Here is a 55859-nt window from a genome sequence, read left to right as displayed (position 1 = left end):
TTCGTTTATCGCACGACACGCACGAAGAAGGACTCCAACCGCGAAGGCGGACATCGCGGTCTCACACACACGCTCGTCTTCGCCTTGTTCGCGGCCGTTTTCACCACCGCAGTCGTCCAGAACAGCCAGAAGTGGGCACTGCCGGTGCTGATGTTCGTGTTCGCCGGTCTCGCGGTGCGCGGCATCATGAACGACTGGTGCCCCAAGCAGGACGCGTTGCTGATCACCGTGGTGTCCGCGGGGATCACGTGGGCGATGATCGCGTGGACCTCGCAGACGAACGCTTCCGCCGCGGCGTGCGGCATCGCGGTCGGCGTCGGGTGTTTCGCGCACTACATCGGTGATGCGATCACCGAGCAGGGCTGCCCGATCCTGTGGCCGGTTCCGATCATGGGCAAGACGTGGTTCCCGGTGGCGCCGCCGAAGATCATGCGGATGAAGACCGGCGGCGTGGTCGAGATGGCCATCGTCGGACCGGTGGTGACGATCCTGTCGGTGTGGCTGGGACTGGCCGCGCTGCAGGCGACCGGCGCGTTGCCGTTCCTCAACTGGGTCGACCTGCTCCCCCTGTGACACTCCTTTCCTCAAGACCGTTCTTCCTCCAGCCATTCAGCGGCTACCTGCGCCTCACCCGATCGGTCTAGCCTCCACGAACCCCGACCTGTCGTGTGGAGGATCAGCCGTGTCCGAAGTAGCCCGCAGACGCTTCCTGCAGGGAGCAAGTGCGCTGGGTGTTGCGGGAATGCTGGGCACTGGGACGGCGTCCGCTTCGTCTCGTTATCAGTGGCTTTCCGGCGACCACCACACGCACACGCAGTACTCGTACGACGGCATGTACACCATCGAGCAGCAGATCCGCGGTGCGTTGCGGCACGGCACGGACTGGCTTGTGATCACCGACCACGGGCACCAGTCGCACGAGGCGCACTCCGTCGAGGCGACGGCGGCTGACCTTCGCAGGGCACAACGGAAGTTCCCGCAACTGTTGCTGTGGCACGGCATGGAGTGGAACGTCCCCGGCGCCGAGCACGCGACCCTGTTCTTCGAGGACTGCCGCGACGAGGCCGGTGTGCTGCGCGACTTCGAGCGGCAGTTCGACTGGCGACTGAACGGCGCCGAAGCCTCGAACCCGGCCAACGAGCGCAAGGCACTGGACGCGATCCGGTTCCTGCAAACCAAGATCCGCAACGGCACGATGAAGTCCGCGCTGGTCTTCGTGAACCACCCGATGCGCAACGGCCGTGTGGCGCCGTACGAAATGCGGAACATGCGCGACCTGGCACCCGACATCGTTGTCGGCATGGAGGGTGCACCCGGCGCGCAGGGAGACGGCGACCCGTTGCGCGGTCCCGGCGGCCACCGTGGCGGCTACGCGAACAGCCCCGGTTCGAACTCCTATGCGGGCTATCCGCCCGAGGCCTACAAGACCTACGGCGGCTTCGACTGGATGACGGCGAAGCTCGGCGGCGTCTGGGACTCCCTGCTCGCCGAGGGCCTCGGCTGGTGGATCACCTCGAACTCCGACTCGCACTTCAACTCGCGCGACACGATCGTCCGCGTACCGGAGCCGGGCAACCAGTTCGACCTCTTCGGCAAGCACCTCGACCCGCTCGACGTCGGCCCGCCGCAGGTGTCGCCGCCCTATGTCGACTTCTTTCCCTGTGAATTTTCACGGACCGTCGTGGGCGCGACCCGGCGCTCGCGTGGTGCCGTGATGGAGGGCCTTCGGGCAGGTCGGGCGTGGGTTTCGCACGGCGGTCTGGTCGACGACCTGCGGTTCACGGTCCACGGCACCGGCGGCGCCGAAACGATGGGCGGACGGCTGCGCGTTCGCCGTGGTTCGGACGTGACGGTGCTGGTCAAGGCACGTTTGGCAACCCGGCCGAACAGCGCCGGGTTCATCCCGAAGCTGCGCCGTTTGGACCTCATCAAGGGCGCGGTAACCGGTCGGGCGTCCGCCGAAACGTTGTCCACGCCACATGTGAAGGTCGAGCGATCCTACGAGCCGCGCTGGCACTATGCGGTCTTCACGCACACGTTCCGCAACGTCCGAGAGCCTTTTTACCTCCGATTGCGCGGAACCGACGGCAACCGCGGCGCGTTCGAACCGCAGGCGGACACTCCGGGAGCCGCGAAACCGTGGGAGGACCTGTGGTGCTACACCAACCCGATCTTCGTGGAGGTCAGGTGACCAGCACCTTCGTCGGCATCGACGCCGGCTACGAGAACCGCTGGGAAGCGGAGAAGATCGCGCTGGAGCTGCACGACACGGTGCTGACCACGGCACGGACGGTCGTGGTGCACGAGGTCGACGGCCACTACGCGATGTCCTTCCTCGTACCCGTGCCGCCGTCCGACGCGGTGGTGAGCTCCCTCGTCGAGCAGGGCTTCGGCGTTGCCGTACGCGGTGCGTCCTCGGGGCGTCTGGCAGGCCCGGAGACGCTGCGAGTCGGCGCCTCCACTGCTGCCGAGGCCCATCAGTACCGCCGCGAGGGGCGCGCTCTGCGGTTCCAAGGACAACGGTCGTTGCGCGGCCGTCACGGCGTCTCGGACATCCTCGCGTTCACGGCCATCGAGGCCGTTTTACCGCGCGGGACACACACAGTCGACACGCGCGGAAACCTCACGCCGTTCTTCAAGGACGGCAAGTTGGTGCTGGTCATCGACTAGGTTTCGGTGCGTGCGTGACATCGCTGTCTTCTCCGGTTCTGCCCACCCGACACTGGCCGCAGAGATCTGCGGCCAACTTGGCGTCGAGCTGTCACCCAGCCGCCTGACCCGGTTCGCCAACGACTGCCTCGAGGTGCAGCTGCAGGCGAACTGCCGCGAGCGGGACGTGTTCCTGATCCAGCCACTGGTGCCACCGGTGCAGGAACATCTGGTCGAACTCTTGCTGATGCTCGACGCTGCCCGTGGCGCTTCGGCGGCCCGTACGAGCGTGGTGTTGCCGCACTACGCCTATGCGCGCTCGGACAAAAAGGACGCGCCGCGGATCTCCATCGGTGGCCGCCTGGTCGCCGATCTGATGGTGGCCGCAGGCGCCTCGCGTGTGCTCGCGATGACACTGCACTCCCCGCAGGTGCACGGGTTCTTCTCGGTGCCCGTCGATCACCTGCACGCCCTGCGCGAGCTCGCCGCGCACTTCACACAGTACGACCTGTCGAACACCGTCGTCGTGTCACCGGACCTCGGAAACGCCAAGGAGGCTGCGCACTTCGCGCGGATTCTCGGTGTGCCCGTGGCGGCCGGCGCCAAGCAGCGGTTCGCCGAGGACAAGGTGCAGATCTCGACCGTGATCGGTGAGGTGGCCGGGCGCGACGTGATCGTTCTGGACGACGAGATCGCCAAGGGTTCGACCGTGATCGAGCTGCTGGACAAGCTGCGGGAGCGCGGGGCCGGGCCGATCCGGGTCGCGTGCACGCACGGGTTGTTCTCGTCGGGTGCGTTGGATCGGTTGCAGGCGTTCGACGACGTGCTGGAGATCGTCGCGACGAACACCGTGCCGATCCCTGCGGAGAAGCTGGTGCCGAAGTTGAAGGTGCTGTCGATCGCGCCGGCGATGGCAGAGGCGATGCGGCGGATCAACGTCGGCGAGTCCGTGTCGACTCTCTTCGAGGCTCCCTAGCTACTTGAGGTGCGCGAGTGCCTTGATCAGCCGTTCCGCGACGTCGGCCGGCCCTGGCATCTTGCGCACCACGGCCCGTTGGTGGGCGAGGCCGTGCAGCCCGAGCCACAACGCGACCGCGTCGCCGTAGAGGTCGTCGCTGCCGTGCGCGATCCCCGCTTCCACGCACGCACGGAGCACGTCCGCGAGCAGCGTGAGCGCCTCGGCGCCCAGTGACTCCAGGTCGGCGTCACTGATCGAAGTGTCGTCCACCGAGGGCGTCCACAGGCCGCCGAACATGATCCGGTAGCGCTGCGGGTGCGCCTGGGCGAGGTCCAGGTAGGCATTGCACACGGCGAAGAGCCGCTTTTCAGCGTCGGAGCCCGCGTTCTCGTCGGCCTCGCGCAGAGCCACCGCGAGGCGGTCCATCTCCTGCTGGACCACGGCCAGCATGATCGACGGCTGGTCCGCGAAGTGCGCGTAGATCGACGGTGCCGCGATGCCCGCCTTGCGCGCGACCGAGCGCAGCGTGACCGCGCGTTCGTCGCCGCCCTCGTCCAGCAGCGCGACGGCCGCCGCGATGATCTCGTCGCGCAGTTTCCCGCCCTCACCCCGGCGGTTGCGCCTTCGTGGCTCAGTGTTCGTCACGCCCGTAACCATACACCTGAAAGTTTATAGGTGTTAGGTCTTGCATTCCTAGACTTACGGCCGTTAGCTTATGGCTGTAAGCACAGCCGAGACCGAGGAGCTTCCAGATGAACGCCACCACCGCCACCATCCGCGCCACCGAGATCGTCCTGCCGGGCGTCGTCGATCCCGATGGCCTGCAGGTTCAGGTCCGCGACCTGCCGGCGCCGGGTGACGGTCAGGTCGTCCTGCGCATGGACGCCACCGGCGTCTCGTTCGCCGAGCAGCAGATGCGGCTGGGCAAGTACTTCGACCAGCCGCCGTTCCCGTTCGTGCCCGGCTACGACGTCGTCGGCACCGTCGTCGCGACCGGCACCGGCGTGGACCCCGGAATCAAGCTCCACCGGTTCGCCGCGGTCACCAAGGTCGGCGGGTGGGCCAGCCACCTGATCGTCGAGGCTGCCGACCTGGTGCCGGTGCCGGACGGCGTGGACGCGGTCGCCGCCGAAACCGTGGTGGTCAACGGCGTCACGGCGTGGCAAATGATGTACCGCACTGCCAAGGTGAAGCGCGGCGACACGGTCGTGGTGCTGGGCGCCAACGGCGGCGTCGGCTCGACGCTCGTGCAGCTCGCCCGGCACGCGGGCATCAAGGTGATCGGCACGGCCTCCGCCCGCCACCACGACGCGGTGCGCGAGCTCGGCGCGATCCCCGTCGACTACCGCGACCCGCACATGTACGACCGGATCCGCGAGATCGCGCCCGACGGTGTCGACGCGGTGTTCGACCACGTCGGTGGCGCGGGCCTGCACGAGTCGTGGCGACTGCTGCGCCGCGGCGGCGCGCTGGTCAACTACGGCTCCGCCGCGACGAAGGACGAGCCGGGCAACGCGATGCTGCCGGTGCTGAAGCTGTTCGGACAGCTGATGCTGTGGAACCTGCTGCCCAACGGCAAGCGCGCCGGGTTCTACAACTTCTGGGCCGGCAAGCGTTTCCGTCCCGCCGCGTTCCGCGCCCGGTTGAGCGAGGACCTCACGCAGGTGCTCCTCCTGGTCGCCGCCGGTGTGCTCACGCCGCAGATCGCCGCGCGCATCCCGCTGCCGGAGGCCGCCGCCGCGCTGGCACTGGCCGAGTCCCGCACGGTGCTGGGCAAGGTCGTCATCGTCCCGGAGCCGTGACCAAGGCCGGCTGCCGCCAGGACATCGTGGCGGCGGCGACCGCCCTCGTCGACAGGGACTGCGCCGTGACGCTCCGGGCCGTGTCCCGCGAGGCGGACATCCCCACCTCGTCGATCTACCTGCACTTCCCCGGCCCATCGGCGATCTTGCTGGCCGTGTGCCGCACGGCCTTCGCCGAACTCGAAGCAGCCGTCCTCGGTGCTTCCGACGTCCTCGCGGCAGGCCTTGCCTACCTCGACTTCGCCGCACTGCACCCGCGTCGCTACCGCGTGATGTTCGGAGCGGCGGACTTCGCAGAACCGGCTCTGCTGCTGTTCACCCGGGTCCTCGCTGACCCCGCGGTCGCCATGACGCTGTGGCTGGGCTTGCACGGCCTCGCCGACCAGAGCGCCTCGACCCGCCGCTCGCAGCGGTTGACCGAACTCGCACCGCGCTTGATCACGTCACTCGCACACGTCTGACTTTCCGGAGGTCCCCACCATGAACGCCACCGCTCTTCGCACCAGTGTTCTCGCGACCGAGGTCGACAACCGCGCCGCCTACCTGGGTTTCGCCTTCGCCTACGTCTTCGGCCACGGCGCCGCTCTGCTCGCCAAGGCCGGCCTGGTTCTCATGCCGTCCTGGCTGCCGATCGGATTGCTCGGCGGCGGTCTCCTCGCCGGCACGATCCTGGCCATGGCCGCGTCGCTGCGGGCCCAGCGCGGCGCCACCGAGGCCCGGCGCCGCGCCGAGAAGCTGGTCGGCACCGCCTGGGTCACCGGGTTCGCCGCGCTGGCCCTCGCGATCACCGGACTGAGCACGGTGTTCGAGAAACCAGAGCTGCAGACCGTGCTCTGGCCTGCGGGTTCGACCATCGTGGTCGGCCTGATCTACCTCGCCGAAGGGGCCGTCCGCCGCAACGCGTTGCACTACAACCTGGGCACCTGGCTCGCGCTGGTCGCCGCGGCGGCGCTGTTCGTCCCCGCACCCGGCTTCTTCGGTGTGCTGGCCGTGCTGGGCGGCGGCGCCTACCTGGTGGCGGCGATGCTGGAACGCCGCCGCCTTGCTTCCCTTGCCGCGTAAGGATTTTAGAGCTGCACTCGCACCGTGACACGACCCTTGTCGTCACGGTGCGATGTCGCGTGCCCTGTCCGTTCGGCGTCATCGAGTTCGAGCGTGAGCGGGCCGCCTTCGCCGAGGAAGTTGCGCCACCAGGTCTTGGCGTCCGGCATCATCACCTGGATCTTCACCAGGTCGCCTTTGCGTTGGTAGCCAACAGGTGTGGTGAAGGTGCGGCCGGAACGCCGTCCCGTGTAGGACACGACGGTGATCCCTTTGCGCACGAGCTTCCCGACGAGCGGGGCGTCACGCAGTCCGACGATCCACTTGTTGACGCGGTGGACGAGCGGTCGCTTGAAGTCCATGCCTTTCAACGTAGCCTGACAAGTGGAGACCCCCGTCCACTTGACTCGAAGTGAGAAGAAGTGACCGCTGAACCGTCTCAGATGCGTGCCGACGCGCGGGAGAACCGTGCACGAGTGCTGACCGTCGCGCGTGAGTTGTTCGCCGAGCGCGGGCTGGACGTACCGATGGCCGCGATCGCGCGCCGTGCGGGCGTCGGCGTCGCCACGTTGTACCGGCGCTTCCCCACCAAGGAGTCGCTGGTGATGGAGGCGTTCACCGAGCAGTTCGCCCACTGCCAGGCCGTCGTCGACGAAGCGCTGGCGGATCCGGACCCGTGGCGCGGGTTCCGCACGGTGATCGAGAAGGTCTGCCTGCTGCAGGCGAGCGACCGCGGGTTCACCGCCGCGTTCGTCGCGGGGTTCCCCGACCTGCACTCCGAGTTGCGGGAACGGTCGTGGCACGGCTTCGCCGCGTTGGTGCAGCGAGCGAAGGACAGCGGGCAGCTGCGGGCCGACTTCTCGCCGCACGACCTGACGCTGGTGCTCATGGCCAACGGCGGGCTCGCCGGCGCACCGGTGGCCGCGTCTCAACGCCTGGTCGCGTACCTGCTGGAGGCGTTCCGGACAGGCACGGACGAACTGCCGCCGCCCGTGCCGCTCAGCCTGGACCTCGTGCTTCGTCAGCCAGACCGTGTTTAGCCGGGATGGGCGCCGACCGTGTCACGGATCATCGCGCCCAGGTCGGTGGACGCGGAACGCGCGCAGTGGGCGCAGCAGAAGAAGCGGCCCTCCACCTCCACCCCGTGCCCGATCACGCGGCAGTCGCAGTGCTCGCAGCGCGGCGCGAGGCGTTGGATCGCGCACTCGAAGCTGTCGAACGTGTGCACGCCGCCGCCGACGGTGCGCACCTCGAAGGCCATCCAGTACTCGTTGCCACAGACGTCACAAGTCGCCATGCGCGGAAGAGTGCGACAGGTCAGTCGGGTCGGCAACTCGAGGCGTCGAGTTGCGCGATCAACGTCTTCGGTGCAATCGCCCGATAAGCGTCCTCGACGAGGTCCGCGATGACGTCCCAGTCGAGGTGCACGTCCAGGTAGACGCCGAGCCAGCCGCGGTGGCCCACGTAGGGCGGGCGGAAGTACTGCTCAGGGGCCTGCGCGACCAGCGTCGCCTGCACGTCGGGACCGGCGGCGCACCAGAAGGCGACGCGGTCGTCGTGGTGCTGGTTCGCGAACATCACGAAGGTCTTCTTGTCACGGACGAACCAGGTGGGCTCGCCGTGGCTCAGGCGTTCCGTCACCTCTGGCAGCGCGAGGCAGAGGCGGCGCAGGTGTTCGAGTGCGTCCACCCGAACATCCTGCGCCTGTTGTGGCGAGTTATCAGCCGATACCGCTGCGGATCGCACTGATCAGCTCGCCGTTGGACGTGTCACCGGAGAGCTCCCAGAAGAACACGCCACCCATGTTCTGACCGCTGGCCCACGAGATCTTGCTGCGGACCGTGGCCGGGGTGTCGTAGCTCCACCACTGGCTGCCGCACTTGGCGTACGCGGTGCCGGCGACGGTTCCGTTGGCAGGGCAACGGGTCTTGAGCACCTTGTAGTCCTCGATGCCGGCCTCGTAGGTGCCAGGTGCGGCACCTGTGGCCGTGCCGCCGGGTGCGGACTGGGTGACGCCGGTCCAGCCGCGGCCGTAGAAACCGAGGCCCAGCAGCATCTTGCCTGCTGGAATGCCCTTGCTCTTCAGCTTCTGGATCGCCGCGTCGGTGTTGAAGCCCTGCTGCGGGATGCCGGTGTAGCTGGTGAGCGGCGAGTGCGGCGCGGTCGGGCCCTGCGCCGCCCAGGCGCCGAAGAAGTCGTACGTCATGGGGTTGTACCAGTTCACGTACTGCGCGGCGCCGGCGTAGTCCGCCTTGTCGATCTTGCCGCCGGTCGAGGCGTCGGCGGTGATCGCCGCGGTCACGAGGTTGCCGGAGCCGAAGCGGGCGCGGACGGCCTGCATCAGCGTCTTGAACGAGCTGAAACCGCTGGTGTCACAGGTGAGCCCGCACGCGTTGGGGTACTCCCAGTCGATGTCGATGCCGTCGAACACGTCCGCCCAGCGCGGGTCCTCGACGAGCTTGTAGCAGGAGTCCGCGAACGCCGCCGCCGCGCTCGGACTGCTCGCCGCCGCGGGGAAACCGCCGGACCAGGTCCAGCCGCCGAAGGAGAACAGGACCTTGAGGTTCGGGTGCAGCTTCTTCAGCTTGCGCAGCTGGTTGAAGTTGCCGCGCAACGCACCCGCGTCCCAGGTGTCCGACGTACCGTCCACAGAGGACGCCGCATCGTAGAACTTGTCGTAGTCGGCGTAGGCGTCACCGAGGACGCAGCGGCCGCCCGAGACGTTGCCGAACGCGTAGTTGATGTGGGTCAACTTGCTGGACGAGCCGGACGTGCGGATGTTCTTGACGTGGTAGTTGCGCTGGTAGACGCCCCACTGCACGAAGTAGCCGACGACGCGGTTGGCGATCGCCCGGGCTCCGACGTCGTCCTGCGGTGCGGCTTGGGAAACCGGCGCTGCCAGGGTGAACGCGGTCAGCAGAGCTGTCGCCGCCGCGATGATTCTGCGCCTGAACATAGCTGTCTCCTCGATGGGTGACGGCGCGGCGGCGCTCAACTCAAGCTAAGTGGACTAGACCACTGTCGTCAATGGTTGAACCGGGACCAGAGCCGGGACCGCACGAGCATCGGGGGTCCGGGAGGTGGGGTGCGGAGCCGCCGACTGAGGTGTGGGGCCTTGGCGCCCACAAGAATCGGCGACCGCCGAGGTTCGCGGTGCGATGGCGAACAACGTGGTTCGCGCTCTCCGCGAACACAAATCCCCTGAGATCGCGGGACCGGCCGGATTCGAACCGGCGTTCTCCCTCCGTGCCGGAGGGCGCGTCGACCACTGCGCTACAGGCCCCATCGCCACCGCGTGCAACACACACTAGTCGGCGAATCGCGGGCCGTATGCCCGGCGAAAGTGTTGGACCCAATAAGGTTCATGCACCAACCTCGGACTGGACGGTGTCGTGCCAGGGATCGACTACTACGAGTTGCTCGGTGTCAGCCGGGGCGCCAGCGCCTCGGAGATCAAGTCGGCCTACCGCTCTCTCGCCAAGGTCATGCACCCCGACGCGGGTGGGACGTCTGGCGGCTTCCGCCTGCTCCAGGAGGCCTACGAGACGCTGAAGGACCCGGTCAGGCGCGCCGACTACGACCGCCCCGCCGCGCCGCCACCTCCGGTCGTGCGACCGCAGGCACGGCCGCGACCTCGTCGAACAGGGCACACAGGCCGGTTGCGCGACTTCGGCGACGACCCGAGCTACATGGCGCCGCGCCCCGTGCATCTCGGTTCGATGGACTGGTGGCACCGCATCGACCTCGGCCAGCGAGTCCGCTACGTGCCCGCGACGCGCCTCGGCCACGCACCGGCGGCCGCCGCGATCGGCGGGTGGTTCGTCCTGCTCATCCCGTTGACGATGCCGTTGTCACCGCTGCTGCTGGCCGTCTGGCTGCCGCTCGTGGCCGGTGCCGGTTACGGGGCGTTCCGACTGGTGCGCCGCTACATCGCCACGGCGAGGGCCGAACGGGCGTTCGCCGGTGAGTACGACGGGAACACCATCTTCGGCCGTCCGGGTGAAAACAGACGCGAACGGCTGACCGCCGGATTGCTGACGGAGTATCTGACGCAGCTACCGGGCGTGCGCATCTTCCACGGCCTCGCCTGGCCGGGCTCCGTTTTCACCGACATCGACCACGCACTGCTGTGCGGACGCCGTCTCGTCCTGATCGAGTCGAAGTCGTGGCTGCCCGGCCACTACTACTGCGACGAGGACGGCGAGCTCTGGCGCAACGGCCACCCGTTCCGCGGCGGCGGCTCGCAGTTGCTCGACGGCGTCGAGCGGTTCGCGGAAATGCTGCCGTGGCTGGAGATCCGCGGCGCCCTGATCGTCTACCCGAGCCGCGCCGGCGAGGTCACCTGCGACGACGACCTCGACTTCGAGGTGCCGCCGATGACCCCCGAGCAGTTCGTCCGCGAGATCGGCGACTGGCTGGCCGACGACCCGGCCACCGTCGACCGCGAGGCGCTGCGTGTGCTGGTGCGCCAGGTGGTCTCCGAGGTCCGCGTCGCCGGGGCCTAGCTCCCGCATGCTCCCGCTGTTCTGCAGTCCTTGCCCACCAGGAGCTTCGCCCGCACGCGCTGCTCGCGAACGACATTGCGAGATGGCACGTACGAGCGAGGAGCAGCCGGTCGTGTAACCATTGCCGCCATGACCCGCACGTTGTGCCTCGCGCAGAACCCCGACGCCGACGCCCTGCTGGCGAAGGACAGGTTCGCGCTGTTGCTCGGCATGTTGCTGGACCAGCACACTGTCTAGTGTATGACTAGCGTATGGACCCATCCGACCGCGTCCGACGCGCGCACTGGGGCGACTTCGAAGGCCTGAACCTCGCTGGTCTCGTCCGCCTGTCGTTCGAACTGAACCACGACGACCCGCAGGCGAACGCGCGCAGCTTCCCCTTGTCCGGCAAGGACATCAAGGGACGCGAGGAGCAGGAGAAGGACTGCCGCACGTACGTCGAGTCCCGCAAGGGCCAGTACGTCCACACGTACATCGAGCCAGACACCTCCGCCTGGAAGCGCAAGCGTGTGCAACTCCCGGACGGCTCGTACACCTACCGCGTCGTGCGTCCGATCTTCGAGGGTGCACTGAACGACCTGAAGCGCGGCACTACGCCGGATGGTGAGCGGCTGGACGGCCTGGTCGTCTACGACATCGACCGGCTGACCCGCGACAACCGGCACCTCGAAGACGCCATCGAGGTCGTGGAGCACTTCAAGCGTCCGATCATGGACATCACGGGCACCCTCGACCTGCTGACCGACAACGGCCGGACCGTGGCGCGCATCGTCGTTGCCACCAACAACAAGCAGTCCGCCGACACCGCGCGTCGTGTGCGCCGCAAGCACCGCGCGTTGGAGTTGGCCGGCATCCCGACCGGTGGCCGACGCCCGTTCGGCTGGAACGAGGACAAGCGGACGCTGAACCTGGCCGAAGCCGAACTGATCAGGGAGACCGCGCAGCGAATCTTGCGTGGCGCTCCCCTTGGCGCGATCGTCAATGACTGGAACGACCAAGGCGTCTCCACACCGCTAGGCAACAAGTGGACGAACCAGACGGTGAAGACGGTCTTCCGGAACCCTCGGGTCTGCGGATTCCGGTCGCGGAACGTGCGCGAGATCAACCAGCAGACCGGCAAGGAGTCGTTCCGCGTCGAGATCGTTCGTGACGACGCCGGAGAGCCCGTCATCGGGCAGTTCGAGCCGATCCTGACCGTCGACGAGTGGGACGCGGTCACAGCCGTGATCGGTAACCATGCGATCGCCGGACGCGGCAAGAACACCCGCACGTACCTGCTCACCGGCACGCTTCGCTGCGGCAAGGACGACTGCGGCGGCAAACTCCGCGCACTGAAGGCTCATGCGTCGCGAGTCAAAGATCCCAACCGCTTCTATTACACCTGTGAGGCCAGGAACAAGGGGGGTTGCGGCGGAGGCGTCAGCATTCCTGGCCAGGAGACCGACGCGTGGGTGACCGCTGCTGTCATCCGCAAGTACGAGTTGGAAGCGGAGCGACGTGAAGCCCAGAGCGCGCCGGAGCCGTGGGCACAGGAAGCGGAGCTCGCCGAGGTTCGTGAGGACCTGCGGGAGCTGAGCGCAGCCCGCAAGGAACGCCGGATCTCAGCCAACCGCTACTTCGCCATGCTGCCCGAGCTTGAGCAGCAGGAGCGTGAGCTACTCACGGATCGTGAGCGTTGGTTGGCGAAGGCCGCAAGGACCAGTAGTGCCATGGCCACGATCCGCTCCGACTGGGACAACTACCCACTGGCACAGAAGCGCGCTTACATCGAGGAAGCACTTGCAGCCGTGCTTGTCTTTCCAGCGAATGGCCGACGAGGTTTTCATCCAGACCGCATCGAGCTGGTGTGGCGACAAGCGCAGTAGCCGACCCCCGTGGAGGTTTTTAACAGTTACGGCGGTAGTATTGATCATGCCTGACGAGCCGTACGAAGTCGTTACCGACGGACCACCAGCGCTAAGCTGGGATGACTACAGCGAAGAAGTCATCCAAGAATGGGCGATTTTCCTAAAACGACCACCAGCCAACGAGCGGGAAGTACACAAATTTCTCGAAAAGCATCCCTGCCTTGTTCCCGGCCACGATGCGTTCGTAGGAGCTACTCCAGAGAACTACTTCCATCCACCAAACCCTCTCAGGCAGATGTTAGTATCGCAGCCACCTTTGCCGGGAATCACGAAGAAGGTCCCCGACTTCCTATGGCTGCCCAATGACAGCCAGACACAGTGGGCTGTCATGGTCGAGATAGAAGACCCGAAAAAGCGCTGGTTCACAGACAGGTGTCAGCCGACAGCACAACTTACCCAAGCACTGAGCCAAATCGCCAGCTGGAAGCAGCATCTGAGCTCTCCGACAAATCAGCTGCTTTTTCGAGAGATGTACGGCCCCATCGGCTACCACCTTGAGTTCAAGTACTGCCTCATCTACGGGCGTCGAGACGACCCTTCTCGGACTCACGATGCAATCGGCTCACTTAAGGCGCTGGCACCAGATATCGTAACGATGACCTACGATCGACTCCGTCCCGACGAAGGTGCGCGCAACCAAATTTGTGTTAGACACTTGAACGGAAACTTCAAAGCGATAACCGTGCCAGCAACATACAAGACCTCACCAAGCGACGCTTGGTACGTAAAGGATATTACCAACAAGTCGCAGGCGGTGCACGAAAGCCCTCATTTCACCCCAGACCGCGCAGACTTCCTCGCTTCCCGTTTCGCCTACTGGGAAGAGCAGTTCAGCGATGCGCGATACCAGGTCGGCCGAGATCCTCATTTTGGAGAATGACGACAGTTGGGCTCGGCATCTATGTCGACTACTGTAACGGGCTGTGACCACCATGGACCGTCCGTCAGAACCAACTCGCTGGAAGATTCATGAAGAGCGCCTCGTAGACGACACCCGCAAGCTCAACGTCAGCATCGCCCATGTAGAGCTTCCAGACGGCGTGCACTTCGAGCAGTGGGTCTTGCGGATGCCCAAAGCGGTCATGACGCTGGTTCTGGACGATGCCCGCGAAAACGTGCTGATGCTCTACCGACACCGCTGGATCATGGACCGTTGGACCTGGGAACTCCCCGGCGGCTACCTCGACCCGAACGAGGACCCAGCTGCCTGCGCTGAGCGCGAAGCGATCGAGGAAACCGGCTGGAAGCCTCGTAGCGTCCGCCTGCTGACAACGTTCCAGCCCCTCACGGGCACCGCCGACTTTGAGAACCTGATCTACGTCGCCGAAGGCGCAGAGGACACCGGCCAGCAGGCCGACATCAACGAAGCCGAACGCGTTGCCTGGATTCCGCTGTCCTCGATCAAGGACATGATCGCCAAGGGCGAGATCATCGGAGCAGCCGCGCAAGTCGGCCTACTTCACGTCCTCGCGTTCGGCTAGTCCGATGCCAACAGCCGTCATCTCCGCGTAGAGCGCCTGCACCGCAAGCTCAGCGCGGAACGGCTGGAGACGCCGAGCCACGTCCTCCAGGTACGCCACAGTCCGGACGGAGTGCATGTTCCCCGCCATGCGCAGAGCACTGGTGCCCGCTGCGCAGGCTTCCTCAACGCGCCGCTGATCAGCCAGGATCGAAGCAAGCAAGGCCGTGTTGAACAGCCGCCCTCGGTCGTACCCCTCGGTCATCTCCAGCGACCGCCGAGCGAACCGCTCCGCTTCCTCAGGCCGCCCGAGATCCCGGAAGCAGTGCGCGAACTTCGCCGCCATGTACGCGGCATCGAAGTACCTCAGCCACTCCGGCACATCCGAGCCCGCCGACGAGAACGAAGTCTCCGCATCCCCAAGCGCCACAAGGCATCCCTTGGCATCATGACGCAGCGCGAGGCCGTGAGCCTCCATCACCGCGGACTCAGCTATGAGCGCGGAGATGCCAGTCCGGCCGGCGTTGTCTCGCGCAGCTCTCGCCAGGTCGACGGCGACGAGAGGCGATCGAACGAAAGCCGCGTGATGGCTCATGCCAGCCAGCATCTCGGCTGCAAGCGCGTCGTCACCGACGTCCTGGCAAAGCTGGAGCGCCTGCCGCAGATGCTTGCGCCCAGCGCTGGCGTCACCGACGTCGTACGCCATCCATCCAGCGAGCTGATTGAGTTCCGCGACCGCTCCGAACAGCTCCCGCCGCACACCGTCACGGAATCGACCACCGCGCAAGAGAGGTACGGCTTCGCCTACGAGGTAGTGGCTGACCGTCGCGCGCGCATGCCCACCGCCAAAGCGGTTGTCGAGCTGCCTGAATGTTCGCGTCATCGCCCGCAGCGTCTCGACATCGGCCGTCCCGACGATCCGCTCAACGGCCTCCGGTGACGGCGCATTGAACCAGCCAAAGCCGGACTCGTACGGCATCACCGAGGCAGGCGGCACGTCGTCCTCGGCGAACCGGAACCACAACAGCGCCTCTGGGATGCGGAGAGCATGCGCCCACTGCTCAAGCTTGCTCAGGTCCTGAAGCGGCTCGACGGTGCGTTCCAAGCGGCTGATCTGTCCCTGCGTCAGCCCGAACCAGCGTCCGATCTTCGCTTGGGTCAGAGCCGGATCATGCTCTTTCCGGTAAGCCTCGATCACGTGGCCGAAGTGCCTCGACCGCAATGCAGCGCTAAGGCGCGGACGGTCCCAGAACTCGGCAACCTTGGCAGGCGCACGGGACGCCTGAACATCGCGACGGACGCAGGGCGCACACAGAAATGCGCGGTTGTCACTCGCCAACCGCGTTCCGCATCCCCGGCATTGCCGAGGCGTATCCCGTCCGCCCATCACCGTCCCTGACCTGCGATCAAGCCCGAGTGTAATCACACGAGCACCCGCTGACGTGCGGATATGAGCGGATTGGATATCTCAGTCACCTGCGTGGTGGGTTCATAGCCTCAGCGCGCCGATCGTCGTGTCAGGACGACTCGACGGGAGGCACGAGATGGGGTTCTACGTACTCGCTCGACCAGAGGAAGGAGCATTTTCAGCGCTGGTCGAGCACATGCCAGGCGCACCGTCACTGATGGCCGCAATCGGTGACTCGCAGATTGCAGTGCAGACGCCAGACGGCCCGGAAGGCCTGAAGCTCGCCGCTCAGTTCGCGTGGGGTCTCGCGAAGGCAGCCACCGAGTTCGCGGCCAGGTGCGAGGAGTTGCACCAGGCGGCCAGCAACGCGGAGCCAGAGACCTTCGCACCGGTGAGTGAAGGCGAGATGGCCCGCTGGAGCGCACTCGTCGGGCGTGCCGAGTGAACCGGTGGACGCTGGAGCTGGTGGCGCTCTTCTGCTGCTTGGTGGTCTTGCTGCTGGTGCGGGTGGCGTGTTCGCGAGCGAACAGGTCCTCGCAGCGCCAAGTGCCTTCGCCGAAGCAGTCCAAGTCGTCGCCGTGTGCGTCGTGTGGGCTTGCGTCGCTCTGTACGCGATTGCCTGCGGTCTCAAAGCGGCGTGGCGACGCCGAACAGCCCGCCAACAAGCTCGCCGAGTCGCTGCCGAGCTCGCCAACTCAGTCGCGGCGATCCAACGCCGCCTTGCCGCAGAGCACGACGACTGACCGAACACCGGCCGCAGCCTGATGGCCGTCTGATCAACCGAAACGGAGCCGCGACGCAGTTCGCGAGCACGTGCGACAACTCAACACAAGCGCCAGAAACCTATACACACAAACAAAACTTGAGGCTACGGCCTGCGGAGTGGCACATCATCCCCTGACGAGAGCAGCACGAGGGTCAAGCCCTCTGGGGTGCCACAGAAGGCCGCAACCACCACACAAACACTCCCTTTCACAAACACAAGTAGGGGTAGATCCCCGCGCTGCCTGTGTTGACGCGTCGTGGCTCCACGACCGTGAAGGGGAGTGTTTCTTGTGGGGCCATCGCCCGACGAGATGTGGGAGTGGGCCGAGCAGCAAGCAGCAGCCGTGCCCGCCTGGAGCGAAGAACGCTGGCAGCGCGTCAACGCGATCTTCGGCGTTCGACTCGCCGACGAACGGGCCGCCCAGCACCAGCAGGAGGCCGCGTGATGAGCGGCCACGAGATCAACCTGCCGCCCGAGTTCGTGTCGTTGGCGAAGGGTGCGGCGAACAAGCAGGACTTCCACCGCTGGAAAGAGATGGTCGCCAGCACGCGCGGCTGCTCCGCACCGATCCGTCTGGTTGGCTCATCCGCCACGGTCGACGCCGCGACCGGCGAAGTGCTCAGTACCTACTCGACGTGGGACGAGCCGAACGAGTACCTGCTGACCGCCTGCGGCAACCGACGCGCGAGCCGGTGCGAGGCGTGCTCGCAGGTCTACGCCGACGACACGTTCCATCTGATCAGGTCGGGGCTTGCCGGAGATCGCGACGTTCCGGCCTCCGTCGCGTCGCACCCTCGGGTGTTCGCCACGTTCACCGCGCCGTCGTTCGGGCCAGTGCATGCACGGGTCGTGGACGCGGCCGGTGCTGTTCGTCCGTGTCACCCGCGCCGTGAAGGCCCCTCGTGCCGTGCCAAGCACGAAGAAGGCGACTCAGCAATCGGGCAGGCGGTTGATCCGGACAGCTACGACTACGCAGAAGCGGTGCTGTGGAACAACCGTGCTGGCGAGCTGTGGCACACGTTCGCCGTGTACCTACGCCGGCATCTGGCCGAGGCCCTCGGAGTCACGCGCTCGAAGCTTTCGAAGGTCCTGCGGGTCGAGTACGCGAAGGTCGCCGAGTACCAAGTGCGCGGCCTGGTCCACTTCCACGCCGTGATTCGGCTCGACGGGCCGTCCGGTCCGGGCGAACCGCCGCCGTTCGGTGTGGACGCGGGGATGTTGTGCGATGCGATCAACAGCGCTGCCCGCGTGGCGCGAGTTGGCGTGCCTGGGTTCTCGCAGACGATCCGTTGGGGCAAGCAACTCGACATCAGGCCGATCGAGCACGACGGGGACGGCTGGACGGATGCCAAGGTGGCGCGGTACATCGCGAAATATGCCACGAAGGGAGCCGAAGCCGCGGGAACCGTTGATCGGCAGATCAGGAGCGTTGGTCACCTGCATCGCGTTCGCGGTCTGTCAGACCACGCGCGCCGGATGATCGAGACGTGTTGGGAGTTGGGCGGCCACGAGGACCACGCGTACCTGAAGCTGCGGGAGTGGGCGCACATGCTCGGGTACGGCGGGCACTTCTCGACCAAGAGTCGTCGGTATTCCACGACGCTCGGGACCATGCGCAGCGATCGAGCGAGGTTCCGAGCTGATCTCGCTCGCGAGCTTGCCGGGCTTGATCCGCTTCCGGCTCATCAGCAGACCGTCTGTGTTGGTGACTGGGCCGTTGCCGGTGTCGGCTACACCAACGCAGGCGAAGAGTCGTGGGCCGAGCTGATCCGTGAGCAGCATCGGTTAAAGCCTGTCGCGCGGCCGGCCGACACGGACTCGGCTGCATGACGGTGGTTCAAAGTTTCTTCTCCCTGTTCAAGGCGCTGGCTTCGCCAGCGCAGGCGCCCTCCTCTTCTGTCCACATCCCCGCCCGCTGCGCGCGGCCTCCGGCCGTGCTCGGGACGGGGCGCGGACAGAGAGAGCGACTACTGGCGGCAGCGCATTGACGAGAAGACGACCGCCGATGTGCACCAGGCCGTGACGATCGCCGATGTGGCTGATTGATCGAGCTGGGCACGGCGATCGACGCCACGCCACCGCTTCGCGCCGTCGTGCCAACGGGCCAGGCAAGTCTGGGAACGTCGTGGCATGCTTCCCGCCATGAGTCCCAAGCTGTGCATTGCGCAAGATCCTGAAGCGGATGCGTTGCTGTCCAGCAGCCCTCTTGCCCTGCTCTTTGGCATGATGCTTGATCAACAAATTCCTATGGAGAAGGCCTTCAAAGGCCCAAGAGACATCGCAGATCGCATGGGCAGCCTCGACGTCCACCGCATCGCAGAAGCCACTCCAGACGAGTTCGCTCAAGTGATCGCCGAGAAACCTGCGATCCATAGATTTCCCGCTTCGATGGCGAAGCGCCTGCAAGCCCTCGCTCAACACCTGATCGAACACTACGATGGCGAGGTCGTATCTATCTGGACACAAGGTGATCCAGGTGGAGCAGAGGTACTTAAACGCCTCAAGAAGCTTCCTGGGTTCGGCGACCAAAAAGCCCGCATCTTCTTAGCACTTCTCGGCAAACAACTCGACGTTCAACCAGAAGGCTGGCGTCAAGCAGCAGGCAGCTACGGCGACGCCGGCACATATCGAAGCGTCGCAGACGTACGTGATTCTGCAACTCTTATGCAAGTGCGGAACTACAAGAAGTCCAGCAAGGCGCAATCAAAAGAGCTGCAGCACCCAAACTAATCTGCATCAATGTCGGCGTCGCCTTGCAGATTCTTAGGAAGTTGCACGCCAACGTTCCGCATGAAGTCCCTTTCGAGCTCCGCCAAGAACCTCGCCCTCTCGCCAATAAAGCTTGTTGCATCACCGCCTCTAAGGGCAACCAAGGCCTGAATCGGAATTCCATGACTTTCAACAACTTCGAACTCAACATCAACTGAGAGATCTTGAAGTGACCTCTTCACCGACATGCCGGCCTTGGTAGGCAGTACAACCCTATTTGCGGGGTTCGACACCATCGGACCTGAACCGAACACATGGCGATAAGCACTGGAGTCAGAGCGTGCGAGCAAACCGACAACATCGATAGGCCTACCCGAAGAGTCCAGCCTTCGATGAAATCGTTGCAGCTCCCAAATCAAATAGGCGCGGATACGAGCACTACGCATGTCGAATCGATCAGGAAAAGGACGCGCAACCTGACCCGAAAGATCAAGGTCAGCATGCCCCGCAGCAAAGCCCTTCATCTCTTCGAGGGCAATCTTAATCTGGGTCGTATTCGCGCCAGCAAAGAACCCTGACCAGGATGTGCTCCAGAACCATTTGATCAGCAGTTCGCGCTGCCATGACGATGCACTACCCGCAACGCCGAAGAATGCAGAAAGAAGCATCACCTGAGCATTGTAGGGAACTAGCCTAGCCAGAGGAACACCGATCTCATCTCGAAGAAAGTCAACCGCCTTTCTCAATGCAACTTCAGTCAGTTCGACAGCGCTGGCCAGTCGGTCCTTTACTCGATCGGCAAGGACGTCCCATCGGGCCTCTTGCACGTCCTCCTCGCCAGCAATGGCTAGCACACTGCGAAAGATCGTTATTGACGGGATCTGGCCATATCCGACGTCGCCAAGACTCTCTTGTATCGAGGAGATCCGGTCAGCAAGGCTCTCTGTGCCGTCAGCACGGTAAGTCAGAGCTGACACCATTTGATCTGGAGTCATGGACTGCCCACTGCTATTTAGCCGCGAGAAAACCTCAACCGCATGACTAATATCGCTACCAACAAGCCTTACTACAGCCATCTTGTATGACTTGATGCGGAGCGCAAGCTCTTCGCCCTCGTCAATTAGATCATTGATGTTTTCACGGTCGGAGCTCGATAGCTTTCTAGCGTACGCCAAGAAGTCCATCGTACGAAGAACCGAACGCAGAGGAAGATAGTTCTCAGGTGGCGGCTCCAGCGACTTCCAATGCCGGAACTTGTTGGCCCTATCATCCTGCTGACCCAGCACTCGATAGATTTCCCACATCCATTCTTCCTGGACACGAGGTTCCATAGGAGGAGGGCTACCGTGGGGGCGCCGAACCAAGCATCCATAAAGAGTACTTAGCCGCTGGTGTCCATCAAGTACATACGCGTAGGGGCCGCCTGCAGAACTGGGTATATTGACGCCAGCGATAGTGTCTAGACTAGGAAGTTCAAGCGGCGTTTCCCATATAAGAACACTACCAATAGGGTACCCGCGCTCAATACTGTCGAACAGGTCTGTCATCTGCCCCGGCCGCCAGACAAACGGCCTTTGGAATCTTGGTACCCGCAGGCGACCCGACGAGATCTCTCCGAGGAGCTCCTCCAGAAGCATGATTTCAGGCTTTACGGCGATCTCGCTACTACTCCAGTTCATCGCCACTCCTACACCACGCTTTCAATGACTGATAGAAGAGTCTCTATCTCTTGAGCAACTCCGGCACCGATCCTGTCGAATTCTTCAACCTTCAGCCCGGCGCGATACCTGTGCAAACATTCCAGAATGTTCACGCCAAAACCTTCACCTAGCGCGGCAACGACGACAGGTGAGATGCCAGCATATAGTGCTAGCTGCGTAGGCTTAATTGCCGGATCCGAGTTCTTAACAGCAAAGCCTTTTTTCATGTCGAAGTAGCCGCGTTGATCCGAGTTCAGCTTCTTTAGGTTCTTCAGCTTCGTCGACGTGATGCCAGGTTTGCCAGTGAGCGCCAGAATCCTGTTTGGTGCATAATTCTCGGCCTCGCGCAGTTCAAGTACATGCACAAGAATACCTGCCGCACGCATCTCGTTTGCCTTGGAGTGACTTAGCGTTTTCTCGCCAGGATTGAGGCGATCACTGTCTAGCAGTGCTACTACGCGCGGCTTAATCTTGAACTTGCCTACCTCGTCCATGGCGACAAGTTCAAGCCGCGACCCGCCGGAGTGACGCACAGCCAGCCAATCTCTTTCCAGCGCTTTCGAGATTCGCGAAGCCCGAAAGACATCCACGAGCGCATCCACAAAGTGGCGATCGTTGACCAAGTCCTCAACTACCAACACTGCAGGACAACAAAGGTCATCGGTAGCGTCTTCAAGATCGATCAGGGGCACTTCGTACGGCGCACGTCCTTGGCTGGGTGATGACCACATCACGTCAACTACTGCCTTGCGGCCGAGTGCGGCGACCGAAGCGGAGTGCTTAGGAGCGTGCACTTGGAAGTAGTGCTCCGCCGCCTCAATTACTGCAGGATCGGTTATCCAACTGTGCCGCTCTTCCGTGAAGCATCTGAAAAGTCGAAGTATGTGAATAAGCGAGTCTGGAGATTCCCCGAAGACGTCCGCCGCCAGCCTAATCTCCACTGGCATCCGCCTTCTCAAACTGCGCTTTCAGGATTCCCCGAGTTTCTTCGTAGTCCTCAGAGAAAACACCTTCTGGCCAGTAGTCCAGATTTCCGTCAGAATCGATGTTTATTCGCCGCGCGGATGCAGATCCGCCAACGTTGTCCACAAAGTACACGGCGACGGAATCTGGAGACACCTGTTGCTCTGCAATTCGACGCCGAAGGCGAAGCAGGAAGGTTTCACTGTGTGTTTCAATCAGGAACCGAACATTCGTATCACGGGCTGCCTGTAGATATAGATCCGCAAGAGGGGCGTGTGCTGCGGGATGCAGGTGCAGCTCAGGCTGCTCGATGATTTCAAGAACCGGCCGCAGTGGAGGCCTAAGGACATCAAGGGCACGTTGCACGAAAATGGGCAAAGCCTGCGCAATGCCAGTTCCTGTATCAGCAAGATTGATCTCAAGAGTTTCATCGTCTTGCGATCGAAGCACGACAGCATGCATTCCGCTCCGCTCGACGACATCAATACTCCACCCAAGGAGATTGCCACCCAATGCGTCGTTCAATTGCCGCAGAATTTGACCCTGCTGCCTGGTGGAGTCGCTCGCGAGAATACTAGCGGTGTTTTCACCACTCGCGCCCACATCAGTCGGCATGCGCACGGGCAGGCGATACAAGCGCGATGGGCGATCACGAAAGGGACCAAGATAGCGGATCGTATCGAATCCGGCTCGCACTCGACTGGAACACTCAAGAAGCTTTTCTATGTGCTGATCAGGGATTTCGCCAATGAACTCGACACTGACAGGAAGTAGCCCATGGAACTCGGCCTTGATCCCGCTATACACGTCAGATCCGACCCTAAAAGTGTAGCTATGGGGCTCTTCAGGCGGATCTTCAGGTTCCCACTCGAGTTGGAGATCGACCCCTCTGGTGCTCAGGCGTAGATTGCTGACGATCTGCATCCGATATTCATCAATATTCTGAATTCGAGCATCGACCTGTACCGATTCTCCATCGTCGCCCTGAACCGTCAACTGAACGTGAAGGCTGCCATGCGGCCGCCCCCCATACAGAAGGTTCCCGAACGAATCGACTATCTGCTCGGTAAGGACATCGAGATCAAGAGGGCTGCTTGAGTCAGTGTCAATGCCTGTTGAAAGGACCAGCGGGGCCCTGACAAGCGCACTTTTCCCAGAGTTGTTCCGTCCGAGCACCACGGTAACGGGACGAAGCTGCACCTCTTGCCGCTCAACAAAACAGCGGTAGTTGCTCAGTCCCATAGTTACCGTTGGCATGCGCACACTCTAACTGCAGGTGAGGCTGACAGCGTCAGGAGCGAGCCGCGTGGACCTGCCCGTCGACGCACTCGCGGCTGATCTCCAGTCGTCAGCGACCCTGGCCGAGCTGGCAGACATACATTTACTGATGTCTTGTGACCAGCAGATCCCGATGGAGAAGGCGTTCTCCGGCCCCAAGGTGCTCGCCGACCGCATGGACGGCCTGGACGTGCACCGCATCGCCGAGGCCGACCCGGAGGCCTTCGCCACGATCATGGCCACCCCGCCCGCCGTGCACCGCTTCCCCGGCTCCATGGCCAAGCGGGTGCAGGCGCTGTCGCAGTTCGTCGTCGAGCAGTACGACGGGGACGTCACGAAGATCTGGGCCGAGGGCGACGGGGCCGCGGTGTTCAAGCGGCTCAAGGCGCTGCCGGGGTTCGGCGAGCAGAAGGCGAAGATCTTCCTGGCCCTTTTGGGCAAACAGTTCGACGTGCGGCCTCAGGGTTGGCGTGAGGCTGCCGGGCACTACGCCGAGGAAGGAAGCCGACGTAGCGTCGCTGACGTGACGGATCAGAAGTCGCTGCTTGAGGTACGTGACTTCAAGAAGGCCGCCAAGGCCGCCGCGAAGAAGTAGCACCGACGGCTCATCGTCTGGTCCACTGGACGCACGCCGCCACCCCGAACGAGGTGATCTCGCCTCGTGAGAGAAGGGGCGGTTCGCGTTGCGCATCAAGGCGATCGGCGTTTTCACGGTCCTCGTGCTGGGTCTGACGGTCAGCACCGCGGACGCTGCCACGACGTGGCCGGGTGACTCCGCCACGAAGACGGCCGACGGCACGAACGTGTTCGGCAAGAACCTCAGCGGGTTGTCGTTCGAGAGTGCGAACGTCGTGTGGGCGGTGAAGAACGGGCCCTCCACGCTGTACCGGCTCGTCCCGAGCGGCGGCACCTGGAAGGTGGAGCAGAAGAGGTCGCTGCGGTTCAAGAACGGGCAGGGCGACCCGGACGCCGAAGGCGTTGTGAGCACGCCGGACGGGCTCTTCGTCGTCACTGAGCGGGACAACGACAACGGCGACGTCAGTGCGCCGATGGTGCTGAAGTTCGGCAGCGGCAGCAACGCGATGACGGAGTGGAAGCTGCCGGGGATGCCGTCGGTCGACCCCAACGACGGGCCCGAGGCCATCTCGTGGGTGCCGGACGCCTTCCTCACGAAGCAGAACTTCAAGGACGACACCGGGAAGCTGTACAACCCCGCCGACTACCCCGCGCACGGGAGCGGGTTGTTCGCGGTCGGGCTCGAGGCGACCGGCGGGATCTTCCTGTACGCGTTGCAGGACAGCGGGGCGAAGCTGGTCGCGAAGTTCGCAGGCGGGCTGCCGCAGGTGATGGGTCTGGAGTTCGAGAACAACAGGCTCTGGGCCACCTGCGACAACAACTGCAGCGGCCGGTCGACCACTCTCGCGATCAGCGACGGCAGGTTCAGGGTCACGGCGACGTACGACCGGCCGTCCAAGCTGCCGAACGTGAACCTGGAGGGCTTTGCGATCTCGCCCGCCTGTGTCAGCGGCAAGAAGGTCGTGTTGTGGTCGGACGACGACAACACCAGCAGCCACGCGTTGCGCAGCGGTTCGCTGAACTGCACTGCCTGAGCGGGATTGTCGGGGTGCGCCACTAAGCTGCCGCGCGTGACCGCACCCCACATCCCCGGCCTGACCGACCTGAGACCGTTGGGCGCAGGCGGGTTCGCCACCGTCTACCGCGCCCATCAGGCACAGCTCGGGCGTGACGTCGCGGTCAAGATCGACAACCGGGTGCTCGCCGACGAGCGCGATCGGCGGCGGTTCCTCCGCGAGGCTCATGCCGCTGCCAAGTTGTCTGGGCATCCGCACGTCGTCGGGGTGCACGACGCGAACATCACCGCACACGGCACGCCGTACATGGTCATGGAGCTGTGCACTGGCGGGTCGCTCGCCGATCAGCTGGACCAGCGCGGGCCGTTGCCCCACGAGCAGGTCCGCGACCTCGGCGTCAAGCTCGCGGACGCACTCGCCGCGGCACATCAGGAAGGCGTGCTGCACCGGGACATCAAGCCCGGCAACATCCTGGTCGACCGCTACGGCACGCCGAAGCTGGCCGACTTCGGGCTCGCGGCGCTGCTGGACGCGCAGGGCGGCAGCACGGTCACGCGTGACGCCCTGAGCCCCAGCTACGCGCCGCCGGAAGCGTTCGCGATGGCGGAACCCACACCGCAGGCCGACGTTTACTCGCTCGCCGCGACGCTCTACACGCTGCTCGCCGGCAAGCCGCCGCGTCCGGTGCCGTGGCCGATCACGTCGTTCGACCAGCTGGGCGAGATCCTGCGCAGGCCGGTCGTCGCGGTCGACGGGGTCCCGCCTGCTCTCCACGACGCGCTGGCGAGGGCCCTGCATCCGGACGCCAACCTGCGCACGCCGAGTGCGGCGCAGTTGCGTGACGAGCTGCGCGATCCGATGCGGCAACCCACCGTGCCGGTCACTCCCCCGCCCAAGCGCAAGACGTGGCCGTTGGTCGCCGCCGCGGCAGGGCTCGTCATCGCGCTCGGCGCGGGTGTGCTCGCCTGGAACCTGTTCAGCAACGAACGAGCAGGTGCCCAAGGCCCTGCGCCGGCGACGACTCAGCCGGGCGGGGCTGAGGACGTCCCACCGTTCCTCAAGAAGTGCGACGCCGGGTTCTGCGTCGACAAGTCGACCTGCTTCCGCGGGATCACCAACATCGGCGGCATGCCGGCCGTGGCGCGGAAAGTCGGCAGCTGTGCGGACGAGCACTACTGGGAGGCGTTCGGCGGAGGCTGGCTCTCCGGCGAGATCCCGGCGGTCGACTCCGACGAGCTGCTGGCCTCGGCCGAGGTGAAGGACGTCTGCACGCCTGCGGCGATGAAGGCCAACACGCGGTCGACCGTCGACACCACCGGCTGGGAGATCACCGCGGTCGGGTTCAAGGACGGCACCCGCAACTACTTCCTCTGCCTCGGCTCGCATCCCGAGGAGGGCGAGGTCGTCACCAGCGCCTTCGGCAGCTGAACAAATCCACTTGCGACGATCACTAACGTAGAACGACGTGCGTGTTCACGCCGATTTGATCATTGCTGGATTCCGAAGGTACTCGACCTACCGACAAGCGATGCTGGCCGGAATGACCACGAACGTGGTCTTCGGTCTGCTGCGGGTCGCCATCCTCGTCGCCGCCCTCAAGGCGGCGAACGGTGAGATCGCGGACTACGACATCGCTGCCGCCAACACGTACGTCTGGATCGGGCAGGGGCTGCTCGGGTTCGTCCTGTTGTGGGGAACCAACGAGCTCGCCGAGCGCGTGCGATCCGGTGACGTAGTAGTAGATCTTTATCGGCCATGGCACCTGCAGGGTGCGCTGCTCGCGGAGGACGTCGGCCGCGGCGGTTACGCGTTCCTGACCAGGCTCGCGCCGCCGATGCTCCTCGGCATGCTGGTGTTCCCGTTCCAGTTCCCCGCCAGCCCTTACCAGTGGCCGTTGTTCCTGGTCAGCGCGGTCATCGCGCTCGTCACCTGCTTCGGCTGCCGGTTCCTCGTCGAGGTCAGCGCGTTCTGGCTGCTCGACAACCGCGGGCTGTACGGGTTCTGGAACATCTCGTCCGGTCTGCTGTGCGGGCTGACCGTGCCGATCGCGTTCTTTCCCGAGTGGGCGCGGGAGGCGCTGTGGATGACGCCGTTCCCGGCGTTGGTCCAGGCGCCGATCGACGTCTTCCTCGGCCACGGGAGCGTCGTGAAACTCCTGCTGTACCAACTGTTCTGGGCCGCGGTCGTCCTCGCGCTCGGCCACCTCGCGCTGCAGCGAGCGGTGCGAAAGGTGGTGTTGCAGGGTGGCTGATGTCATCTACCCGAGGCTCATCGGCGCGCGGCTGAGAAGCCAGATGTCCTACCGCGCCTCGTTCGCGATGGACTTCGTCACGCAGGTGATCGCGCAGTGGTACGAGCTGATCGTCATTCTGATCCTCTTCACCCAGATCAACGCGCTCGGCGGGTTCACCAGGAACGAAGTACTGCTGATGTACGCGTTCGCGGGCGCGGCGTTCGGGGTCGCGGACCTCTTCGCCGGTCAGCTCGACAACCTGCCGACCTACATCCGCACCGGCAGCTTCGACGTGTTGCTGATGCGCCCGCTCGGCACGTTGCCGCAGATCATGTGTTCCGACATCCGGCTCAGGAGGATCGGCCGCATCACCGGCGCGCTCGCCGTCATGATCTACGCGCTGACGCACGTCCCGATCGAGTGGACGCCGGCGAAGGTCGTGCTGGCCATCGCGACACCGATCGCGGGCTCGGTCATCTACAGCTCGGTCTGGGTGGTCGCCTGCTCGGTGTGCTTCTGGATCGTGGAGGGGCGCGAGTTCGCCAACGCCGTCACGTACGGCAGCAACGCCTTCACCTCGTACCCGATCAACGTCTACTCCCGGCCGCTGCGCTGGGTGATGGCGTTCATCGTGCCGGGGGCGTTCGTCGCGTACTACCCGAGCCTCGCGCTGCTCGGGAAACAGGATCCGCTCGGCCTGCCGGGCTGGGTCGGCTGGACATCACCGCTCGTCGCGGCACTCGCGGCGGTCGTCGCCGGGCTCGTGTGGCGGTTCGCGGTCAGGCACTACCGGGGAACGGGATCATGATCGAGGTCAGCGAGCTCCGCAGGGAGTTCAAGGTCGCCACGTCGAAAGGCTTGCGGCGCAAGTACAAGACCGTCACGGCGGTGGACGGCGTCACGTTCGGCGTGGAAGCGGGTGAGGCCGTCGGGTACGTCGGGCCGAACGGTGCGGGCAAGTCCACGACGATCAAGATGCTGACCGGGATCCTGGTGCCGACCAGCGGCCACATCCGGGTCAACGGCGTGGATCCGTCGAAGCAGAGACGCGATCTCGCGAAACGCATCGGCGTCGTGTTCGGCCAGCGCAGCCAGCTCTGGTGGGACCTGCCGCTGGTGGACAGCTTCGACCTGCTCAAATCCATCTACCGCGTGTCAGCGCAGGACTACCGGACGCGGCTCGACGAGTGCGTCGAGCTCCTTGGCCTGCAAGAGCTTCTGATCACTCCGGTGCGGCAGCTCTCGCTGGGCCAGCGGATGCGCGGCGAGATCACCGCGGCGCTCCTGCACGCGCCGGAGCTGCTGGTGCTCGACGAACCGACAATCGGCCTGGACCTGGAGTCCAAGGAACGGCTCAGGGAGTTCCTCTCGGACATCAACGCCCGCCGCGGCACGACGCTGCTGCTCACCACGCACGACCTGGACGACATCGAACGCCTCTGCCCGCGGCTGATGGTGATCGACCACGGCCGGGTGCTCGCCGACGGCCCGCTCGAGGAACTGCGCGCCGAGGTCACGCCGGAACGCGAGCTGGTCATCGACCTCAGGGAACCCGGACCAGCACCGGACGTCCCAGGAGTAACAGCGGTGCGCAGCGAGGCCAACGGGCTGCGGCACCACCTCACGTTCAGGCGAGCGGAGATGACGGCGGCACAGTTGATCACTCAGGTGGTGCGGCAGGTGGAGGTCCACGACCTCGCCGTCGTGGAGCCGGAAATCGACGACGTCATCCGGAAGCTCTACCAACGTCAGGTCGCGCAGGACATACGTAGGTAGAGTCGTGAGTGACACAAACGGACACATCGGGCAGAAGGAGAGCGAATGCGCCTAGTTGGACCGCTGGTTGCAGCCGTCATCGCGTTGGGCAGCCTAACGGCGTGCGACGCGATCCAGGGCGTCAGCAACACCGCGGACAAGGTGAAGCTGTGCGCCGACGCGATCCAGCTGCTGGGCTTCTCGCCGGACATGAGCGACCCGCAGAAGGCGCTGGAGGACACCCAGGCCAAGGCGAAGGAGCTCGAGGCCCTCGCGAACTCCGCGCCGGACGAGCAGGTGAAGAAGGCTCTCGAGGAAGCTGCCAACGGCATGCAGAACGTCAACTCCGCGGCGGACTGGGTGCAGAAGAAGGCCGATCTCGCCGCGAAGGTTTCCTCGGCTTGCGGCGGATGAGCCCTTGAGCCCTGTTGCGCACCTCCGGCGTCGGCTTAGGCTTAACTCGCCTACCTCACGCCGCACACCGGAGGTGTTGCAGCATCATGCAAGCAACAGTTGGTGACAGGCTCCACGTCCACAGCCGCTCCGTGGGCCTCGAGGAGCGCCTGGGCGAGATCCTCGAAGTGCGCGGGAACGACGGCCATCCGCCGTACCTGGTCCGGTTCAACGACGGCCACGAGGGCCTGGTCTTCCCCGGCCCCGACTGCATCGTCGAGCCACGCGGGGCCGTCTAACCCAGCACGGTCGCGATCAACTCCTCGGCGAGCTGAGGAGTCGCTGCTGCCACGCCTGACCACCGACGGGTCAGGTCGGGTTCGAACGTGAACGGGCGCCCGTGCAGGTCGACCAGCACTCCCCCCGCGGCGGGCACGGTGACCAGCGCCGTTGCGAGGTCCATGATCCGGTGCGTGCGGCTGCCAGGATCGATGAACGCATCGACGGTGCCCTCGGCGACCAGCATGGTCTCCAGGCAGGTCGTGCACAGCACCCGGATGCGGTCGGCGCGGTTCGCTATGCGCATCCACGCGTCCTGAGTGCCTGCCTTGGGGCGCATCATGCACACGGACGCGCCGTCGAGCGAAGTACGTCCGGTCGTGCGGAACGACGTCGGAACTCCTGTGCGCGCATGCCACGCACGGCCCGTGTCGAACCACGTCGTCAAAGCTTCAACAGCCGTGCCATCAACGACGACAGCGCCGGCGAAGCACGAGAGAGGAACGCCGAACGCGGCGTTCGCGGATCCGTCGACCGGGTCGACGACGAGGGTGACCGCCGAGCCGTTGTCCACGAACCCGGCTTCCTCGGACAAGAGGTTCACGCGATTGCGGTGGATGGATTCCAAGATCGCGTCTTCGACGATGCGATCGACGCGCATCGTCGGTGTTCCGTCAGCGCCGTCCGCTACTTCTTCGCGGAGTTCGAGGCGCGTGTGCAGCGATCGGGCCCGCCCGTACGCCGCCGACGCCGCGCGGGCGGCGTCGGCGAGCGCGGGATGCACGTCATCGGAGAGTTGTGGCTGGGGAACGTCCCATGGAATCAGCACGTTCCCCACACTGCCACGATTTAGATGAGGCCGAGGCCCTTCACGGCGTCGCGCTCCTCGACCAGCTCGGCCACGGAGGCGTCGATGCGGGCGCGGGAGAACTCGTCGATCTCCAGGCCCTGGATGATCTCGTAGCTGCCGCCGGAGGTGCGGACCGGGAACGACGAGATGATGCCCTCGGGCACGCCGTACGAGCCGTCCGACGGGATCGCCATCGAGGTCCACTCGGTGCCGTTGACCCAGTCGTAGACGTGGTCGATGGCGGCGTTCGCGGCCGACGCGGCCGAAGAAGCACCACGGGCCTCGATGATCGCCGCACCGCGCTTGGCGACGGTCGGGATGAAGTCGTTCTCCAGCCATGCCTGGTCGTTCACGGCCTCGGCGGCGGTCTTGTCGCCCACCTTGGCGTGGAACAGGTCCGGGTACTGGGTGGCGGAGTGGTTGCCCCAGATCGTCATGTTCTGGATGTCGGTGACCGCGACGCCGAGCTTCTTGGCGAGCTGCGACAGGGCACGGTTGTGGTCCAGCCGGGTCATCGCGGTGAAGCGCTCGCGCGGGACGTCCGGCGCGTGCTGCTGAGCGATGAGGGCGTTGGTGTTGGCCGGGTTGCCGACCACGAGGACCTTCACGTCGTCCGCGGCACCGGCGTTGATCGCCTCGCCCTGCGGCTTGAAGATGCCGCCGTTGGCCTCGAGCAGGTCGCCGCGCTCCATGCCCTTGGTGCGGGGGCGGGCGCCGACGAGCAGAGCCACGTTGACGCCGTCGAACGCGGTCTTCGCGTCGTCGGTGATCGTGATGCCCTTGAGCAGCGGGAAGGCGCAGTCGTCCAGCTCCATCGCGGTGCCCTCGGCGGCCTTCAGCGCCGGGGTGATCTCCAGCAGGCGCAGGTTGACCGGGACGTCCGGACCGAGCAGGTGGCCGGAAGCGATGCGGAAGAGCAGTGCGTAGCCGATCTGGCCGGCCGCACCGGTGACAGTGACGTTCACGGGCGTGCGGGTCATGAGCCTTCCCGAATGACGGTCCTCGTTGACGTCGGGCGGGTCGCCCGGCGACCCGCACGTTACCAACACATGGAGAGTGCGAGAGTGTGAGAGTGGACAACCTGGTCGAAGAGGTCGGCGCTGACTACGCCGACGCCGTGCTGCCCGGTCAGCATTGGGAGAAAAGGGCTTTCACCGACTGCGACTTCACAGAAGCCGATCTCCGCGAGTTCGTGACGACCGGGTGCACGTTCACCCGATGCGACTTCACCCGGACGGACCTCGGCGAGTCGAAGCACCACGCGACCGCGTTCCGGCAGTGCACCTTCGACCGCACGGTGCTGACTCGTTCGTCGTTCACCTCGTGCAGCCTCATGGGTTCGAACTTCGTCGACTGCGTACTGCGGCCGATCACCTTCACGGAGGTGGACTTCACGCTCGCGTCGTTCGTGAAGGCGCCGCTGTACGACCTGAAGCTGGGCGGGCAGCGGTTCCGCGAGACGAACCTCAGCGAGGCCGACCTGCGCAACACGGATCTGAGCCAGGCCGACCTGATGGGCGCGCGGCTGCTGGACACGAAGCTGGAGGGCGCGGACCTGCGCGGGGGTCACCGGGGCCTTTGATCAGCAGCTCCGTGACCCGCGTGGGAATGCTCGTCGCCGGCGGGATGACGACGTAACGCGGATCCGGCACCAGCACCGTGAACTCGGGGTTGTAGAAGTACAGCGTCACGCGGCGGTAGTTGCTGTTGAACAGGTTCTGCGGCATGTAGACGCCTGGCGGCGGTTCGGAGATCCGCCACTGGTTCTCGCTGTTGCGCTCCAGCCTCACCGCTTGCTGGACGTCGCCGAGCCGCGGGACGAACGAGTTGTCGTTGCCCAGGCGGCCGACGTACTTGCCTTGCAGCAGAACGGTTTGCGTCTTGTCCTGCGGTGCAGGCGGTGCCTGTGAGGCCGGCACGGTGGAGAAGGAAGTCTCGATGATCGTGGGGTTCCTGGTGTCCCACTTCTTGTCGGCTTCCGGCGTCAGGTAGGCGCGGGCGGCCGCGAAGTCGCGGTCGGGGTTCGAGGTCGCGTCGATGAAGTCGCGCACGAGCATGAACGGGTCGATGTTCTGCCGCGGCTCGGGAGCGCTGACCGTGTTCGTGGCCTTGCTGTCCTTCGACCCGATCGGCTTCGGCTGGGTGTTCGTCGGGATCGCGGCGCACCCCGACAGGGTCACGAGGACGAGCACCAGCAACGCGAGCCGCTTCACCGCACTTCCTCCGAAACCTCTGTCTGCGACGCGGGAGGCCCGTCCACGGGCTCCGCGGGCTGCCAGGTGATCTCCTCCGGGGTCAGCTCGACCTCTTCCGGTTCCTCCGCGACAGCTGGATCCTCCGCCACCGCACCGGGTGCGAGCGCGATCGCCGCCGGCAGCGGCAGCGGGCTCTCGCGCAGCTCCTCGCCGTGCCTGCGGGGCAACGTCAACCGGAACACGGCACCGTGGCCGGGCTCGCCCCACGCCTCCAGCCAGCCGCCGTGCAGTCGCGCGTCCTCGAGCGAGATCGACAGGCCCAGACCCGTGCCGCCGGTGCGGCGGTTGCGCGAGGGGTCCGCGCGCCAGAAGCGGCTGAACACCAGCTCCGCCTCGCCCTGCCGCAGACCGACTCCGTGGTCCCGCACGGTGATCGCGACGGCGTCCTCGTTGCCGCGCATGGTCAGCTCGACCGGCTGGCCCTCGCCGTGGTCGATGGCGTTCGCGAGCAGGTTGCGCAGAATCCGTTCCACGCGGCGGGAATCGAGCTCCGCGGTGAGCTCGTGGTCCGGCAGGTCCAGCACCACCGGCGAATTGGCGGTCGTCGCGATCGCGCGCACCGAGTCGTGCGCGCGGCGCGCCAGCACCCGGATGTCGACCTGTTCCGCGGACAGCTCCTCGACACCGGCGTCCAGCCTCGAGATCTCCAGCAGATCGCCCAGAAGCGACTCGAACCGGTCGAGCTCGTCGACCAGCAGCTCGGTGGAGCGGGCGAGTCCGGCGGGGAACTGTTCGCGCGAGGCGTGCAGGACGTCTGCGGCCATGCGCACGGTCGTCAACGGCGTGCGCAGCTCGTGCGAGACGTCCGAGGTGAACCGGCGCTGCAGCTGGCCGAACTCCTCCAGCTGCTTGAACTGGGCCTGGATCGACTCGGCCATCTCGTTGAACGACTCGGCCAGGCGCGCCACGTCATCCTCGCCGACGACGTGCATGCGTTCGTGCAGAACGCCGTCCGCGAACCGTTCCGCGACCTCGGCCGCCTGCCGCACTGGCCGCACGACCTGACGCGTCACCAGGTTCGCGATCAGCGCGAGCAGGACCAGCAACACGATTCCGCCGACCACCAGCGTCGACTGCACGACCTCCGCGGTGCGCTGCTCCGCGGTCAGCGGGAAGATCAGGTACAGCTGCATCGAACGCGCGGACGTGCTCATCGGCAGGCCCACGACGAACAGCGTGGTGGGCGTGCCGCCGCGCTGCACCGTGTGGATCTGGGTGCCCTCGTCGCCGTTCTCGACCATCTCGCGCAGGCCGCGCGGGACGTCCTCCAGCGGTCCGACGGACGGCACGCGCCCCGCACCGCTGGAGCCGAGCCCATCGGCCAGCACCGGTTCGAACGCGCCGGCGCCCGCCGTCGTGGCATCCGTGCCGGTGCCGCCGACAGCGAGCTTGTTGATCGCGCTGGTGAACCGCGTCTGCACGCTGTCAGGGCCGGGGTTCAGGCCGACCAGGTCCGACTGGATCAGGTTGCGCGAGGCCATCGCCTGGCGCACCGCGGCGTCGTCCTTGGTGTTCAGCAGCTGGTTGGTGATCTGCATCTGCAGCACCATGCCCAGCACGAACACCACGGCGGACGACAACGCGAGCGTGGACACGACAACGCGCAGCTGCAGCGAACGCCGCCACAGATCACCAAACGCAGCCCACCGCTTACGCGCTTCCTCGACGAGGAACTGCGCCTTCGCGACGACCGGCCGAACGAACCTCATACGCCACCTGTCACGGAGGGCCGGCCTTGTACCCGACACCGCGGACGGTCAACACCACCTCGGGGTGCTCCGGGTCCCGTTCGACCTTGGAGCGCAGCCGCTGCACGTGGACGTTCACCAGGCGCGTGTCGGCGGCATGGCGGTAGCCCCACACCTGCTCGAGCAGCACCTCGCGGGTGAACACCTGACGCGGCTTGCGGGCCAGCGCGACGAGGAGGTCGAACTCCAGCGGCGTGAGCTGGATCGGCCTGCCCTCGCGCAGCACCTCGTGACCGGGGACGTCGATGGTGAGGTCACCGATCTGCAAGACCTCGGACGGCTCGGCCTCGGTACGGCGCAGGCGCGCCCGGATGCGGGCCACCAGCTCCTTGGGCTTGAACGGCTTCACCACGTAGTCGTCCGCGCCGGACTCGAGGCCCAGCACCACATCGACCGTGTCGCTCTTCGCCGTGAGCATCACGATCGGCACGCCCGACTCGGACCTGATCGCCTTGCAGACGTCGATGCCGTTCATTCCCGGCAGCATCAGGTCGAGCAGCACGAGGTCGGGCTTGAGCTCGCGCAGCGCGGGCAGGGCACGGGCACCGTCGGCGACCACCGCGGTGTCGAAGCCCTCCCCGCGCAACACGATCGTCAGCATCTCCGCCAGGGCGGGGTCGTCATCGACGACGAGCACGCGTGCCTTCATACTCAACATCGTCGCACTCCCGGTCGCGCGTTCGCGCACCACCCATGTTCCGTTGCTGCTGGTGGCGATGTGCGCTCGTTCGGTAACCGGCCGGAACTGTCGCTCCACGTACCCCACCTCGCCCGATTCGACCTGCTCGTCGCGGGAGTATCCGCACGACGCTCACCTTTCGTTACCAGGTGCTCTCAGGCCGTGCGGACGGCTGAGGCCAGCCAGATGCGCGCGTCGCCCACCTTCCGCGGGTCGATGATCGCCGGTACGGCCCGATCGTGCCGTGCGGCAAGGTCGACCTGGTGCGTCACGGTGGCGTGCCAGCCGTAGCCGTCCAGCCACTCGACGGGGTCCTCCACGTCGGACTGCCAGCGGGCGTCCATCGTGCCGAACCGCTCGTGCACGGCTCTCATCTGTGGCAACTCGCGAAACTCGCGGTTGACGTGTTCGAGCGCGAGGGTACTGCCACCGGCGGACAGCGCACTCACCCAGTACATGATCTGCTCGCCCGCGTCCGGCGGCAGAAACATGAAGAGGCCCTCCAGCAACCATGCCGTGGGCCTCTTCGGGTCGAACCCCGCGTGGATCAACGCTGTCGCCCAGTCGTCCCTCAGGTCGCACGGGACGACTGTTCGTTCGCAGGTGGGTTGGGCGTGCAGATCGTGCAGGGCGTCCTCTTTGAACTCGATCAACTCGGGCAGGTCGAGCTCGAAGAGTGTTGTGCCCGGCGGCCACTGCAGCCGGAACGCTCTGGTGTCGAGGCCCGCCGCCATGATCACGACCTGGGGCCGGGCCGAGCTGAGGAGCTGGTCGTCGAAGTACCGGGTGCGCAGGACGAAGTGCTCGCCTGCGAGGTTGCGGACGCCGTTGAGGTCGCTCGCGGAGCCGGCGGCCTCCACGAGTCCTGCGGCCAGGGGGTCGTCGAAGAGGCGGCGGAGACGACTTTGTTCATCGGCGCGGGCGGCAGCGATCAGGACAGCCGTACGGGCGACACCGGCCGGGGGGCGCTGCAGAACACGCTTCAAATCGTGATCTCGTATTCACTCACAGTGACGTACCGGACACACGATCGTGTCAACCGGTACACACGTGAGCGACCACTCAAGGAGTGAAGAGTGGTTCCAGAAGCGAATGAAAGTTCACGTTTGACCGCCCGTCGACCACTTGCCACGGGGCCAGCCAGTTGATGTTCGCCAATCCGTCGTAAACGACCCCGCACCGGGCCTGCAGCCCGCCATCGGACTCGTAGATGTCCCTGGCGCGCGAGTCGTCGTCCTGCTCCCGCCTCGCAGCCCTCTCGGCCGCGACCTCCACGGGCACGCGCAGCAGCAGATGAAGATCGGGAACGGGCAGACCGAACCGGTCGATCTCCAGCGCGCGCACCCACTCGACGAACTCGCCGGTCTCGTCCTGGTGCAGCCGCGCGGCGTTGTAGGCGGCGTTGGACGCCACGTAGCGGTCGAGCAGCACGACGTCGTGCCCTTCGAGGTCCTTGCGGATCTCGTCAGCCGCGCCGCGCCGGTCCAGCGCGTAGAGCACGGCCATCCCGTAGACGGAGTCGCTCAGGTCGCCGACCTTGCCGTAGAGGGCGTCGCGGACCAGGTCAGCGTGCACGCTCTGCCCGTAGCGGGGGAACGCGTGGCTGGCCACCGTCCTGCCTTGGGCGTTGAGCGCCTCGGTCAACCCGTTGGCGAGAGTGCGCTTACCCGCCCCGTCGAGGCCTTCGATCACTACGAGCTTTCCCACGCCCGAACCCTAACCGCACCGGTACCAGCCACTCACACGGCGCAGCCCGTCCCCCACACGGGCGAAATCCGATCTTTCGATCACCAGAACGAGTGACTACGGTGAACAGTCACACGGCGCGTGTGAAGGGTAGGTGCCGCGGTGGCCGCGGAATCCGGGCACGCCGAGTCGGTCAACGAACCGAACGGTCACCCGACCGGGGGTCTGCCGACCCCTCTCGCCGAGACGCTGCGCTACGGGCCGTTCCACCGCGCGTTGCGGGAGGCGATCGCCCACCGGGGCCTCTCGCTCGCCAGGCTGCGCGCCCACCTCGAACAACTCGGTGTCCATGTGGGTCAGTCAACGTTGTCGTACTGGCAACGGGGCCTGCGCCACCCCGAGGTCCCGCGCGCCATCAGCACGGTGCGCGCGCTCGAGACCGTGCTCCGCCTACCGCCATCGTCCTTGTTGGACCTCATCGGACCGCGCCACGCCAACACCTACGCGCCACGACCGGTCGCGACCTGGCCGGATCCCGCGCCGCTGCTCGCGACGTTCGACTCCGTACCGGAGGCCGCCCGCGGCAACGCCGACCTCGAAGTGCTGTCCGTGCACGACACCGTCCAGATCGGCATCCACCGCGAACAACGCTCCATCACCACACGGCTGGTCGTGCGCGCGGTGCGGCAAGGGCCCGATCGCTACCTGGCGGTGCACCGCGGCGACGACGGATCGGTGATCGAGAACGCCTTGGTCAGGGCCGGCGAAGGCTGCCGGCAGGGGCGTCTGCGCCGGGAAAGCGCTTCCCGCGACCTGGCCGTCGAGATGCTGTTCGACCGGCGCCTCGCGGCAGGCGAGGAACATGTCTTCAGCTTCACGATCGTCGACGACACCGGCAACGCGACTCCTGGGCACCACCGGACGTTCCGCGACGTGTGCGCGTCTTATCTCGTGCAGCTCTCGTTCCACAGACGAGCGATGCCCGCGCGCTGCATGAAGCAGTTCCGCGCCTCGGCCGACGCGACGCCGGTCGACGTCGACGAACTGGTGTGTGGTCTCGGCGGCGTCGTGAGCGCGTACTTCGGCGATGTCGGCCCAGGAATTGCCGGCATCGCCGTCGAGTGGAGCTGACCCGGGGTCTGGGGTGTCCCCAGAGGACACTACGACCGACGTGGTCCGCGCTTTCCGCGGACACACGTCCCCAAAGCGCGAGGAAAGCGAGAAGGCTAAGAAAGACCGGCGGCCCGCAAGGGGCCAGACCGGTTCCGGAGTTAGAAGGAAGCCTTCTCATGGCCTCGCGTAGACCACGCTAGCAGCGGTGCGGGTCAGTCCGACAGCAGTTTCCCGAGTTCGGCAACCGTGGTAACGGATCCGTCCTCGCACTGCGCCAGTCCGATGTGGATGGACTGACCATCCTTTGTGGATCCTTTGCGCTCGAACAGGTTCTTCAGCCTCGCCACAGTGAAGTACCTGCGGCGCAACGCCGCGTTCGCGATCAGCTTGACCAGGTCGCGGTTCTCCTCGACCTTGTTGCCCCACGACGTGCCGCGCAGGTAGAGGTGCAGCCAAGTGCCGAACCAGGTGTCACCCTCCCGTTCGAACATCACCGGCAGCGCGACTTTTCCCTTGCCACGCATGGACGAACGCGCCCGCACCGTGCTCGGTTCGAACGGCTTGCCCATCTGGTCGAGGTCGCGGCTCATGAACCCGAACATCGACTCGGCGACGTCGTCGAACCCCTCTCCCGAGTAGATGTTCACCTGCGGCACGACGTACTTCGCGTCCATCGCATCGCGATGCAGATCGATGAACTCCGTCGCACCGTTCGTGGCATCGGTGACATCACCGGAGTAGAAGGCACCGGTGGCCTTCAGCTGCGTCCACGACACGTGCCCCTGGAACTCGAAGTTCTCGTTGAGCAGCACAGCGGACAGGTCGTAGTCGGTGCGCTTGACGTGCTGCCGCCAGTGCACGAAGAACCGCAGCACGTCGCCGTCGAACGACAGCTTCGACCCGCGCGAGAGCACGCCGAAACCCTCCTCGGTGCCGGACACCGGCACGACGACGTCGAGCACCTCGTCGTCGACGACGAGCTCGCCGAAGTCCGGCAGCCTGCGGATCAGCTCGTCCTCGACGACCTCGGTGACCGCCTGGACGGCGTCGGGGTCGAGCGGCGCGCGCGTGTCGTCCGCGATCCACACCCTGCGGCCGCGGCTCGCGAAGACGCGTGCCGTGTCCGGCTCGGCGCGGTTGGCCAGGTGCTCCAGCACGGACACGAGAACGCGGCCGGACACCTCGGGCACCGCTGCCTCGACGTGCTCCGCGACGTTGTGCGCACCGTGCCGGAGCAGCCGGTCCACCTGGCGCAGCAGCATGCCGGGCGCGTTGGAAAGGATCTTGATCGCGCTCTCGGTGTCGTTGTCCGCGAACGCCATCTCGACCTGACCGGCGAACGACCGCGCGACCTTCTCCCCGCGCGCCACCGCGAACACGTCCTGGGCGTGCTCGAACGGGTGCTCGTGCGGGTGCAGCCGCTCACCGAGCCGCTTCCACGCCTCGCGGTTCTGGTGGACGTCGCCGAACTTGCTCGACGCCACCTCGTTCAACGCGGCGAGCAGCGCCCGGCGTTCGGGCCTGCGGAACGACCGGAAGCGGGTCGGCTCGTTCAGCGTCACGTCACCGCCGGACGCCTCCGCGGCGCAGCGCAGCACATCGGTGACGGTGTCGATGCCGCTCAGCGGGCGCTGCGCGACCAGTCGCGCGGCGTTGAGGATCACGCGGTTCTCCCTGACGGGGACCTCGGCCGGCTGCGCACCGTCCAGGCAGAGGACGGCCAGTTCACTGAGCAGCGCCCGGTCGTCCTCGGCGAGCGGGATCGGGCCGGCGGCGAGTTCGAGGTAGAGGCGGCGCACCTCGTCTTCGAGCGTGCCACCGAGGCTCAGGACGGTGATGCGGTCCTTCAGCGACGGGATCAGCTCGTCGTGCGCTTTCAACATCTCCTCGTAGGTGTGCTGGACGCGGCCGTACTTGGGCAGGTCGAGCAGGTTGCCGCGGAAGCCGATGCCTTTGGCCAACGCGTCGTCGATGCATTCCAGCCAGAACGCGACGGTGTCCGGCACGTTGTGCGGAAAGTCCTTGAAGTACGGGTTGTGCTGGGCCTGCGCACCGATCAGTTCCTTGACCGCGCAGACGACGGTGACGGCGTACTCCTCGGCATCGGCCAAGGTGGAGACGTGTTCGAGCAGCTCGCGCGAGGCCTTGAAACCCGCCTTGATCAGCGCGGCGTCGAGCTGTCTGGCGGTCGCGCCGCCATCACCCGCGGTGCCGTCCGACAGGGGCACGCGCAGGGTCTTCTTGATGATGGTCGTCCGCACCTGGTCAGTAAAACCCGCACGTCAACCGAGTTCCGTGCCCACAAATTCCACCCGTTTGGGCACGCTGTTGTTTTCCCTCCATCGCCTAACGTCGAGTCCATGAACGGCGATCCGTCCACTCCATACAGTCGTGACCTGGGCGATGAGTTGCGCCAGGTGCGGGAGCGCTACACCACGTTCCGCGCGCGGCGGATCGCCCGCATGCTCGGGTGGGATCCGGGCAAGGTCTCCAACATCGAGCACGGCAAGGTGCGGGCCAGCGAGATCGACATCGTCCAGTACCTGGGCCGATGCGGACGCCCTCAGACCTTCATCGAGGACTTCCTGAACCGGTATCGGTCAGCGTTCGACCACTACTTCGTGCAGGTCCCGGACAACCTGCGCACGATGTCGATGGCGGAGTCGACGGCCGACAAGATCACCACCTACAACATGACGACCATCCATGGCCTTGTGCAGTCCGAGCAGTACGCATCCGCGCTGTTCGAGGCCCGTGGACTACACACTCCGGAAGTGATCGAGAGGAATGTTCGCTTCCGCATGGAACGACAGGCGATCCTGCGGCGGCCCAATCGCCCGCACTGCACCTTCTACATTCACGAGTACGCCCTGCGACTCAAGATTGGCAGCGGCGAGATCATGGAGGACCAGCTCATGAGGCTGCTCTTCCACACCCATGTCATCCGGATCGTGCCTGAGGCAAGTGGCGCGGCAGGTGCCCTCTCTGCCGAGTACATGCTGTGGGAGTACGAGAAGCGCAGCAGTGTGGCTTACACGGAGTCAGACCTCGCCCAGGTGTTCGTGCAGGACCTGGCGGGTGTCAAACGGTGTAAGTCGATCTTCGCGAGTCTGGATGCGCTCGCGCTCAATGAGGAACAATCGCGGTCGATGGTGGCGGATCTCGCCAGCCGATCGCGGGAGGACCTCAGTGGCCGGAAACTGCACCTGGCGTAAGAGCAGCTACAGCGGCGGCACCGATGGGAGCTCGTGCGTCGAGGTGGCGTTCACCCAGGTCGTGCGCGTGCGTGACTCCAAGAACACCTCAGGCCCCGAGCTCGGGTTCAGCGCTGACGCCTGGCAGGTGTTCGTGAGCGCCTTCAGTCGCTAGTGCGCCGCGTTGTCCCGCTTCTCCTGGGATGCCTGGCGGTCCTGAACCTGCCGCCGGACACGGTGAGCCCTGCCGCCCCCGACGTGATCTACCACCACGGTGTCGTGCTCACCATGGAGGCGACCCGGCAGCAAGCCGAGGCGATCGCCGTCCTCCGCGACCGCATCGTCGCGGTTGGCGACGACCGGGACGTTCTGCCGCTCGCCGGCCGCACGACCCGTGTCGTGGACCTCGAAGGACGCACGGTGATGCCGGGCTTCCTCGACTCGCACGCCCACTGGATCGGCGACGGGGAAATGGTGGGTTACTGGCCCGAGGCGGCGGTCGATGCGGCGTTGCGGCGCGGGTGGACGAGCATCAGCGAACAGTTCGTCGACGACGAGCGGCTCGCGCGACTGCGGGAACTCGACCGGTCCGGGGCGCTCCGGCTCCGGGTCAACGCCTACCTGCCGGTGAACTTCGAGGACGACAAGTTCGGCGGCTGGTACCTCGGGCTGGACCCGCGGCGCTCGTACAGCCCGCACCTGCGCCTGGCCGGGGTCAAGCTGTTCCTGGACCACGACTGGGGCACCCGCTTCCACTGGAGCCAGGCGCAATTGAACGACTACGTCCGGGTCGCGCATCGCAACGGCTGGCAGGTGAGCGCGCACGCGATCAGCGCGCAGGCCCTCGACCAGTACCTGACGGCGGTGGCCGAGGCGCTCGCCGGGCACCCGAGCCAGAACGCCCGCCATCGGGTGGAGCACGCCGTGCAGCTGCGTGACGACCAGCTCGCCCGGATGCGGGAGCTGGGCCTGATCGCGTCGATCCAACCCGGTCTCCCTGGCGACTCCGCGAAGGAGCCGGGGTTCGGGAAGCTGGTGGCACGCGGCCAGACCGGGTGGATCGCCCGGTGGCGGGACCTCGTGGACAGCGACGTCCGCACCATCGGGAGCACCGACATGCCGTGGCTGGTGCTCGTCCTGGGCGGTCATGCCACCGAGCTGCAGCACGGGTCGCCGCTGGAAGCCGTCCACCAGGCGGTGACCCGGCAGAGCTACCTGGGTCGTGCCCCTGAGGACTGGCAGCTGGCGCAGCGGCTGACGGTCGACCAGGCACTGCGGTTGTTCACGATCGACGCCGCGTACGGCACGTTCGAGGAGGACGTGAAAGGGAGCCTGGCGCCGGGCAAGTACGCCGATCTCGTGATCCTCTCGGACAACCCGACTTCCGTTGCGGTGGACGCGTTGCCGGGCATACGTGTGCTGGCGACCGTCGTAGGCGGCAAAGTCGAACACTGTGCTGACGAACAAGTGTGTTCGAGTCAGCTCAGGTCGTAGGGCACCGGCAGCCCCAGCGCCCCGAGGAACCTGGCGGTCTTGACCTCGACGAAGACCTCGGCGTTGTCGATCTCATCGACGTCCTCGTCCCATGAGAAGTCGTCCGGGTCCTCGTCCTCAGCCAGGTAACCGACGATCTCCGCCTGCTTGGCGGCGACGTCACCCTCGTGGTGCAGCGCCCACCACGCGGCCAGGCCCGAGGCCTCACGGGCGACATCGGTGGGATCGGAAGCATCGGGGTTCTCGAAGTACGTGCGCGGCGTGAGCCCGAGGTAGGCGACGCCACTGCCCGGACCGGCAGGCGCGTAGACGACCGAGGTGATGTCGCTGTCGTGGATGTCGATCCACAGCCACGGCTCCGTGAGCGGTGGCAGCTGGCCCTCGGACAGGGTCGTCCACTGGCCGTTCTCGTAGGCGTACGTGCCGAAGAATCCCACGGCGAACATGAAACAGGGGTCCCCCGCGACGTGCGCGGGAGACCCCTGTCAGCGGGTGCTCAGTACCGGTAGTGCTCCGGCTTGAACGGGCCCTCGACGTCGACGTCGATGTACTCGGCCTGGTCCTTGGTCAGCTTGGTGAGCTTGCCGCCGAGCGCTTCCAGGTGGATGCGGGCGACCTTCTCGTCCAGCACCTTGGGCAGGCGGTAGACCTCGTTGTCGTACTCCTCGTGCTTGGTGAACAGCTCGACCTGCGCGATCACCTGGTTGGAGAAGGAGTTCGACATGACGAACGACGGGTGGCCCGTCGCGTTGCCGAGGTTCAGCAGGCGGCCCTCGGACAGCACGATGATCGTGCGGCCGTTCGGGAAGACCCACTCGTCGACCTGCGGCTTGATGTTGTTCTTGCGGATGCCGGGGTAGCGGGCCAGGCCGGCCATGTCGAGCTCGTTGTCGAAGTGGCCGATGTTGCCCAGGATCGCCTGGTGCTTCATCTGCGCCATGTGCTCGACGGTCACCACGTCCTTGTTGCCCGTGGTCGTGATGATGATGTCCGCACGGTCCAGCACGTCTTCGAGGCGCTGCACGTCGTAGCCGTCCATCGCCGCCTGCAGGGCGCAGATCGGGTCGATCTCGGTGACGATGATGCGGGCGCCCTGGCCGCGCAGGGACTCTGCCGCGCCCTTGCCGACGTCGCCGTAGCCGCAGATGACCGCGACCTTGCCGCCGATCAGGACGTCGGTGCCGCGGTTGAGGCCGTCGATCAGCGAGTGGCGGATGCCGTAGCGGTTGTCGAACTTCGACTTGGTGACGGCGTCGTTGACGTTGATGGCAGGGAAGAGCAGCTCACCGGCGGCGGCCAGCTGGTACAGGCGCATGACGCCCGTCGTGGTCTCCTCGGTGACACCGCGGATGCCGGAGGCGATGTTCGTCCACTTCTTGCCGTCCGCCGCGAGCGAGGCGCGCAGCGTCTCGAGGACGATCTGCCACTCTTCCGGGTCGTCGTCCTCGGCGTTCGGGACGACACCGGCCGCCTCGTACTGGACGCCCTTGTGGACGAGCAGCGTCGCGTCGCCGCCGTCGTCCAGGATCATGTTCGGGCCCTTGCCGTCGGGCCACGTCAGCATCTGCTCGGCGGTCCACCAGTACTCCGGCAGCGTCTCGCCCTTCCAGGCGAAGCAGGGGATGCCCTTGGGCTCCTCCTCCGTGCCGTAGGGGCCGACGACGACGGCAGCCGCCGCGTGGTCCTGCGTCGAGAAGATGTTGCAGGAGGCCCAGCGCACCTCGGCGCCCAGGGCGACCAGGGTCTCGATGAGGACGGCCGTCTGGATCGTCATGTGCAGCGAGCCCGAGATGCGGGCGCCCTTGAGCGGGAACACCCCGGAGTACTCGCGGCGGAAAGCCATCAGTCCGGGCATCTCGTGCTCGGCGAGACGGATCTCCTTGCGACCGAACTCGTGGAGCGACAGGTCAGCCACTGCGAAGTCGATGCCGTTGCGGGTCTGCAACCGGTCCGCGGTCATTGCGAAGTCCTCCAGGGCACTTCAGAGAGGGTGTCGTCCGACCATACCGCCCGCTGATGCACCACTATGACCCCCACGCTGGGTGAGGGAGGTCTCGGGTGTTGATTGCCGGCCCGGACACACGTGTCGTCGAATTGCGTGTACACGGCGTGCAAGGGACGACGCCGCAAACGCTGGTCGACGCCGTTGCGGCCGTGGACGTCGCGGGAGACGGGCTCGGGCGCATCGTGCGTCCCGCGGACAGACTCCGCAGGCCCGCGCCCGGCCCGGTGCTGCAGACCGAGGGACGGCCCATACCCCGCGTCGTGGAGGGGTACCTGTGGGGCGGCATGACGTCCGGCGGTGTGGCCAAGGCCACTTGGGCGCTGCTCTTCCCGTTCAGCATCGCGAACGTCGCGCACTGGATGCTGCCTCCCGTTCCTGAGCGGAACCTGCCTGCCCACCTGCTCGGCATCGGTCTGCGATCGTTGTTGCGGGTGTTCGCGCTGCTGCTGACGGCGTTGCTGGTCGCGCAGATCTCCGTGGTCAGCATGGATCTGCTCGCCGCCCAGTGTCTCCGGCCGGGCACTGCGTGTTTGACCAGCATTCCGGCCGATGTGCGCACGTTTCCCTGGTTTCGGACCTTCTTGGGACTGCTGCCGATCGTGGTGGTCATCTCGGTGATGCGGCGCGTGTCGCACGTCGACTGGCGGATCGAGCGCAAGGAGCTCGCCGAGGCCGAGGACCAGGAGAAACAGCCCGCGTCCGGACTGCCCGGCGCGCACGTCGCCACTGATCCGGACACTCCCGCGTTGCGGTCGTTGCACGTCGTCGCGGCACTCGCGGTGACCTCGCTGATCGCCCTGGGCGGACCGTTGAAGCAGCTCACGGCCTCCGGACAGATGGGCGTGGCGATCACGATCGCGTGGGTCGTCGCGCTGGTGTTCGTCGGACTGTCCGTGCTCGGCGTGCTGCTGCTCGACGACCCGACGGGCGGCGCTCCCCATCGCGGCGGGCGGTGGCTGCGTGCGGCGCTGGGCAGGACACCTCGCCGCGTGTTGCTGGCCTTGTCGGTGTTGTTGGTGCTGACAACGCTGGCACTGCAGGAGCAGCTGCCGTTGCGGGTGCCGGGCGCGGACGTGACCGTGCAGGTCGTGGCGTTGCTGATGGCGTTCGTGCTGGTGCTCTTCGGCCTCCTGCTGGTGCCCGCGGCTCTGCTGGCGCGCAAGAGTTGGACTTCGCTGCCGCGCGAGCTGCGTCCCTGGGCTGGCGGCTGGTTCGCCGCGCCGGTGCTGGCGATCGGCGGGCTGCTCGGCGGTGGCTTCGGTGCCGGGATCGCGTTGCCGGTGCGCAAGGCGCTGGGTGACCAGCTGCAACTGCCGGTGGGGTACTCCTACATCACCCTGCTGTGGGGCGTGGCAGGTGCTTTGGCTCTGCTCAGCATGTTCGCGGTGGCCTCGTTCACCGGTGCCGTGCGGTGGCGGGCGTTCCGCAAGGGCAAGGAGTGGGCGCGCGAGGCCTCTCTGCTGCACTCCGGCCGGATGCGTGACCTGCGCCTGGCGACGCGGGCGTGGTGGTGGGCGCGCTGGGAACGCAACCACGGCCACCACATGATCCTGATCATCGCCTCCGTGCTGGTCGTAGGTGCCGTGCTGGCGACCTTGCTGCGCGTGCAGAACGTGCCTCTGCCCGGCTGGACGGTGCCGTTCTCGGCGTTCGGCGTGTTCGTGCTCGGCTTGCTCGCGGTGTCGTTGCTGCGGGCGGTGTATCTCGCGGCACGACAGCCGGAGTCCGGGCGGCGGCTGGGGATCATCGCGGACATCGCGCAGTTCTGGCCGCGCGAGGCGCACCCGATCGTGCCGCCCTGCTACGCCCTGAAAGTGGTGCCGGAGCTGGTTTCCCGCGTGCAGGACCACCTGCGCGACCCCGGCACCCGTGTCGTCCTCTGTGGACACTCTCAGGGCTCGCTGCTCGTCGCCGTTGCGGCGGCGCGGTTGTTGGAGGAACTCCCGCCGCACGATCGCGAGCGGATCGGGTTGCTGACTGCCGGTTCGCAGCTGCAGTGGGCTTACCCGCGGGCTTTTCCAGCTGTGGTGCCGCACGCGTCGCTGGCACGGTTGGCCGGCGGGTTGGACGGACGGTGGCGCTCGTTGTGCCGCGGCACGGATCCGTTGGGCGGCGCGGTGATGACGTGGCGGCGGCAGGTGTTCGACGGAATGCTGCTCGGCGTCGGCTACCGGCCGGACGGCTCGGAGGGTGCGCTGGCACCGGCTTTGCGCGGTCCGACCGGTGCTCTCGTTCTGGGTGGCGACCACTGGTTGCCGGATCCTCAGCGCGGGCCGTTTCCGGGACGGCGGTGGCGGTCAGGCGTGTCGGCGCATTCGGACTACACGTCGGATCCCGAGTGGGACCGGGCGGTGGCGATCGCGGCGGGGCTGTTGGACGTCGACGCACCCGAGTCGCCTTCGTTGCCGTTCGCGCGGAGGCCCGAAACCCGGTCGCGGGACGCGTTGGGCGGCTCCTAGATCGGACGAGCTCACCTGAGAGCCGGCGCGATGTGGCCGATCGCCTCACGCAGGTGCTCCTCGACAGAGGTGGCCGGCACCACGACCAGACCGGACGGGCGCAGATCCACCCACCTCTGCACGGCGATCCGCGCGGCCGCCGACACCGCCGCCGCCAGCACCTCGGCAGCGACCTGGTCCTTGTCCAGCCGCTCAGCGATCACGTCGGCGATCGACGGTTCCATGGACGACACCGAGTCGAGGTAGGCCTCGCGCAACGGCGGCGTCGAGGTGACCAACGCCAGAGCTTCCGAAGGCGGTTCGCGGTACTGCTCGGCGAACGCGAAGACGATCGAGTCGACCAGAGGCTCGGAAGCGGGTCGCGAACGCAGTGCGGAAGCCACTCGCAGGGCGCGTGAGGCCGTGACGCCCGCGACGATGGCCTGCTCACGACTCGCGAAGTAGTTGTTGTACGTGCGCGGCGAGACGTTCGCCGCTTCGGCGATTTCATCGACGCGCACGTTGTCGACGCCCTTCTCCAGGGCGAGGCGCAGTGCGGCGGCCGACAGCGCCGCTCGGGTCTCGGTCTTCTTGCGCTCACGCAGTCCCACGCCGATCACTGTAGAGACCTGCCGCGACACGATCGCTACCGATTGACTTTCGATAGATCACTACCGATACTCGATCGCATGATTGCTGAACGTTGGGCGGTGACCGCCCTCCGGGTCTTCCTGGTGATCCTGTTCGGGATCCTCGTCGTGTTCGAGACGCTGTCCCTGCCGGGAAAGTTCGCGTACATGGCGCAGCAGAACCCGAACGACCCCCTGATCTGGCCTGGCGCGATCATCTCGATCTTCTGGGTGATCTGCGTCCAGGTGGTGATCGTCGCGACGTGGAAACTGCTCACGCTGGTGCGCAAGGATCTGATCTTCACCGAGGCCGCGCTCAGGTGGGTCGACGTGATGGTGTGGGCCATCGCGGCCGGGTGGGTGGTACTGGTGGGTGTGTTCCTCTGGGTTGGCTTCAACGCCGACGACCCCGGCGCGCCGATGGTGCTGTTCTTGTTGACGACAGGAGTCACCGTGTTCGGACTCGTACTGGTCGTGATGCGGGCGCTGCTGCAGCGCGCCACGACGTTGCGCTCCGACATGGAGTCGGTGATCTGATGCCGATCGTCGTGCGCATCGACGTCGAGCTGGCCAAGCGCAAGATGAGCGTCGGCGAGTTCGCGGAGAAGGTCGGGCTGACGCCGGCCAACGTCGCGGTGCTGAAGAACGGGCGTGCGAAGGCCGTGCGGTTCAGCACGCTGGAGGCCATGTGCCGGGTGCTGGAGTGCCAGCCCGGCGATCTTCTCGAGTTCGTGGACGAGGAAGAGGACGCGCAGGTTTCCTAGCCCAGCCGTTTCGCCAGTCGGTCGGCGGCCTCGAGCCGCCCCGACTCGGCGAGCAGGCCCACCGGCGCCAGCACGTAGTCGCGGTCGACGGTGATCTCGGCGGTCCGCAGCACTGGGCGCAGCACCGGGTCGTTGCGCAGCGCCTCGACGATCGGCGTGATGTCGGGCGTGTGCCGGAAGACGCCGCCGGAGAGCACGAGCAACCCGGCTCCGTGCGGTCCGAGCTGGCCGTCGACCTGCCGCAGATGCCTGCGCACGGCCAAGATCGCCGCGAACGACGCCAGCTTCACGTCCACGGCCGGGTCGTCGGGGAGCCAGCCGACGTTCTCGGCTCGCTTCTGCGCTTCCTCGGCCAGATCCTCGGTGGTCAGGCGCTCCGCAAGCGCTTCCTTGACCACACCCGGCGCCGACCAGCGCATGCCCAGGTCGCCCTCGACCGTGCGGCGGTCCGGTGGCAGCGCGACCGTCCGTTCCAGACCTTCGCTGTCCACGTTGGACACCGCCGAGTAGACGTCCGTTGTCGCGCCACCGACGTCCACCACCAACACGGCACCCTCACGGTCCTGCGCGGCCAACCGCGAGACACCGGCCAGCACGGCATCGGGCGTCACGGCTCGCACCAACTGACGGAACCGCGGTCCCCGAGACAGGCCTTTGCCGCCGATCACGTGCTGGAGGAACGCCTCCCTGATCGCTTTGCGGGCCGGTTCCGGGGCGAGCCGACCGACGTCCGGCAGCACGTTCGGGCACGCCACCACGGTCCGTTTCGCCAGAAGCTCCAACGCTTCTGGCTGCGCATCGGCGTTGCCGGCCAGCACGATCGGCACGGCCACTCGTGCGAGCTTCGCGGCGTTGTGCAGCAGGACGGACTGGTCACCGCCGTCCGTGCCGCCGACCAACAGCACGAGATCAGGCGAAGACGAACGCAACGCCTTCACGTCGAGTGGGCCCGCGCTGACGTGCACGATCTTGGCGCCCGCGCTGAGTGCGACCCGGTAACCGGCCTCGGCGCTCACCACGCGTTCCTGACCGACGACCGCGAGCCGCAGCCCACCGCCGGCCGACGAACACGCCAGGATCTCGCCGTCACCCACCTCGGAGCGCAGCGCGTCGATGCCGCGCAGCACCTCAGGAGGCGTGGTCGGATGCTGCCCGGTCCGGACCAGCTCGCCCTCCGGGGTCACCAGAGCAGCCTTCGTCCAGGTGGAACCGACGTCAAGACACAGGATCACGAGGCAAGCTAACTCACCATGAAGCTGACGCCCAAGGTGATCCTCGAAGGAACGCGCCTGACCGGCAAGACGGACCTGGCCTACGCGCTCAACGAGCACCCTCGCCTCGTCGGTCACCGCAAGTACCGCTACCACTCACCGTTGATCTCCGCCGAGTGGAGCGGGTTCACCAACGAACCGTGGGGACGAGGGCTGATCGACTTCGCACCGGAGGAGACCGAACACGCCTTGGAGACCTACGAGACGTGGGTTCGGATGTTCGAGTTGCAGCGCTACTACTCGTGGATCGTCGACCGGTTCCACCTGTCCACGATGGCGTACCAGGCGCGGCAGGGGCGCGAGTTCGACTTCGGCTGGCTGGAGGAACGGCTGAAGCAGCTCAACTTCGCGATCGTGCTGTGCACGCGGCCGGAGGACACGTTCGAGCAGGCACGAGCCGAGCGGCTGAAGGTCAGCGCGAACCCGAAGCAGTACGTCTCGCTGGAGCCGTTCATCGAGGAGCAGCACCAACTCCGCGAATTGGCGGGGAAGTCGATCCTGCCCGTGTTCGAGTTCGACGTGACCCGGCACGGGCCGGACGACGTGGCCGACTGGCTGGAGGAACGCGATCTGCTGACGCTCTAGTCGTCGGCCCTCTCGTGGACGATCCGCATGAACGACGCGAGCTGCGCCAGCTGTTCCGGCGTGAAGAGGTCGATCAGGTACTCGCGAACGGTGTCGACGTGACCGGGCGCCGCCGTCTGCAGCAGGGCCTTGCCGGCGTCGGTGAGCACGGCGAGGATGCCGCGTTCGTCGGACTCGTGCGGTTCGCGCCGCACGAGTCCCGCCTTCTCCAGCTTGCCGATCTGGTAGGTCAGCGAGCTCTTCGACACCACGACGCGGCGCGCGAGCTCGGTCATGCGCATGCGGTTGCCCGGCTGTTCGGACAGCACGACCAGCACGTTGTACTGCGCGTGCGACAGGCCCGCATCGCGCTGCAACTGCTGTTCGATCTGCCTCTCGAGGAGGTGGTACGCCTGGACGAAGTGATGCCAGGCGTGCCCCTCCTCCTCAGAGAGCCACCGTGCGTTTCCCATGGTGCGCAGGTTAGTTGGTGAAGAGCTGTTCTTTGGGCACGACCTGCTGAGATTGGTTCGCGGAAGACCACAGCAACTTGAAGTGCGCCTCGCCGGTCCTCTCCGCGAAGTCGACCTTGATGGCGTACTTCTTCCCCGCCTGCAAGGCGATGGTGCCCTTGTCGATGCGCGCCTGGTGGGCCTGCGACGCGTCCACGACGAGCTTGCCGTCCACCCACACCTTCGCGATCTCGTCCGACACCGCGAGGAACGTGTAGGTGTCGCTGAACCTCGGCTGCACGAACCCGGTCCAGCGCACGGAGAAGTTGTCGCCGTCGAAGCGCCACGCGAAGTTCAGCGACGGATCGGTGCGCGTGACAGGCGTCCCGGTCCAGTTGTTCGTCGGGAAATACTGCGCCCGCAGTCCGTTCCCGGTCCCGGCCGGTGCCGCCTGCTCGCCGCGGACGGTCAGCTCGATCACCGTCGCGACGTCGTTCGTCTTGGCTCCACTCGGTTTCACGTCGTAGCCGTCGCCGGCCTTCACCACCGACACACCCTGCGGGCTGCCGATGACGCGCGCTGACGTGATGTCGAAAGGTTCGAGAACCTTGAGGTGCAAGGAGTTCGACCAGTCGTAGACGCTCAGGTGGAGCTTGTCACCCTTGCGTGACACGGCACCCCACGCCGGGTCGGCCACCCAGGGCGCTGCCCCGGCGCCGTACACCGCGTCACCGTGCTGCGAGAGCCAGGAACCCATGGCGCGCAGGCGATCCGACTCCGGAGCAGGAATGCGGCCGAGCTTGTCCGGGCCGACGTTGAGCAGGTAGTTGCCACTGCGCGAGGCGATGTCGACGAGGTTGCGGGTCAACGTGGTCGCGCTCTTGAAATTCTTGTCCCACTTGGCATACCCCCACTTGCTCGGGATCGTCATGCAGGACTCCCAGAGCTGGCCGTCGATCGGTGCGGACGGGAAGGTCTGCTCTGGCGTGCCGAAGTCGCCGTCGACGACCCGGCGTTCCTTCACCCCCGGTGCTCGCTTGGAGATCCGGTTGTTGATGAGCAGGTCCGGATCCTTGGCCTTGAGGAACGTCTCCAGCTCGGCGCCGTCCTGCTTGGTCCACGGGTTGGGCGGGTTGTTCGTGTCCCAGTCGCCGTCGAACCACAGCAGCGCCGGGTCGTAGCCGTCGATCAGCTCGACCAGCTGCCTTGTACCGCGCGAAGTTCTGGGTCGACCGGGCGTCGGGGTCGTGCCAGTCCCAGGTCGAGTAGTAGAGGCCGAACTTGATGCCCTGGCGGTCCGCCTCGGCTTTGAGCTCGGCGAGCACGTCACGTTTCTTGTCGAACGCGGAGTGGTCGCGCAGGTTCCACTTGTTGACCTTCGTGGGCCACATCGCGTAGCCGTCGTGGTGCTTCGACGTGATGATGATGTACTTCTGCCCCGCCGCTTTCGCCGTGTCGACGATGGCCTTTGCCGAGAACTGGGCGGGGTTGAACGACTTCACCAGGCGCTCGTACTCACCCGTCGGGATCTTGCACTTGTTCATGATCCACTCGGCGTCCTGACAGGTGGAGCCGTCGGACCTCTGGTACTCGCCCTCGAGCTGCGAGTAGCCGCCGAAGTGGATGAACATGCCGAACCGTGCGTCACGGAACCATTGCGTCCGCTCCGAGGTGAACGGGTCGTCTGTGGCGTGATTCGTGCCGGGACCTGCCAAGGGCAGCACCGCCAGCAGCGCTGCGACCAGCGCGTTGAGCATCGGACTCCTCCTCCAAGCTCATGGCGGCACCATGAGCTTGGAGGAGAAGAGGTCCGATGTCTAGATGCCGGGCTCTTCGCCGTGCTTGATGACGGGTTCGGGCTCGACCGGGGCGTAGCCGGTCTTGCCGAGCACCGAGTTGCGCCGGCTGTAGATGAAGTAGACGACGACACCGAGCGCCATCCAGGCGAGGAACCGGACCCAGGTGAGCGCGGTCAGGTTCAGCATCAGCCACAGGCAGGCGAGGATCGCGAGGATCGGCACCAGCGGCACGAGCGGCACGCGGAACCCGCGTGGCAGATCCGGCCGCGTCTTGCGCAGCACCAGCACACCCGCGGACACGAGGCTGAACGCGAACAGCGTGCCGACGTTCACCATCTCTTCCAGCTTGCCAGCGGGGAAGAAGCCGGCAGCGACCGCGACCAGCGCGCCGATGATGATCGTGATGCGCGTCGGCGTCCCGTGCGAACCGGTCTTGGCGAGGTTGCGCGGGAGCAGTCCGTCACGCGACATCGCGAACAGCACACGGCTCTGGCCGAGCATCAGCACCATGACGACGGTGGTCAGACCGGCGAGCGCGCCGACCGAGATCACCGTGGCCGCCCAGTCGACACCGTTGTCGGAGAACGCACTGGCGAGCGTCGCGCGCGTGCCGTCCGGCTGCGTCTTGAGCTTCTCGTACGGCACCATGCCGGTGATCACCAGCGTGACGGCGACGTACAGCACCGTGACGATCGCGAGCGAGCCGAGAATGCCCCGCGGCACGGCCTTCTGCGGGTTCTTGGTCTCCTCGGCCGTGGTCGCCACGACGTCGAAACCGATGAACGCGAAGAACACGATCGACGCGGCCGCGAGCATGCCGAGCACGCCGTACGTGCTGCCTGAGTAGCCGGTGGCCAGCGAGAACAGCGACTGCTCCAGCCCGCTGCCCGCGTCGGCCTCACCGGCGGCAGGCGGGATGAACGGGCTGTAGTTGTCGGCGTTGATGTAGCTGATGCCGAGCACGATCACGAGCAGCACCACCGCGACCTTGATGGCCGTGATGACAGCGCTGACCCGCGAAGACAGCTTCGTGCCGATGACCAGCAGAACGGTCAGCACGCCGACCAGCAGCACCGCGCCCCAGTCGAACTTGACGCCGTCGCCCACCTCGGTCTTCACGTCGAGGCCGAAGAGCCCCAGCGTGGTCTGCAGGTAGGCCGACCAGCCCTTCGCCACGGCGGCCGAACCGACCGCGAACTCCAGCACGAGGTCCCAGCCGATGATCCACGCGGCGAACTCGCCGAACGTGGCGTAGGAGAACGTGTACGCGCTACCCGCGACCGGCACCGTCGAGGCGAACTCGGCGTAGCACAACGCGGCCAGCGCACACGCGATCGCCGCCAGCACGAACGCGAGCGACACCGACGGGCCCGCGATGTTGCCCGCGGTGCTCGCGGTGAGCGTGAAGATGCCGGCACCGATGACGACCGCGACACCGAAGACCGTGAGGTCCCAAGCCGTCAGATCCTTGCGCAGCCTGGTGTCCGGCTCGTCCGTGTCCGCGATCGACTGCTCGATCGACTTGGTGCGCCACAACCCGTTCCCCGGCACGGTGCATACCTCCTTGATGGAACCTGATTCGGCCCACCCTAGAGGTATCCACCATGCGAGATCCCTACAGCTCGCTTCCGATCAGGAGCTGCTGACCGTCGACCGGTCCAGGTCCGGCTCCAGGTAGATCAACCGAGCGTGCGGCACCTTGTTCCGCACCCGCTGCTCGGCATCGTTGATCGCCTGAGCCACCTGGTCCAGCGACAGCTGCGGCTCCAGCGCGATCTTCGCCGCGACCAGGATCTCCTCCGGGCCGATGTACTGCGTCTTGATGTGGATGACGCGCTGCACCTTGCCGGCGGCCAGCTCGTCGCAGATCACGTCGAGGTCGGCGTCGGACGCGCCCTCGCCGATCAGGAGCGACTTCATCTCGATGATCAGGATGACCGCGATGATGCCCAGCAGCACACCGATGCAGACGGTGCCGAGCGCGTCGAAGACCGGGTTGCCGGTGATCATGGTGAGGCCGACGCCCATCAGGGCGAGCACCAGACCGATCAGTGCGCCCAGGTCCTCCAGCAGCACGACCGGCAGCTCCGGCGTGCGCGAGTTGCGGATGAAGCCCCACCAGCTGGCGTCGCCCTTGATCTTCTTGGACTCGCTGATCGCGGTCATGAAGCTGTAGGTCTCCAGGCCGATCGCGACGACGAGGATGCCGACGGCGACGAGCGGGCTGGTGAGACCCTCGGGGTGCTGCAGCTTGTGGATGCCCTCGTACAGCGCGAAAACCGAGCCGAGGCTGAACAGCAGCAGTGCCACCACGAACGACCAGAAGTAGCGGTCGCGGCCGTAGCCGAACGGATGCAGCCTGGTCGCCTTGCGCTGGGCCGTCTTCTGGCCGAGCAGCAGCAAGCCCTGGTTCGACGTGTCGGCCACCGAGTGCACCGACTCGGCCAGCATCGACGACGAGCCGGTGATCAAGAATCCGACGAACTTGGCCGCCGCGATACCGGCGTTAGCCACCAACGCCGCGACGATGGCCTTGGTTCCGCCCCCTGCTGACACGCCTGTCTCCTCGCTGAACCAGTCCGGTTTGTCCGGTGCTGAACCTTAGTCGGTTCCCGCTGTAGCGCGGAAAAGTTGGGCGGATTCGACACCATCCGGTCGAACGATCACCGCGGGATCTGACGCGGGCAGCCACACCGACTGTCCGCGGACCAGCCGCAACTCGTCCCCGCGCGCGTTCGTCAGAACAGCGGCGCCCGCGGTGCAGAGAACGATCTGCGGGCCGTCGTCGTTGATCCGCGTCTCGCCTGCCAGGTCCAACCGGGACAGTTCGAACTCCGGCGCGGGCGTGCGGTAGACCCGGACGCCCGGCGAGACCTCCTCGCCGGTCGACACCGGCATGTCGCCGCACGTGAAGTCGAGCACACGCAACAGCTCGGGCACGTCGACGTGCTTCGGCGTGAGGCCGCAGCGCAGGACGTTGTCCGAATTCGCCAGGATCTCGATGCCCGTGCCGCGCAGGTACGCGTGCAGGTTGCCCGCCGGCAGGTGGATGGCCTCGCCGGGCTGCAGCACGATGCGGTTCAGGAGCAGAGCCGCGAGCACGCCCGCGTCGCCGGGGTAGGACTCGCCCAGCTCCAGGATGGTGCGGCATTCCAGGTCGAACTCGCCGTGTTCCTTCACGTGCAGCACGCACGCGTCGAGAACCTGTGGCAGCAGCGTGCTCAACGAGGTCTGCGGCAGCGTGATCAGCATGGTGAACAACGCCCGCAGGCCGGAGGAGTCCGGCTGCGCGACCAGCATCTCGGTGTAGGGCGCCAGCGCGGGCGCGTCCAGGGTGCGCAGCAACGAGACCGTGCGCTCTGGCGACCGGAAGCCGGCGAGAGCGTGGAACTCGGTCAGCGCGCAGATCAGTTCCGGCTTGGCTGCCGGGTCCTTGTAGTTGCGCACCGCGGAGTCGCGCGGCACGCCGGCGGCCTCCTCCGCGGCGAAGCCCTCGGCCGCCTGCGCCGCGGACGGGTGCG

Annotated in this window: 59 protein-coding genes, 1 tRNA gene and 1 pseudogene (1 of these 61 running past the window's edge); 33 read left to right on the top strand and 28 right to left on the bottom strand. The window is 66.1% G+C overall.

Annotation, left to right across the window (positions count from 1 at the left end):
• The 4 genes from FXN61_RS10805 to FXN61_RS10790 form a co-directional block, all read left to right on the top strand.
• On the top strand, positions 1–573 hold the 3' portion of the coding sequence (locus FXN61_RS10805) for a metal-dependent hydrolase (protein ID WP_167972786.1). It extends 234 nt beyond the left edge of the window; 573 of the gene's 807 nt are visible here — the last part of the coding sequence; the start codon falls outside the window, past its left edge; it ends in the stop codon at positions 571–573.
• A gap of 109 nt (positions 574–682) precedes the next feature.
• Positions 683–2191 carry a PHP domain-containing protein gene (locus tag FXN61_RS10800; RefSeq protein ID WP_167972784.1) on the top strand — a complete coding sequence of 503 codons (1509 nt, stop codon included), beginning with the start codon at positions 683–685 and terminating at the stop codon, positions 2189–2191.
• On the top strand, positions 2188–2670 hold the full coding sequence (locus FXN61_RS10795) for a hypothetical protein (RefSeq protein ID WP_188134916.1): 483 nt from the start codon (positions 2188–2190) through the stop codon (positions 2668–2670). The genes FXN61_RS10800 and FXN61_RS10795 overlap by 4 nt, the downstream gene beginning before the upstream one ends.
• A gap of 10 nt (positions 2671–2680) precedes the next feature.
• Complete coding sequence (locus tag FXN61_RS10790) at positions 2681–3625, top strand: ribose-phosphate diphosphokinase (RefSeq protein WP_167972782.1); 945 nt, start codon at positions 2681–2683, stop codon at positions 3623–3625.
• Here FXN61_RS10790 and FXN61_RS10785 read toward each other — a convergent pair whose 3' ends face one another.
• A complete protein-coding gene (locus tag FXN61_RS10785; RefSeq protein WP_223165387.1) occupies positions 3626–4252 on the bottom strand; it encodes a TetR/AcrR family transcriptional regulator in 627 nt (208 codons plus the stop codon).
• 107 nt (positions 4253–4359) lie between these two features.
• Between FXN61_RS10785 and FXN61_RS10780 the strand changes: the two genes are divergently transcribed.
• From FXN61_RS10780 to FXN61_RS10770, 3 genes are read left to right on the top strand one after another with little or no spacing between them, the layout of a single operon-like run.
• Positions 4360–5409: a medium chain dehydrogenase/reductase family protein gene (locus tag FXN61_RS10780; protein WP_167972778.1), complete on the top strand. Its 1050-nt coding sequence runs from the start codon at positions 4360–4362 to the stop codon at positions 5407–5409.
• Positions 5406–5870, top strand: coding sequence for a TetR/AcrR family transcriptional regulator (locus FXN61_RS10775; RefSeq protein WP_167972776.1), 465 nt, complete (start codon positions 5406–5408; stop codon positions 5868–5870). Before FXN61_RS10780 ends, FXN61_RS10775 begins: the two co-directional genes overlap by 4 nt.
• A 19-nt stretch (positions 5871–5889) precedes the next feature.
• Positions 5890–6471, top strand: a complete 582-nt coding sequence (locus FXN61_RS10770; protein WP_167972774.1) for an ABC transporter permease — start codon at positions 5890–5892, stop codon at positions 6469–6471.
• A gap of 5 nt (positions 6472–6476) precedes the next feature.
• Here the strand turns inward: FXN61_RS10770 and FXN61_RS10765 are convergent, their stop codons facing one another.
• A complete protein-coding gene (locus tag FXN61_RS10765) occupies positions 6477–6812 on the bottom strand; it encodes a nitroreductase/quinone reductase family protein (protein WP_167972772.1) in 336 nt (111 codons plus the stop codon).
• Positions 6813–6893: 81 nt separating this feature from the next.
• Between FXN61_RS10765 and FXN61_RS10760 the strand changes: the two genes are divergently transcribed.
• Entirely contained in the window at positions 6894–7490 is a 597-nt protein-coding gene (locus FXN61_RS10760) for a TetR/AcrR family transcriptional regulator (protein ID WP_167972770.1), read from the top strand.
• On the opposite strand, the gene FXN61_RS10755 is transcribed toward FXN61_RS10760, so the two are convergent.
• From FXN61_RS10755 to FXN61_RS10740, 4 genes are all read right to left on the bottom strand, one after another.
• Complete coding sequence (locus FXN61_RS10755; protein WP_086669330.1) at positions 7487–7747, bottom strand: metallothionein; 261 nt, start codon at positions 7745–7747, stop codon at positions 7487–7489. The two genes, FXN61_RS10760 and FXN61_RS10755, sit on opposite strands and share 4 nt — an antisense overlap.
• 20 nt (positions 7748–7767) lie before the next feature.
• Positions 7768–8139 carry an MmcQ/YjbR family DNA-binding protein gene (locus FXN61_RS10750; RefSeq protein WP_167972768.1) on the bottom strand — a complete coding sequence of 124 codons (372 nt, stop codon included), beginning with the start codon at positions 8137–8139 and terminating at the stop codon, positions 7768–7770.
• Between the two features lie 31 nt (positions 8140–8170).
• Complete coding sequence (locus FXN61_RS10745; protein ID WP_167972766.1) at positions 8171–9406, bottom strand: glycoside hydrolase family 18 protein; 1236 nt, start codon at positions 9404–9406, stop codon at positions 8171–8173.
• A gap of 254 nt (positions 9407–9660) precedes the next feature.
• A tRNA-OTHER gene (locus tag FXN61_RS10740) sits at positions 9661–9734 on the bottom strand.
• Positions 9735–9842: 108 nt separating this feature from the next.
• Between FXN61_RS10740 and FXN61_RS10735 the strand changes: the two genes are divergently transcribed.
• The 4 genes from FXN61_RS10735 (at position 9843) to FXN61_RS10715 (ending at position 14343) form a co-directional block, all read left to right on the top strand.
• Positions 9843–10955: a DnaJ domain-containing protein gene (locus FXN61_RS10735; protein WP_167972764.1), complete on the top strand. Its 1113-nt coding sequence runs from the start codon at positions 9843–9845 to the stop codon at positions 10953–10955.
• Positions 10956–11206: 251 nt separating this feature from the next.
• Positions 11207–12820, top strand: coding sequence for a recombinase family protein (locus FXN61_RS10725; protein WP_167972762.1), 1614 nt, complete (start codon positions 11207–11209; stop codon positions 12818–12820).
• A gap of 46 nt (positions 12821–12866) precedes the next feature.
• Positions 12867–13742 (top strand): Shedu anti-phage system protein SduA domain-containing protein, encoded by an 876-nt coding sequence (locus tag FXN61_RS10720; protein ID WP_167972760.1) that lies wholly within the window; start codon positions 12867–12869, stop codon positions 13740–13742.
• A 52-nt stretch (positions 13743–13794) separates the two neighbouring features.
• Positions 13795–14343, top strand: coding sequence for an NUDIX hydrolase (locus FXN61_RS10715; protein ID WP_167972801.1), 549 nt, complete (start codon positions 13795–13797; stop codon positions 14341–14343).
• On the opposite strand, the gene FXN61_RS10710 is transcribed toward FXN61_RS10715, so the two are convergent.
• Positions 14317–15519, bottom strand: coding sequence for an NsdA family TPR-like regulatory protein (locus tag FXN61_RS10710; protein ID WP_312877641.1), 1203 nt, complete (start codon positions 15517–15519; stop codon positions 14317–14319). The genes FXN61_RS10715 and FXN61_RS10710 overlap by 27 nt on opposite strands.
• A gap of 346 nt (positions 15520–15865) precedes the next feature.
• Here FXN61_RS10710 and FXN61_RS10705 point away from each other — a divergent pair, with 346 nt between their 5' ends.
• From FXN61_RS10705 to FXN61_RS10690, 4 genes are all read left to right on the top strand, one after another.
• A complete protein-coding gene (locus FXN61_RS10705; protein WP_167972758.1) occupies positions 15866–16174 on the top strand; it encodes a hypothetical protein in 309 nt (102 codons plus the stop codon).
• A gap of 610 nt (positions 16175–16784) precedes the next feature.
• Positions 16785–16940, top strand: coding sequence for a hypothetical protein (locus tag FXN61_RS10700; protein WP_167972756.1), 156 nt, complete (start codon positions 16785–16787; stop codon positions 16938–16940).
• Positions 16940–18325, top strand: coding sequence for a replication initiator (locus tag FXN61_RS10695; protein ID WP_167972754.1), 1386 nt, complete (start codon positions 16940–16942; stop codon positions 18323–18325). The genes FXN61_RS10700 and FXN61_RS10695 overlap by 1 nt, the downstream gene beginning before the upstream one ends.
• Before the next feature lie 312 nt (positions 18326–18637).
• Positions 18638–19225 (top strand): HhH-GPD-type base excision DNA repair protein, encoded by a 588-nt coding sequence (locus tag FXN61_RS10690; protein ID WP_167972752.1) that lies wholly within the window; start codon positions 18638–18640, stop codon positions 19223–19225.
• Here FXN61_RS10690 and FXN61_RS10685 read toward each other — a convergent pair.
• From FXN61_RS10685 to FXN61_RS10675, 3 genes are read right to left on the bottom strand one after another with little or no spacing between them, the layout of a single operon-like run.
• A complete protein-coding gene (locus FXN61_RS10685; protein WP_246291251.1) occupies positions 19222–20841 on the bottom strand; it encodes a DUF262 domain-containing protein in 1620 nt (539 codons plus the stop codon). The two genes, FXN61_RS10690 and FXN61_RS10685, sit on opposite strands and share 4 nt — an antisense overlap.
• 50 nt (positions 20842–20891) lie before the next feature.
• Entirely contained in the window at positions 20892–21845 is a 954-nt protein-coding gene (locus tag FXN61_RS10680) for a hypothetical protein (RefSeq protein WP_167972748.1), read from the bottom strand.
• On the bottom strand, positions 21835–23124 hold the full coding sequence (locus FXN61_RS10675) for an AAA family ATPase (protein WP_167972746.1): 1290 nt from the start codon (positions 23122–23124) through the stop codon (positions 21835–21837). The genes FXN61_RS10680 and FXN61_RS10675 overlap by 11 nt, the downstream gene beginning before the upstream one ends.
• A gap of 49 nt (positions 23125–23173) precedes the next feature.
• Between FXN61_RS10675 and FXN61_RS10670 the strand changes: the two genes are divergently transcribed.
• The 8 genes from FXN61_RS10670 (at position 23174) to FXN61_RS10635 (ending at position 29417) form a co-directional block, all read left to right on the top strand.
• A complete protein-coding gene (locus tag FXN61_RS10670) occupies positions 23174–23740 on the top strand; it encodes an HhH-GPD-type base excision DNA repair protein (RefSeq protein ID WP_312877640.1) in 567 nt (188 codons plus the stop codon).
• A gap of 88 nt (positions 23741–23828) precedes the next feature.
• Positions 23829–24755, top strand: a complete 927-nt coding sequence (locus FXN61_RS10665) for a YjiK family protein (RefSeq protein WP_188134915.1) — start codon at positions 23829–23831, stop codon at positions 24753–24755.
• Positions 24756–24791: 36 nt separating this feature from the next.
• Positions 24792–26165, top strand: coding sequence for a serine/threonine-protein kinase (locus FXN61_RS10660; RefSeq protein ID WP_167972744.1), 1374 nt, complete (start codon positions 24792–24794; stop codon positions 26163–26165).
• 112 nt (positions 26166–26277) lie between these two features.
• Entirely contained in the window at positions 26278–26988 is a 711-nt protein-coding gene (locus FXN61_RS10655) for an ABC transporter permease (protein WP_246291238.1), read from the top strand.
• Positions 26981–27778: an ABC transporter permease gene (locus FXN61_RS10650; protein WP_167972740.1), complete on the top strand. Its 798-nt coding sequence runs from the start codon at positions 26981–26983 to the stop codon at positions 27776–27778. The genes FXN61_RS10655 and FXN61_RS10650 overlap by 8 nt, the downstream gene beginning before the upstream one ends.
• A complete protein-coding gene (locus FXN61_RS10645) occupies positions 27775–28746 on the top strand; it encodes an ABC transporter ATP-binding protein (protein WP_167972738.1) in 972 nt (323 codons plus the stop codon). Before FXN61_RS10650 ends, FXN61_RS10645 begins: the two co-directional genes overlap by 4 nt.
• 45 nt (positions 28747–28791) lie before the next feature.
• A complete protein-coding gene (locus tag FXN61_RS10640; protein WP_167972736.1) occupies positions 28792–29139 on the top strand; it encodes a DUF8711 family protein in 348 nt (115 codons plus the stop codon).
• An 86-nt stretch (positions 29140–29225) separates the two neighbouring features.
• Positions 29226–29417, top strand: coding sequence for a DUF1918 domain-containing protein (locus tag FXN61_RS10635; RefSeq protein ID WP_167972734.1), 192 nt, complete (start codon positions 29226–29228; stop codon positions 29415–29417).
• Here the strand turns inward: FXN61_RS10635 and FXN61_RS10630 are convergent.
• Positions 29414–30226 (bottom strand): inositol monophosphatase family protein, encoded by an 813-nt coding sequence (locus FXN61_RS10630; protein ID WP_167972732.1) that lies wholly within the window; start codon positions 30224–30226, stop codon positions 29414–29416. The two genes, FXN61_RS10635 and FXN61_RS10630, sit on opposite strands and share 4 nt — an antisense overlap.
• Positions 30227–30246: 20 nt before the next feature.
• Entirely contained in the window at positions 30247–31227 is a 981-nt protein-coding gene (locus FXN61_RS10625; RefSeq protein WP_167972730.1) for a malate dehydrogenase, read from the bottom strand.
• Between the two features lie 86 nt (positions 31228–31313).
• Between FXN61_RS10625 and FXN61_RS10620 the strand changes: the two genes are divergently transcribed.
• Positions 31314–31829 (top strand): pentapeptide repeat-containing protein, encoded by a 516-nt coding sequence (locus FXN61_RS10620; protein ID WP_167972729.1) that lies wholly within the window; start codon positions 31314–31316, stop codon positions 31827–31829.
• Here the strand turns inward: FXN61_RS10620 and FXN61_RS10615 are convergent.
• From FXN61_RS10615 to FXN61_RS10595, 5 genes are all read right to left on the bottom strand, one after another.
• Positions 31714–32460 carry an LpqB family beta-propeller domain-containing protein gene (locus FXN61_RS10615; protein WP_167972727.1) on the bottom strand — a complete coding sequence of 249 codons (747 nt, stop codon included), beginning with the start codon at positions 32458–32460 and terminating at the stop codon, positions 31714–31716. The two genes, FXN61_RS10620 and FXN61_RS10615, sit on opposite strands and share 116 nt — an antisense overlap.
• Positions 32457–34211 carry an MtrAB system histidine kinase MtrB gene (mtrB, locus tag FXN61_RS10610; RefSeq protein WP_167972725.1) on the bottom strand — a complete coding sequence of 585 codons (1755 nt, stop codon included), beginning with the start codon at positions 34209–34211 and terminating at the stop codon, positions 32457–32459. The genes FXN61_RS10615 and mtrB overlap by 4 nt, the downstream gene beginning before the upstream one ends.
• A 10-nt stretch (positions 34212–34221) precedes the next feature.
• Positions 34222–34899 (bottom strand): MtrAB system response regulator MtrA, encoded by a 678-nt coding sequence (gene mtrA / locus FXN61_RS10605; RefSeq protein WP_030471262.1) that lies wholly within the window; start codon positions 34897–34899, stop codon positions 34222–34224.
• 185 nt (positions 34900–35084) lie between these two features.
• Positions 35085–35915, bottom strand: coding sequence for an SAM-dependent methyltransferase (locus FXN61_RS10600; protein WP_223165386.1), 831 nt, complete (start codon positions 35913–35915; stop codon positions 35085–35087).
• 76 nt (positions 35916–35991) lie between these two features.
• Positions 35992–36636 carry a dTMP kinase gene (locus FXN61_RS10595; protein ID WP_167972724.1) on the bottom strand — a complete coding sequence of 215 codons (645 nt, stop codon included), beginning with the start codon at positions 36634–36636 and terminating at the stop codon, positions 35992–35994.
• Positions 36637–36777: 141 nt separating this feature from the next.
• Between FXN61_RS10595 and FXN61_RS10590 the strand changes: the two genes are divergently transcribed.
• A complete protein-coding gene (locus FXN61_RS10590; protein WP_167972722.1) occupies positions 36778–37746 on the top strand; it encodes a helix-turn-helix domain-containing protein in 969 nt (322 codons plus the stop codon).
• Between the two features lie 194 nt (positions 37747–37940).
• On the opposite strand, the gene FXN61_RS10585 is transcribed toward FXN61_RS10590, so the two are convergent.
• Positions 37941–39989, bottom strand: coding sequence for a TerD family protein (locus tag FXN61_RS10585; RefSeq protein WP_167972720.1), 2049 nt, complete (start codon positions 39987–39989; stop codon positions 37941–37943).
• A gap of 99 nt (positions 39990–40088) precedes the next feature.
• Between FXN61_RS10585 and FXN61_RS51870 the strand changes: the two genes are divergently transcribed.
• From FXN61_RS51870 to FXN61_RS10570, 3 genes are read left to right on the top strand one after another with little or no spacing between them, the layout of a single operon-like run.
• Positions 40089–40943 (top strand): helix-turn-helix domain-containing protein, encoded by an 855-nt coding sequence (locus FXN61_RS51870; RefSeq protein WP_167972718.1) that lies wholly within the window; start codon positions 40089–40091, stop codon positions 40941–40943.
• Positions 40918–41097 (top strand): DUF397 domain-containing protein, encoded by a 180-nt coding sequence (locus tag FXN61_RS10575; protein ID WP_312877639.1) that lies wholly within the window; start codon positions 40918–40920, stop codon positions 41095–41097. The genes FXN61_RS51870 and FXN61_RS10575 overlap by 26 nt, the downstream gene beginning before the upstream one ends.
• Complete coding sequence (locus FXN61_RS10570; RefSeq protein WP_167972714.1) at positions 41097–42416, top strand: amidohydrolase; 1320 nt, start codon at positions 41097–41099, stop codon at positions 42414–42416. The genes FXN61_RS10575 and FXN61_RS10570 overlap by 1 nt, the downstream gene beginning before the upstream one ends.
• Here the strand turns inward: FXN61_RS10570 and FXN61_RS10565 are convergent.
• Positions 42401–42862, bottom strand: a complete 462-nt coding sequence (locus FXN61_RS10565) for a hypothetical protein (RefSeq protein ID WP_167972712.1) — start codon at positions 42860–42862, stop codon at positions 42401–42403. The two genes, FXN61_RS10570 and FXN61_RS10565, sit on opposite strands and share 16 nt — an antisense overlap.
• A 50-nt stretch (positions 42863–42912) precedes the next feature.
• Entirely contained in the window at positions 42913–44376 is a 1464-nt protein-coding gene (gene ahcY / locus FXN61_RS10560) for an adenosylhomocysteinase (protein ID WP_167972710.1), read from the bottom strand.
• A gap of 98 nt (positions 44377–44474) precedes the next feature.
• On the opposite strand from ahcY, the gene FXN61_RS10555 reads away from it, so the two are divergent.
• Positions 44475–46880, top strand: coding sequence for a hypothetical protein (locus FXN61_RS10555; RefSeq protein WP_167972708.1), 2406 nt, complete (start codon positions 44475–44477; stop codon positions 46878–46880).
• A gap of 11 nt (positions 46881–46891) precedes the next feature.
• Here the strand turns inward: FXN61_RS10555 and FXN61_RS10550 are convergent, their stop codons facing one another.
• Complete coding sequence (locus tag FXN61_RS10550; protein WP_312877638.1) at positions 46892–47470, bottom strand: TetR/AcrR family transcriptional regulator; 579 nt, start codon at positions 47468–47470, stop codon at positions 46892–46894.
• Between the two features lie 78 nt (positions 47471–47548).
• On the opposite strand from FXN61_RS10550, the gene FXN61_RS10545 reads away from it, so the two are divergent.
• Positions 47549–48025 (top strand): DUF2975 domain-containing protein, encoded by a 477-nt coding sequence (locus FXN61_RS10545; RefSeq protein ID WP_167972704.1) that lies wholly within the window; start codon positions 47549–47551, stop codon positions 48023–48025.
• Positions 48025–48252, top strand: a complete 228-nt coding sequence (locus tag FXN61_RS10540) for a helix-turn-helix domain-containing protein (protein ID WP_167972702.1) — start codon at positions 48025–48027, stop codon at positions 48250–48252. Before FXN61_RS10545 ends, FXN61_RS10540 begins: the two co-directional genes overlap by 1 nt.
• Here the strand turns inward: FXN61_RS10540 and FXN61_RS10535 are convergent.
• Positions 48249–49484, bottom strand: coding sequence for a glutamate mutase L (locus FXN61_RS10535; RefSeq protein ID WP_167972700.1), 1236 nt, complete (start codon positions 49482–49484; stop codon positions 48249–48251). The two genes, FXN61_RS10540 and FXN61_RS10535, sit on opposite strands and share 4 nt — an antisense overlap.
• Before the next feature lie 18 nt (positions 49485–49502).
• Here FXN61_RS10535 and FXN61_RS10530 point away from each other — a divergent pair, with 18 nt between their 5' ends.
• Positions 49503–50108 carry a hypothetical protein gene (locus FXN61_RS10530; protein ID WP_167972698.1) on the top strand — a complete coding sequence of 202 codons (606 nt, stop codon included), beginning with the start codon at positions 49503–49505 and terminating at the stop codon, positions 50106–50108.
• On the opposite strand, the gene FXN61_RS10525 is transcribed toward FXN61_RS10530, so the two are convergent.
• The 6 genes and pseudogenes from FXN61_RS10525 to manA form a co-directional block, all read right to left on the bottom strand.
• The gene (locus tag FXN61_RS10525) at positions 50105–50560 is read right to left on the bottom strand and encodes a MarR family winged helix-turn-helix transcriptional regulator (RefSeq protein WP_167972696.1); all 456 of its coding nucleotides are present in this window, start codon (positions 50558–50560) and stop codon (positions 50105–50107) included. The genes FXN61_RS10530 and FXN61_RS10525 overlap by 4 nt on opposite strands.
• A gap of 10 nt (positions 50561–50570) precedes the next feature.
• Positions 50571–51869 (bottom strand): alpha-L-fucosidase, encoded by a 1299-nt coding sequence (locus FXN61_RS54215; RefSeq protein ID WP_312877637.1) that lies wholly within the window; start codon positions 51867–51869, stop codon positions 50571–50573.
• Positions 51823–52170, bottom strand: a pseudogene (locus FXN61_RS54210) (alpha-L-fucosidase); the annotation flags it as partial. The pseudogene FXN61_RS54210 and the gene FXN61_RS54215, both read right to left, overlap by 47 nt.
• A 186-nt stretch (positions 52171–52356) precedes the next feature.
• A complete protein-coding gene (locus FXN61_RS10515; RefSeq protein ID WP_167972694.1) occupies positions 52357–53889 on the bottom strand; it encodes an amino acid permease in 1533 nt (510 codons plus the stop codon).
• Positions 53890–53970: 81 nt separating this feature from the next.
• On the bottom strand, positions 53971–54894 hold the full coding sequence (locus tag FXN61_RS10510) for a cation diffusion facilitator family transporter (RefSeq protein ID WP_167972692.1): 924 nt from the start codon (positions 54892–54894) through the stop codon (positions 53971–53973).
• Positions 54895–54939: 45 nt separating this feature from the next.
• On the bottom strand, positions 54940–55859 hold a 920-nt coding region (gene manA, locus FXN61_RS10505), incomplete at its 5' end, for a mannose-6-phosphate isomerase, class I (protein ID WP_167972690.1).

This window comes from Lentzea indica, from assembly GCF_012184385.1.
In the GTDB taxonomy this organism is placed as follows: Bacteria; Actinomycetota; Actinomycetes; order Mycobacteriales; family Pseudonocardiaceae; genus Lentzea; species Lentzea indica.
Note: the sequence above shows the minus strand (reverse complement) of the source record. Positions and strands in the feature narration are given on the sequence as shown.

Excerpts from the sequence above, each read along its gene's own strand:
- FXN61_RS10780 (WP_167972778.1), top strand. The coding sequence starts at position 4,360 with ATGAACGCCACCACCGCCACCATCCGCGCCACCGAGATCGTCCTGCCG.
- FXN61_RS10770 (WP_167972774.1), top strand. The coding sequence starts at position 5,890 with ATGAACGCCACCGCTCTTCGCACCAGTGTTCTCGCGACCGAGGTCGAC.
- FXN61_RS10765 (WP_167972772.1), bottom strand. The coding sequence starts at position 6,812 with ATGGACTTCAAGCGACCGCTCGTCCACCGCGTCAACAAGTGGATCGTC.
- FXN61_RS10760 (WP_167972770.1), top strand. The coding sequence starts at position 6,894 with ATGCGTGCCGACGCGCGGGAGAACCGTGCACGAGTGCTGACCGTCGCG.
- FXN61_RS10755 (WP_086669330.1), bottom strand. The coding sequence starts at position 7,747 with ATGGCGACTTGTGACGTCTGTGGCAACGAGTACTGGATGGCCTTCGAG.
- FXN61_RS10745 (WP_167972766.1), bottom strand. The coding sequence starts at position 9,406 with ATGTTCAGGCGCAGAATCATCGCGGCGGCGACAGCTCTGCTGACCGCG.
- FXN61_RS10725 (WP_167972762.1), top strand. The coding sequence starts at position 11,207 with ATGGACCCATCCGACCGCGTCCGACGCGCGCACTGGGGCGACTTCGAA.
- FXN61_RS10720 (WP_167972760.1), top strand. The coding sequence starts at position 12,867 with ATGCCTGACGAGCCGTACGAAGTCGTTACCGACGGACCACCAGCGCTA.
- FXN61_RS10715 (WP_167972801.1), top strand. The coding sequence starts at position 13,795 with ATGGACCGTCCGTCAGAACCAACTCGCTGGAAGATTCATGAAGAGCGC.
- FXN61_RS10705 (WP_167972758.1), top strand. The coding sequence starts at position 15,866 with ATGGGGTTCTACGTACTCGCTCGACCAGAGGAAGGAGCATTTTCAGCG.
- FXN61_RS10695 (WP_167972754.1), top strand. The coding sequence starts at position 16,940 with ATGAGCGGCCACGAGATCAACCTGCCGCCCGAGTTCGTGTCGTTGGCG.
- FXN61_RS10690 (WP_167972752.1), top strand. The coding sequence starts at position 18,638 with ATGAGTCCCAAGCTGTGCATTGCGCAAGATCCTGAAGCGGATGCGTTG.
- FXN61_RS10685 (WP_246291251.1), bottom strand. The coding sequence starts at position 20,841 with ATGCTTCTGGAGGAGCTCCTCGGAGAGATCTCGTCGGGTCGCCTGCGG.
- FXN61_RS10675 (WP_167972746.1), bottom strand. The coding sequence starts at position 23,124 with ATGCCAACGGTAACTATGGGACTGAGCAACTACCGCTGTTTTGTTGAG.
- FXN61_RS10655 (WP_246291238.1), top strand. The coding sequence starts at position 26,278 with ATGACCACGAACGTGGTCTTCGGTCTGCTGCGGGTCGCCATCCTCGTC.
- FXN61_RS10645 (WP_167972738.1), top strand. The coding sequence starts at position 27,775 with ATGATCGAGGTCAGCGAGCTCCGCAGGGAGTTCAAGGTCGCCACGTCG.
- FXN61_RS10640 (WP_167972736.1), top strand. The coding sequence starts at position 28,792 with ATGCGCCTAGTTGGACCGCTGGTTGCAGCCGTCATCGCGTTGGGCAGC.
- FXN61_RS10635 (WP_167972734.1), top strand. The coding sequence starts at position 29,226 with ATGCAAGCAACAGTTGGTGACAGGCTCCACGTCCACAGCCGCTCCGTG.
- FXN61_RS10625 (WP_167972730.1), bottom strand. The coding sequence starts at position 31,227 with ATGACCCGCACGCCCGTGAACGTCACTGTCACCGGTGCGGCCGGCCAG.
- mtrB (WP_167972725.1), bottom strand. The coding sequence starts at position 34,211 with ATGAGGTTCGTTCGGCCGGTCGTCGCGAAGGCGCAGTTCCTCGTCGAG.
- mtrA (WP_030471262.1), bottom strand. The coding sequence starts at position 34,899 with ATGAAGGCACGCGTGCTCGTCGTCGATGACGACCCCGCCCTGGCGGAG.
- FXN61_RS51870 (WP_167972718.1), top strand. The coding sequence starts at position 40,089 with ATGAACGGCGATCCGTCCACTCCATACAGTCGTGACCTGGGCGATGAG.
- FXN61_RS10565 (WP_167972712.1), bottom strand. The coding sequence starts at position 42,862 with ATGTTCGCCGTGGGATTCTTCGGCACGTACGCCTACGAGAACGGCCAG.
- ahcY (WP_167972710.1), bottom strand. The coding sequence starts at position 44,376 with ATGACCGCGGACCGGTTGCAGACCCGCAACGGCATCGACTTCGCAGTG.
- FXN61_RS10545 (WP_167972704.1), top strand. The coding sequence starts at position 47,549 with ATGATTGCTGAACGTTGGGCGGTGACCGCCCTCCGGGTCTTCCTGGTG.
- FXN61_RS10540 (WP_167972702.1), top strand. The coding sequence starts at position 48,025 with ATGCCGATCGTCGTGCGCATCGACGTCGAGCTGGCCAAGCGCAAGATG.
- FXN61_RS10530 (WP_167972698.1), top strand. The coding sequence starts at position 49,503 with ATGAAGCTGACGCCCAAGGTGATCCTCGAAGGAACGCGCCTGACCGGC.
- FXN61_RS10525 (WP_167972696.1), bottom strand. The coding sequence starts at position 50,560 with ATGGGAAACGCACGGTGGCTCTCTGAGGAGGAGGGGCACGCCTGGCAT.